This is a genomic window from Cytobacillus oceanisediminis (assembly GCF_007830235.1).
Taxonomy (GTDB): Bacteria; Bacillota; Bacilli; order Bacillales; family Cytobacillaceae; genus Cytobacillus; species Cytobacillus oceanisediminis.
The window spans coordinates 1-57,671 of the sequence record NZ_VLKI01000020.1; the positions used below are offsets into that span (position 1 = coordinate 1).

General features: G+C 42.1%; 54 protein-coding genes, 1 other RNA gene and 1 other annotated feature (1 of these 56 running past the window's edge). Of the genes, 49 read left to right on the forward strand and 6 right to left on the reverse strand.

Going from position 1 to position 57,671, the window contains the following annotated elements; genetic code table 11:
* From IQ19_RS22435 to yajC, 11 genes are all read left to right on the forward strand, one after another.
* Positions 1–279 (forward strand): integrase core domain-containing protein (locus tag IQ19_RS22435; RefSeq protein ID WP_144542830.1); only part of this gene is annotated, 279 nt, incomplete at its 5' end.
* Positions 280–487: 208 nt separating this feature from the next.
* Positions 488–2,656 (forward strand): SafA/ExsA family spore coat assembly protein, encoded by a 2,169-nt coding sequence (safA, locus tag IQ19_RS29050; RefSeq protein WP_144545283.1) that lies wholly within the window; start codon positions 488–490, stop codon positions 2,654–2,656.
* Positions 2,568–3,623: a phosphotransferase gene (locus tag IQ19_RS22445; RefSeq protein ID WP_242021099.1), complete on the forward strand. Its 1,056-nt coding sequence runs from the start codon at positions 2,568–2,570 to the stop codon at positions 3,621–3,623. Before safA ends, IQ19_RS22445 begins: the two co-directional genes overlap by 89 nt.
* Before the next feature lie 120 nt (positions 3,624–3,743).
* On the forward strand, positions 3,744–4,508 hold the full coding sequence (locus IQ19_RS22450; protein WP_144545285.1) for a YhcN/YlaJ family sporulation lipoprotein: 765 nt from the start codon (positions 3,744–3,746) through the stop codon (positions 4,506–4,508).
* Between the two features lie 191 nt (positions 4,509–4,699).
* Positions 4,700–5,257 (forward strand): intercompartmental signaling factor BofC, encoded by a 558-nt coding sequence (locus tag IQ19_RS22455; RefSeq protein ID WP_144545423.1) that lies wholly within the window; start codon positions 4,700–4,702, stop codon positions 5,255–5,257.
* A 238-nt stretch (positions 5,258–5,495) separates the two neighbouring features.
* Positions 5,496–6,107 (forward strand): Holliday junction branch migration protein RuvA, encoded by a 612-nt coding sequence (gene ruvA / locus IQ19_RS22460; protein WP_144545287.1) that lies wholly within the window; start codon positions 5,496–5,498, stop codon positions 6,105–6,107.
* Positions 6,108–6,200: 93 nt separating this feature from the next.
* Positions 6,201–7,202: a Holliday junction branch migration DNA helicase RuvB gene (gene ruvB / locus IQ19_RS22465; RefSeq protein WP_144545289.1), complete on the forward strand. Its 1,002-nt coding sequence runs from the start codon at positions 6,201–6,203 to the stop codon at positions 7,200–7,202.
* 52 nt (positions 7,203–7,254) lie between these two features.
* Entirely contained in the window at positions 7,255–7,455 is a 201-nt protein-coding gene (locus tag IQ19_RS22470; protein ID WP_144545291.1) for a DUF2905 domain-containing protein, read from the forward strand.
* 32 nt (positions 7,456–7,487) lie between these two features.
* Positions 7,488–8,516 carry a tRNA preQ1(34) S-adenosylmethionine ribosyltransferase-isomerase QueA gene (queA, locus tag IQ19_RS22475; protein ID WP_144545293.1) on the forward strand — a complete coding sequence of 343 codons (1,029 nt, stop codon included), beginning with the start codon at positions 7,488–7,490 and terminating at the stop codon, positions 8,514–8,516.
* 108 nt (positions 8,517–8,624) lie between these two features.
* Positions 8,625–9,764 (forward strand): tRNA guanosine(34) transglycosylase Tgt, encoded by a 1,140-nt coding sequence (gene tgt, locus IQ19_RS22480; RefSeq protein WP_144545295.1) that lies wholly within the window; start codon positions 8,625–8,627, stop codon positions 9,762–9,764.
* A gap of 86 nt (positions 9,765–9,850) precedes the next feature.
* Complete coding sequence (yajC, locus tag IQ19_RS22485; protein ID WP_144545297.1) at positions 9,851–10,135, forward strand: preprotein translocase subunit YajC; 285 nt, start codon at positions 9,851–9,853, stop codon at positions 10,133–10,135.
* A 203-nt stretch (positions 10,136–10,338) separates the two neighbouring features.
* Here yajC and IQ19_RS22490 read toward each other — a convergent pair whose 3' ends face one another.
* Positions 10,339–10,725 carry a TIGR04086 family membrane protein gene (locus IQ19_RS22490; protein WP_144545299.1) on the reverse strand — a complete coding sequence of 129 codons (387 nt, stop codon included), beginning with the start codon at positions 10,723–10,725 and terminating at the stop codon, positions 10,339–10,341.
* A gap of 213 nt (positions 10,726–10,938) precedes the next feature.
* On the opposite strand from IQ19_RS22490, the gene IQ19_RS22495 reads away from it, so the two are divergent.
* A complete protein-coding gene (locus IQ19_RS22495; RefSeq protein WP_144545301.1) occupies positions 10,939–11,589 on the forward strand; it encodes a DUF421 domain-containing protein in 651 nt (216 codons plus the stop codon).
* Positions 11,590–11,670: 81 nt separating this feature from the next.
* Here the strand turns inward: IQ19_RS22495 and spoVB are convergent, their stop codons facing one another.
* Complete coding sequence (gene spoVB / locus IQ19_RS22500; protein ID WP_144545304.1) at positions 11,671–13,236, reverse strand: stage V sporulation protein B; 1,566 nt, start codon at positions 13,234–13,236, stop codon at positions 11,671–11,673.
* 133 nt (positions 13,237–13,369) lie between these two features.
* On the opposite strand from spoVB, the gene IQ19_RS22505 reads away from it, so the two are divergent.
* The 8 genes from IQ19_RS22505 (at position 13,370) to dtd (ending at position 24,024) form a co-directional block, all read left to right on the forward strand.
* The gene (locus IQ19_RS22505) at positions 13,370–13,666 is read left to right on the forward strand and encodes a post-transcriptional regulator (protein ID WP_144545306.1); all 297 of its coding nucleotides are present in this window, start codon (positions 13,370–13,372) and stop codon (positions 13,664–13,666) included.
* A gap of 378 nt (positions 13,667–14,044) precedes the next feature.
* Positions 14,045–16,312 (forward strand): protein translocase subunit SecDF, encoded by a 2,268-nt coding sequence (secDF, locus tag IQ19_RS22510; RefSeq protein ID WP_144545308.1) that lies wholly within the window; start codon positions 14,045–14,047, stop codon positions 16,310–16,312.
* Positions 16,313–16,496: 184 nt separating this feature from the next.
* Positions 16,497–17,393 (forward strand): cation diffusion facilitator family transporter, encoded by an 897-nt coding sequence (locus IQ19_RS22515; protein WP_144545311.1) that lies wholly within the window; start codon positions 16,497–16,499, stop codon positions 17,391–17,393.
* Between the two features lie 31 nt (positions 17,394–17,424).
* A complete protein-coding gene (locus IQ19_RS22520; RefSeq protein ID WP_199749529.1) occupies positions 17,425–17,724 on the forward strand; it encodes a LapA family protein in 300 nt (99 codons plus the stop codon).
* Between the two features lie 455 nt (positions 17,725–18,179).
* On the forward strand, positions 18,180–20,549 hold the full coding sequence (gene recJ, locus IQ19_RS22525; RefSeq protein WP_144545313.1) for a single-stranded-DNA-specific exonuclease RecJ: 2,370 nt from the start codon (positions 18,180–18,182) through the stop codon (positions 20,547–20,549).
* Positions 20,540–21,052 carry an adenine phosphoribosyltransferase gene (locus IQ19_RS22530; RefSeq protein WP_144545315.1) on the forward strand — a complete coding sequence of 171 codons (513 nt, stop codon included), beginning with the start codon at positions 20,540–20,542 and terminating at the stop codon, positions 21,050–21,052. Before recJ ends, IQ19_RS22530 begins: the two co-directional genes overlap by 10 nt.
* Positions 21,053–21,373: 321 nt before the next feature.
* Positions 21,374–23,569 (forward strand): RelA/SpoT family protein, encoded by a 2,196-nt coding sequence (locus IQ19_RS22535; protein WP_144545317.1) that lies wholly within the window; start codon positions 21,374–21,376, stop codon positions 23,567–23,569.
* Between the two features lie 14 nt (positions 23,570–23,583).
* Complete coding sequence (dtd, locus tag IQ19_RS22540) at positions 23,584–24,024, forward strand: D-aminoacyl-tRNA deacylase (RefSeq protein ID WP_144545319.1); 441 nt, start codon at positions 23,584–23,586, stop codon at positions 24,022–24,024.
* A 205-nt stretch (positions 24,025–24,229) separates the two neighbouring features.
* Here dtd and IQ19_RS22545 read toward each other — a convergent pair whose 3' ends face one another.
* Complete coding sequence (locus IQ19_RS22545) at positions 24,230–25,981, reverse strand: N-acetylmuramoyl-L-alanine amidase family protein (protein ID WP_144545321.1); 1,752 nt, start codon at positions 25,979–25,981, stop codon at positions 24,230–24,232.
* Positions 25,982–26,264: 283 nt separating this feature from the next.
* Here IQ19_RS22545 and IQ19_RS28185 point away from each other — a divergent pair, with 283 nt between their 5' ends.
* The 4 genes from IQ19_RS28185 (at position 26,265) to ssrS (ending at position 30,485) form a co-directional block, all read left to right on the forward strand.
* Positions 26,265–26,441, forward strand: a complete 177-nt coding sequence (locus tag IQ19_RS28185; protein ID WP_199749530.1) for a hypothetical protein — start codon at positions 26,265–26,267, stop codon at positions 26,439–26,441.
* Between the two features lie 185 nt (positions 26,442–26,626).
* Positions 26,627–26,867: a binding site (T-box leader), on the forward strand.
* 151 nt (positions 26,868–27,018) lie between these two features.
* Positions 27,019–28,293 carry a histidine--tRNA ligase gene (gene hisS, locus IQ19_RS22550; protein WP_144545323.1) on the forward strand — a complete coding sequence of 425 codons (1,275 nt, stop codon included), beginning with the start codon at positions 27,019–27,021 and terminating at the stop codon, positions 28,291–28,293.
* A 37-nt stretch (positions 28,294–28,330) separates the two neighbouring features.
* The gene (aspS, locus tag IQ19_RS22555) at positions 28,331–30,106 is read left to right on the forward strand and encodes an aspartate--tRNA ligase (protein ID WP_144545325.1); all 1,776 of its coding nucleotides are present in this window, start codon (positions 28,331–28,333) and stop codon (positions 30,104–30,106) included.
* Positions 30,107–30,297: 191 nt separating this feature from the next.
* Positions 30,298–30,485, forward strand: a non-coding RNA gene (gene ssrS / locus IQ19_RS22560) — 6S RNA.
* Between the two features lie 88 nt (positions 30,486–30,573).
* On the opposite strand, the gene IQ19_RS22565 is transcribed toward ssrS, so the two are convergent.
* The gene (locus tag IQ19_RS22565; protein ID WP_144545327.1) at positions 30,574–31,533 is read right to left on the reverse strand and encodes an NAD(P)H-dependent flavin oxidoreductase; all 960 of its coding nucleotides are present in this window, start codon (positions 31,531–31,533) and stop codon (positions 30,574–30,576) included.
* 238 nt (positions 31,534–31,771) lie between these two features.
* On the opposite strand from IQ19_RS22565, the gene IQ19_RS22570 reads away from it, so the two are divergent.
* The gene (locus IQ19_RS22570) at positions 31,772–32,533 is read left to right on the forward strand and encodes a tRNA threonylcarbamoyladenosine dehydratase (RefSeq protein WP_144545329.1); all 762 of its coding nucleotides are present in this window, start codon (positions 31,772–31,774) and stop codon (positions 32,531–32,533) included.
* A 455-nt stretch (positions 32,534–32,988) separates the two neighbouring features.
* Here IQ19_RS22570 and IQ19_RS22575 read toward each other — a convergent pair whose 3' ends face one another.
* Entirely contained in the window at positions 32,989–33,510 is a 522-nt protein-coding gene (locus IQ19_RS22575) for a hypothetical protein (RefSeq protein ID WP_144545331.1), read from the reverse strand.
* A gap of 180 nt (positions 33,511–33,690) precedes the next feature.
* On the opposite strand from IQ19_RS22575, the gene IQ19_RS22580 reads away from it, so the two are divergent.
* Together IQ19_RS22580 and IQ19_RS22585 are read left to right on the forward strand one after the other, a co-directional pair.
* On the forward strand, positions 33,691–34,617 hold the full coding sequence (locus tag IQ19_RS22580) for an ABC transporter ATP-binding protein (protein ID WP_144545332.1): 927 nt from the start codon (positions 33,691–33,693) through the stop codon (positions 34,615–34,617).
* Positions 34,610–35,569: an ABC transporter permease gene (locus tag IQ19_RS22585; RefSeq protein WP_144545334.1), complete on the forward strand. Its 960-nt coding sequence runs from the start codon at positions 34,610–34,612 to the stop codon at positions 35,567–35,569. Before IQ19_RS22580 ends, IQ19_RS22585 begins: the two co-directional genes overlap by 8 nt.
* Positions 35,570–36,157: 588 nt before the next feature.
* Here IQ19_RS22585 and IQ19_RS22590 read toward each other — a convergent pair.
* The gene (locus tag IQ19_RS22590; RefSeq protein WP_144545336.1) at positions 36,158–37,426 is read right to left on the reverse strand and encodes a replication-associated recombination protein A; all 1,269 of its coding nucleotides are present in this window, start codon (positions 37,424–37,426) and stop codon (positions 36,158–36,160) included.
* Positions 37,427–37,693: 267 nt separating this feature from the next.
* Between IQ19_RS22590 and IQ19_RS22595 the strand changes: the two genes are divergently transcribed.
* From IQ19_RS22595 to greA, 22 genes are all read left to right on the forward strand, one after another.
* Positions 37,694–38,383, forward strand: coding sequence for a YczE/YyaS/YitT family protein (locus IQ19_RS22595; RefSeq protein WP_144545338.1), 690 nt, complete (start codon positions 37,694–37,696; stop codon positions 38,381–38,383).
* The gene (gene cymR / locus IQ19_RS22600; RefSeq protein ID WP_144545340.1) at positions 38,383–38,802 is read left to right on the forward strand and encodes a cysteine metabolism transcriptional regulator CymR; all 420 of its coding nucleotides are present in this window, start codon (positions 38,383–38,385) and stop codon (positions 38,800–38,802) included. The genes IQ19_RS22595 and cymR overlap by 1 nt, the downstream gene beginning before the upstream one ends.
* A gap of 208 nt (positions 38,803–39,010) precedes the next feature.
* On the forward strand, positions 39,011–40,153 hold the full coding sequence (locus IQ19_RS22605) for a cysteine desulfurase family protein (RefSeq protein ID WP_144545342.1): 1,143 nt from the start codon (positions 39,011–39,013) through the stop codon (positions 40,151–40,153).
* Positions 40,154–40,239: 86 nt separating this feature from the next.
* Positions 40,240–41,355: a tRNA 2-thiouridine(34) synthase MnmA gene (gene mnmA / locus IQ19_RS22610; RefSeq protein WP_144545344.1), complete on the forward strand. Its 1,116-nt coding sequence runs from the start codon at positions 40,240–40,242 to the stop codon at positions 41,353–41,355.
* A gap of 140 nt (positions 41,356–41,495) precedes the next feature.
* Complete coding sequence (locus tag IQ19_RS22615; protein ID WP_144545346.1) at positions 41,496–42,161, forward strand: tetratricopeptide repeat protein; 666 nt, start codon at positions 41,496–41,498, stop codon at positions 42,159–42,161.
* Positions 42,162–42,192: 31 nt separating this feature from the next.
* Positions 42,193–44,619, forward strand: coding sequence for an SF1B family DNA helicase RecD2 (gene recD2, locus IQ19_RS22620; RefSeq protein ID WP_144545348.1), 2,427 nt, complete (start codon positions 42,193–42,195; stop codon positions 44,617–44,619).
* A gap of 61 nt (positions 44,620–44,680) precedes the next feature.
* On the forward strand, positions 44,681–44,845 hold the full coding sequence (locus IQ19_RS28190) for a hypothetical protein (RefSeq protein WP_199749531.1): 165 nt from the start codon (positions 44,681–44,683) through the stop codon (positions 44,843–44,845).
* Positions 44,846–44,890: 45 nt separating this feature from the next.
* Positions 44,891–45,043 carry a hypothetical protein gene (locus IQ19_RS28195; RefSeq protein ID WP_199749532.1) on the forward strand — a complete coding sequence of 51 codons (153 nt, stop codon included), beginning with the start codon at positions 44,891–44,893 and terminating at the stop codon, positions 45,041–45,043.
* 121 nt (positions 45,044–45,164) lie between these two features.
* Complete coding sequence (locus tag IQ19_RS22625; RefSeq protein ID WP_144545350.1) at positions 45,165–45,635, forward strand: PRC-barrel domain-containing protein; 471 nt, start codon at positions 45,165–45,167, stop codon at positions 45,633–45,635.
* A gap of 15 nt (positions 45,636–45,650) precedes the next feature.
* Positions 45,651–45,842 carry a hypothetical protein gene (locus IQ19_RS22630; protein ID WP_110066068.1) on the forward strand — a complete coding sequence of 64 codons (192 nt, stop codon included), beginning with the start codon at positions 45,651–45,653 and terminating at the stop codon, positions 45,840–45,842.
* A 33-nt stretch (positions 45,843–45,875) separates the two neighbouring features.
* Positions 45,876–46,001: a YrzQ family protein gene (locus IQ19_RS22635; RefSeq protein WP_258309595.1), complete on the forward strand. Its 126-nt coding sequence runs from the start codon at positions 45,876–45,878 to the stop codon at positions 45,999–46,001.
* Positions 46,002–46,127: 126 nt separating this feature from the next.
* A complete protein-coding gene (locus tag IQ19_RS22640; protein WP_144545351.1) occupies positions 46,128–47,210 on the forward strand; it encodes an AI-2E family transporter in 1,083 nt (360 codons plus the stop codon).
* A 406-nt stretch (positions 47,211–47,616) separates the two neighbouring features.
* Entirely contained in the window at positions 47,617–50,250 is a 2,634-nt protein-coding gene (gene alaS / locus IQ19_RS22645; RefSeq protein ID WP_144545353.1) for an alanine--tRNA ligase, read from the forward strand.
* 273 nt (positions 50,251–50,523) lie between these two features.
* Positions 50,524–50,790 (forward strand): IreB family regulatory phosphoprotein, encoded by a 267-nt coding sequence (locus tag IQ19_RS22650; RefSeq protein WP_009333061.1) that lies wholly within the window; start codon positions 50,524–50,526, stop codon positions 50,788–50,790.
* A 2-nt stretch (positions 50,791–50,792) separates the two neighbouring features.
* A complete protein-coding gene (ruvX, locus tag IQ19_RS22655; protein WP_199749533.1) occupies positions 50,793–51,209 on the forward strand; it encodes a Holliday junction resolvase RuvX in 417 nt (138 codons plus the stop codon).
* 13 nt (positions 51,210–51,222) lie between these two features.
* Positions 51,223–51,507, forward strand: a complete 285-nt coding sequence (locus IQ19_RS22660; protein WP_026583774.1) for a DUF1292 domain-containing protein — start codon at positions 51,223–51,225, stop codon at positions 51,505–51,507.
* Positions 51,508–52,038: 531 nt separating this feature from the next.
* Positions 52,039–53,172 carry an endolytic transglycosylase MltG gene (mltG, locus tag IQ19_RS22665; protein WP_144545355.1) on the forward strand — a complete coding sequence of 378 codons (1,134 nt, stop codon included), beginning with the start codon at positions 52,039–52,041 and terminating at the stop codon, positions 53,170–53,172.
* A gap of 286 nt (positions 53,173–53,458) precedes the next feature.
* Complete coding sequence (locus IQ19_RS22670) at positions 53,459–54,094, forward strand: O-methyltransferase (protein ID WP_144545427.1); 636 nt, start codon at positions 53,459–53,461, stop codon at positions 54,092–54,094.
* A 5-nt stretch (positions 54,095–54,099) separates the two neighbouring features.
* Positions 54,100–55,029 (forward strand): peptidase U32 family protein, encoded by a 930-nt coding sequence (locus IQ19_RS22675; RefSeq protein ID WP_144545357.1) that lies wholly within the window; start codon positions 54,100–54,102, stop codon positions 55,027–55,029.
* Between the two features lie 60 nt (positions 55,030–55,089).
* Complete coding sequence (locus IQ19_RS22680; RefSeq protein WP_144545359.1) at positions 55,090–56,358, forward strand: peptidase U32 family protein; 1,269 nt, start codon at positions 55,090–55,092, stop codon at positions 56,356–56,358.
* Between the two features lie 4 nt (positions 56,359–56,362).
* On the forward strand, positions 56,363–56,998 hold the full coding sequence (udk, locus tag IQ19_RS22685) for a uridine kinase (RefSeq protein ID WP_144545361.1): 636 nt from the start codon (positions 56,363–56,365) through the stop codon (positions 56,996–56,998).
* A gap of 368 nt (positions 56,999–57,366) precedes the next feature.
* A protein-coding gene (gene greA / locus IQ19_RS22690) for a transcription elongation factor GreA (protein WP_110066078.1) crosses the window boundary here: on the forward strand, positions 57,367–57,671 show its 5' portion. Its footprint extends 172 nt past the window's final position; 305 of the gene's 477 nt are visible here — the first part of the coding sequence; its start codon is at positions 57,367–57,369; its stop codon lies beyond the right edge, outside the window.

The window sequence follows — 57,671 nt, forward strand, 5'->3', positions numbered from 1 at the left end:
GGAAGCGTCTATTCTTCCTATGCCTATCAAAATCGAATAAAAGAGAAGGATTTAGTCAGTAGTATGTCGCGCAGAGGAAACTGTTGGGACAACGCAGTAATTGAGTCTTTTCATTCGAACCTAAAATCAGAGGAATTTCAGTATGTTAAATTTAATTCTTTATCTTTAGAAGAAGTAAGAGAACGTGTAGATCAATTTATGAGGTATTATAACGAAGAGCGTATCCAAGAAAAATTAGGCTACCACACACCAATAGAGTTTGGTGATATGGCAGCCTAAGAAGGTGTTTTATTACTGTCTCAAATGACTAGGTCAGTCTACAAACGGGAGGGTTTTTATTTAACCATCATCCCCTCTCTTAATAGGCTTAGAAGAAAAGAATAAATCATAATTTCAGGAAAAAAAGCATATCTTTTTGTGTAGATTGTTAGCAATTTGCCCATTTCTTCATACACTATATGGACTTACGCATAGGAGGGAATTCAGAGTGAAAATCCATATCGTACAGAAAGGGGACACTCTTTGGAAGATTGCCAAGAAGTACGGCGTGAATTTTGAAGAGCTGAAAAAGATGAATACACAGCTCAGCAACCCTGATATGATTATGCCCGGAATGAAAATAAAAGTTCCCGCAACTGGAGGCTCTATAAAAAAAGAAGCTCCAATCGGGGGCAAACCGGAAGCTAAAATAAATATGGGTGCCAAAAAGGAAATGCCAAAAGCGGAACACCCTTTTGCCAAAGAGAAGCCTATTACCATGCCTGTTGTTGAAGCACCTAAGGAGCAGCCTGTAAAAGAAGTGCCCAAACCGGCACCGCCAAAGAAAGAAATGCCCAAAGTTACGGCTCCCAAGGTTGAAATTCCAAAGGAAGTTCCAAAAGTTACTGCGCCAAAAGCGGAAGTACCAAAGGAATTACCCAAAAAACCTTATACTCCAAAGATGCCAAAGCCAGTTATGCCGGAAATTGATATAAATAATTATTACATGATGAATATGTCTGTCCAACAGCCGGCACCACAGCAAAAGCCACTGCCTGTATCTGAAGTTAAACCACAGCAAAAGCCACTGCCTGTATCTGAAGTTAAACCACAGCAAAAGCCACTGCCTGTATCCGAAGTTAAACCACAGCAAAAGCCATTGCCTGTTTCAGAGACTAAACCACAGCCGCAGCTCCCGCCTAAACCAGTCAATATTCTCCCGCAGGTAAAGCCGATTGCAGAAGAAAGTCCGGAATCGCCTGAAAGTGAATCATCTGTTTACACACAACAAGGAGGTCTATATCAGCCAATGTATCCATATAATCCTAATTGTTTCCAACAAATGCCGTTCCCGCAAGTCCAAGGTGCAATGATGCCACAGATGCCGCACCAAATGCCATCAGGAGTAATGGGAGCAGAATATATGGGCCAGCAGATGCCGCATCAAATGCCAATGGCCCAAATGCCACATCAGATGCCGCAAGTCCAAGGTGCAATGATGCCGATGGCTCAAATGCCACATCAAATGCCGATGGCTCAAATGCCGCATCAGATGCCGCAAGTACAGGGTGCAATGATGCCAGAGCATCAGATGCCGCATATGGGTATGATGGCCGGAGTTGAGAGCCCTGATTACGATGAATCGTCTCCGTTTATGCCAACGGCACAAATGCCGCAAATGCCGTCCGGAGTGATGGGAGCGGAGTATATGGGGCAACAGAATCCGCACCAAATGCCGCCAGGAGTGATGGGAGCGGAGTATATGGGGCAACAGAATCCGCACCAAATGCCGACGGGAGTGATGGGAGCGGAGTATATGGGGCAACAGAATCCGCACCAAATGCCGACGGGAGTGATGGGTGCCGAGTATGGCCAGCAGATGCCGCACCAAATGCCGTCCGGAGTAATGGGTGCCGAGTACATGGGCCAGCAGATGCCGCACCAAATGCCGTCCGGAGTAATGGGTGCCGAGTATATGGGCCAGCAGATGCCGCACCAAATGCCGTCCGGAGTAATGGGTGCCGAGTACATGGGCCAGCAGATGCCGCACCAAATGCCGTCCGGAGTAATGGGTGCCGAGTATATGGGCCAGCAGATGCCGCACCAAATGCCGTCCGGAGTGATGGGTGCCGAGTATGGCCAGCAGATGCCGCATCAAATGCCGCCAGGAGTGATGGGAGCGGAGTATGGCCAGCAGATGCCGCATCAAATGCCGCCAGGAGTGATGGGAGCGGAGTATGGCCAGCAGATGCCGCATCAAATGCCTAAGGTTCAAGGGGTAATGGATGAGTCTCCGGGCATGGCGCAAATGCCCCTTATGCCGTCTCAAAGCCAAATGCCGATAATGCCTGAATCGGTAATGGGTGCTTCAGATGACTGTGGCTGTGGTGGACCGCAAATGGGACCTGGAGGGTACGGTCCAGGATATGGAGCAGGCCCTGGATATGGAGCAGGCCCAGGATATGGAGCAGGCCCAGGATATGGAGCAGGTCCGGGGTTCGGAGCAGGCCCTGGATATGGAGCAGGCCCTGGGTTCGGAGCAGGCCCAGGATATGGAGCAGGTCCGGGGTTCGGAGCAGGTCCAGGATATGGAGCAGGTCCGGGTTATGGCCCAATGGGCGGGCAGGCATTTGGAATGCCAAGAAATTTCGATGAAAGCAGTGAATACGACGGTTAAAAACGGGGGAGACGATTTATTTAAAAATCGTCTCCTCTCCTATTTGAAAGAACAGTTTCCCTTTAAGATTGATGATATTAAACCCATTAGAAAACAAGTTTACCTAGTTAGTGCGCAGGAACGAGTATTTATTTTAAAAGGATTTTCCTCCTATCACCGATTAAAACTCCAGGAAGCCTTTACAGCATCCCTAATAAATGAAGGGTTTGCAAAGACTTATGCTTTTTATGAATTTGCAAAAGAACCGCCTCTCTTTTACGATCGAACCTATTACGGGTGCCTTGAATATATACATCCATCAGAAGATTCTTTTTCTTATCATTTGAAAAGAGATCGATTAGAGGGGCTTGAATTGCTTCAAGCTTTTCATGACACTTCGGAAAAAGTGGTTAGCCGCTATCAAACAGTTGTGCCAGCATTCAAGCAGGCGGAAAAATGGAGGGAAAGGGCCTCGCTTTTTCTTAATAATCTTCCTGTTATAAGATACTTTGTCCAGAAGGAAATTATTAATGAATTATTATCGTGGGCTGATTGGTCCCTAAAAGGGATTGAGGAAGAAGCTTGGCTGTTTCAATCAGGAAGGCAGGTTATTCTCCATGGTGATGTAGCACACCACAATTTTCTCAGGGCTAAGAATAAAACCCTGTACCTGCTTGATTTTGATTTAATTGCAAAAGCCACTCCGCACTCTGATTACCTTCAATATGCCAACCGGATCCTGCCTTATATGAAGTGGTCTTTTGACGATTTATTAAGATTTCCAATCATAAAGCAATATATGGAAGAAAAAGGATTTATCTATGCTCTTGCCTTTCCCACTGATATTTTTAGGGAATGGAATAGAGTCATCAGAGAAAGGTCCTACCTGGACCCGGTCAAAATACGTCCTGTCCTGGATTTGACTGTAGGACAATTTGCAGAAAGACAACGGTTTATTCGAGCCTTAAAAAAGGCTGCAGAGGATTAAGAAGCATTTTTTTCATCGTAAAATTGGACGTAAATGACAGGATGAAAGCCTCTTTTCGTTCACAAGCTAAGAAGGAGCATATATGCTCAAGCTTGTAATATTAGCGAGGGGGTTTTTCGCTTGCACAAGAAACTAATTGCAGTGCCGCTGGCTGCCTTAATGTCAATGGGATTAACAGGCTGCGGAACAAATGATGAAACTGCTGTTCAGGATCGAAACAACGAACAGGTTCAGCCGATGGGCTATTATTCAAATGAAAACCATGGAAACCGCGGAGGAAATGCCCGGGTTGAAGATGGAACAGATAATGATGGCCCGTTGACTGAAATGATGGATCATACCTTTGGCGGGGAAGGAAGAAACAACGGAAACAACAGAAACAACAGAAACAACAATAGAAATGCACTTCAAGTAAGGGATGAAGGTAACAATACCGGAAATCCAACAGTACCTCTAGCAGATAGGGACCGGAACTTCTTCCAAAAAGACAACCGTTTCAGCCATAGTGATGCGAATTACCACGGGCATCTGGATGACAATACACGCAAAGCCAAGAGTTCTTACTATCAAGCCTATGAAGGTGAACTTGCTGAAAAAATTGGTGATGTAACAGCATCTGTTCCAAATGTTGAGGATGTTCGCTCAGTTACCTATGGCAGCAATGTTTTGATTGCTGTTGACCTCACGGATTATAGCAAGGAAGAGGAAACAAAAGCAGACATTCATGAAGCAGTACAGCCTTTTCTTCGCGGAAGATCAGCTAAGGTTGTAACGGATGAAGGAACTTTCAGCCGTCTTCGAAACATCGATAACAACCTGCGGGACGGTGGCCCTAGAGAACAAATTGACTGGGATTTAAAAAATCTGTTCCGCAGAGAAAGATAAAATAGATATAGCAAAAGGAGCAAAGCCGCTGCGCTTTGTTCCTTTTTTGTTCTTAAAACCGTTAAACCTCATTCATTAAGTGCAGGATAAACAAGAAAATATTGGACACACTATTAATAAAGAACAGGGATAGATAATTGCGTAATGGATGCAAATGGCGGAAGTTACATTTTTAATCGAGGTGATCGATGGTGAGAACCAAATGGGGATTACTCATTGTAGTATTAACCGCTGCTTTCATCATAATTTTTACTGCAGGGGGAAGCAGCATTGGACACGAAAAGGGTGAACCTGTATATGCCCAGGAAAAAGAGAGCAAGGATAATCCCATAGAAGGGCCGCTGCAAATGAAGGTCATTTTGGAACGAGTGTACTTGGACGGAGAAGTGAGCCACGAATCAATCGAGGAAACCATTTGGGCGATGGAGGATTTTTGGACTAAATATGATCAATGGCAGCTTGTTGATATGGACACAGACTATATGATGTTCCGCCGGCAAATGGATGATATCTCACCTTTATTAAAAGCAAATGGTTATTTTGGGCTTACCGAAGATGGTACTTTAACCATATTTAATGGCAGGCCGCATAAAACGAATATAATCCAGTCTTTTTTTCAAATTGATTTAGGAAAACTGGAAAGTACAAAGTGTGAGGAACTGAAAAAGGGTATTCCCATTATGACAAAGGATCGTTATGTTGAGGTGCTTGAAACATTTAAGGATTATTCTACAGGAGAGGCAAATTAATAAAAGATTACAGACTGGCTAACGCCGGTCTTTATTTTGTTTACAGCCTGCGGCGGCAATTAGTAGTGAGAAGATGGTAAAAAGTGCGAATAGTCTTTTCATTATATGACCTCTAGTCAATTTGTTCGAAACTTCTATAATTATATTCAAATTTTAATAAATATCGCAACTTTTTTCTTCGTGCCCAAATTATTGTATGATACAATGAGGTACAGCTAAATCAGGGGAGCGAAAGGTATTGTTTGAATTTGTAAAAGGCAAAGTGGAATACATTGGACCGGAATATGTAGTAATCGAAAATAATGGGATCGGCTATCAAGTTTTAACGCCCAATCCATTCAGCTATACTCAAGAGTTTGGACAGGAAGTCAGAGTTTATACTTATCATTATGTAAGAGAAGATGTTATGGCTCTGTATGGTTTCCAATCAAGGGAAGAAAAAACGCTATTTACAAAGCTATTGAATGTTACGGGAATTGGGCCGAAGGGTGCCCTTGCAATCCTCGCATCCGGGGAGCCGGAACAGGTGGTCCAGGCGATTGAAAATGAAGATGAAGCATTTCTTATTAAGTTTCCTGGAGTTGGAAAGAAAACGGCAAGGCAAATGATCCTCGATCTAAAAGGAAAACTTCCCGATATTGTACCTGACTTTTTCCCGAATTTATTTTCGGCAGATAAAATCCAGCCAGAACAAAGCGGAGCTGCAGCCGATCTTGAAGAAGCCCTGCTGGCACTGAAAGCGCTGGGGTACTCAGATAAGGAACTGAAAAAAATAACACCAGATCTGAAAAAGGAAAAGCTTACAACAGACCAGTACATAAAGAATGCGCTTCAGAAACTTTTAAAATAAAGCGTTTATTTTTTTGATTTAAATCTATTCATATTAAAAGTTGATAACCGGCCCGTTTGCCTTATGCTGATACATAAAGAAGGTGAGATAAGAATGGAAGAGCGGATCATATCCGGCGAGGCAGATTTTCAAGATATTTCGTTTGAACAGAGTCTGCGCCCGCAATCACTTAAACAATATATCGGACAGGATAAAGTAAAGGAAAACCTCGAGATTTTTATTAAGGCCGCCAGGATTCGCGAGGAAACCTTAGATCATGTCCTTCTATATGGCCCTCCAGGATTGGGAAAAACCACACTTGCAGCCATTATCGCAAATGAAATGGGCGTGAACATCAGGACTACTGCAGGGCCTGCCATAGAAAGGCCGGGAGATTTGGCGGCAATCCTGACTGCATTGGAACCAGGTGATGTGCTGTTTATTGATGAAATTCATCGTCTGCCCCGTTCTATTGAGGAAGTTCTTTATCCGGCCATGGAGGATTTTTGCCTGGATATTGTTATAGGAAAAGGGCCGAGCGCAAGGTCCGTAAGGCTTGACCTGCCACCATTCACGCTCGTTGGCGCAACCACAAGGGCGGGCTCATTATCTGCTCCATTAAGGGACCGTTTTGGAGTTCTTAGCAGGCTTGAATACTATACAGAGGAACAGCTTACGGATATTGTTGTACGTACGGCTGAAGTTTTGGATACAAGCATAGATGGGAAAGCTGCCATAGAGGTAGCGAGACGTTCAAGAGGCACACCGAGAATTGCAAACAGGCTTCTTCGGAGAGTCAGGGATTTCGCTCAGGTTAAGGCAGATGGCACTGTTGATGAACAGCTTGCCAAAGAAGCATTGGAGCTTTTGCAGGTTGACCGTTTAGGTCTTGACCATATTGACCATAAATTATTAAGAGGGATTATTGAAAAATTCCGCGGAGGCCCTGTAGGCCTTGAAACGATTGCAGCCACGATTGGGGAAGAAGCACATACAATTGAGGATGTATACGAACCATATTTATTGCAGATTGGTTTTCTTCAGCGGACACCAAGAGGCAGAGTCGTAACGGATCTGGTGTACCGCCATTTTCAAATGGAGGTGCCTGCCGATTGAGCGGGAAAAGAAAAGCTCCAGCCACTTCGTTCAAAAGGGGCTGGAGCTGGACATGACTGGTAAATGGCTGATGGTAATTGGTGCAATTATTTTTGCAATCGGATTTTTAAGCCAGTTTTTTAATATTGGCAAGCTGCCGGGGGATATTGTAATAAAGAAAGGCAATACGACTTTTTATTTTCCTATAGTGACGTCGATATTGCTCAGTTTTGTTTTATCTGCCATCTTTTATTTTCTTGGCAGGTTCCGGTAGCTCTAAGTATGAATAACAGATAGGGTGACATCATGAAGGTAGATTTATTTGATTTTCATTTGCCGGAGGAATTAATCGCACAGACGCCTTTGGCTGATCGGACAAGCAGCAGGTTGATGGTCCTTGATAAAAAGACCGGAGATATACAGCACGGCATTTTTAAAGATTTAAAAAATCATCTAAAGGCAGGGGATTGCCTCGTATTGAATGACACAAGAGTGCTTCCTGCCAGGCTGTTTGGCGAAAAAACAGGAACAGGTGCAAAGATAGAGGTACTGCTCCTTAAGCAGCTTGAAGGCGATGCCTGGGAAACGCTGGTAAAGCCAGCCAAGAGGGTAAAAGAAGGAACAGAGATCACGTTCGGCAATGGCAGTTTGACTGCTGTTTGCACGGGAACTTCTGACCATGGCGGCAGGATTTTGGAGTTTAAATATGAAGGGATTTTCTATGAAGTGCTTGAGCAATTAGGGGAAATGCCTTTGCCTCCATATATCAAGGAACAGCTTGATGACCGGGAGCGTTATCAGACAGTTTTTGCCCGCGAACGCGGATCTGCGGCAGCGCCGACGGCAGGTCTTCATTTTACTGAACAGCTGCTTAATGAAATCAAAGAAATGGGTGTGCATGTTGCTTTCATTACTTTGCACGTTGGACTTGGAACATTCAGGCCTGTCAGTGTGGAGGACTTAAATGAGCATGAGATGCATGCAGAATTTTATCAAGTAACAGAAGGTACAGCCAGGCTGTTAAATGAGGTGCGCGAGCAGGGCGGAAGGATTATCAGTGTGGGCACTACCTCCACAAGGACATTGGAGACTATAGCCTCTGCCCATAATGGCCGATTTGAAGAAGCAAGCGGCTGGACCGATATTTTCATCTACCCTGGCTATGAATTTAAAGCGATTGACGGTATGATTACGAACTTCCATTTGCCAAAATCGACGCTGATCATGCTGGTAAGCGCGCTTGCTGGCAGGGGAAGTGTATTGAATGCCTATAATAAGGCTGTAGAGGAGCGCTACCGTTTTTTCAGTTTTGGAGATGCAATGCTGATTTTGTAACTAGGGGAAGAAATTATACTATTTGAACTTCGATAACTGTCAAGCTCCGAGCGCCATCGGCGTCTAGCCGGCGCTCTGCGCTTTTCACATGGAAGGAGAACATACAACTTGACTGCAATTCGTTATGAATTAATTAAGACATGCAAGCAAACTGGTGCCCGTCTGGGCCGTGTTCATACACCGCATGGATCTTTTGAAACACCGGTTTTCATGCCGGTTGGAACACTTGCTACAGTAAAAACCATGTCCCCTGAAGAATTGGTGGAAATGGGGGCAGGCATAATTTTGAGCAATACCTATCATCTTTGGCTGCGCCCGGGGCAGGAAATCGTTGAAGAGGCTGGCGGCCTCCATAAGTTTATGAATTGGGACCGTGCGATCCTGACGGATTCCGGAGGGTTTCAGGTATTCAGCTTGAGTGAATTCCGCAAGATCGAAGAAGAGGGGGTTCATTTCCGCAATCACTTGAATGGAGACAAGCTGTTTCTTTCTCCGGAAAAAGCGATGGATATTCAAAATTCTCTAGGCTCTGATATTATGATGGCGTTTGACGAATGCCCACCTTATCCAGCTTCATATGAATATATGCAGAAGTCTGTTGAGAGAACTTCACGCTGGGCTGAACGCTGCTTAAAAGCTCACAAGCGTCCCAATGATCAGGGTCTGTTTGGAATTGTGCAGGGAGGAGAATATGAGGAACTTCGTAAGCAAAGCGCAAAAGACTTAACCTCTCTTGATTTCCCTGGATATGCTGTAGGAGGATTATCAGTGGGGGAGCCTAAGGATGTCATGAACCGTGTACTGGAGTTCACAACACCCCTTTTGCCTGCCGATAAGCCAAGATATCTGATGGGAGTTGGCTCTCCGGATTCTTTAATTGATGGTTCGATCAGAGGCATTGATATGTTTGATTGTGTTCTTCCTACCCGTATAGCACGGAATGGAACATTGATGACAAGCAATGGCCGATTAGTCGTAAAAAATGCGAAGTATGCCAGAGATTTTGGACCAATTGATGAGAACTGCGATTGTTATACATGCCGAAATTACAGCCGGGCATATATAAGGCACTTAATCCGCTGTGATGAAACATTCGGAATAAGACTTACAACTTACCATAATCTTTATTTTCTGCTAAAATTAATGGAGCAAGTCAGACAAGCGATCAGAGAAGATCGTCTCGGTGACTTTAGAGAAGAATTTTTCGAGCGGTATGGGTTCAACAAGCCAAATGCGAAGAACTTCTAATAACTAAAAAATGAGTGTTCTAATAAAGGGAAAAGTGTTATCTAATTTCCTTCTAAGTCGAACATTCATTGAAAGGGGGGAAAACAATGGAGCTATTAGGAACATTAGGACCATTATTGCTGATGTTTGTTTTATTCTACTTCCTGTTAATTCGTCCTCAGCAAAAACGCCAAAAGGCAGTTCAGCAAATGCAGAGCGATTTGAAAAAGGGAGATAAGGTTGTAACAATCGGAGGCCTGCATGGATTCGTTGACGCTATAGACGAAGACAAAGTAGTCATTAAATGCGGTGACGGCAGCCGTCTTACATACGATCGCGCAGCCATTCGCGAAGTAACGCAATCAACTGGAGATGCATTAGCTAAATCTTAATTAGAAATGCGTAAGCGCCCTGCTCACTCCCGACAAGTATAAGACGATCCTCCTGGGAAGGTGTTCTTTCCTTCTGAAAAGGATTGGCTTATGTCTCGAGTCCCTAGGAGCCGAAACAAGACACTTGTGAACTTGAGGGGGTAGGCGCTGAAGCTAGACAACACTAGAAGTCAAAAAAGAAGGTCCACTGCGGACCTTCTTTTTTATGCTGTTCTTTTGGAATTCAGATTTACACCAAGAATTCCGCCCATCATGGCCGTAAGCATGAAACACGTATGGTAAATCATTTGTTCCATCGAAAATAGATTATCATGCCCCAAATATTGAAAAAGGAAAATAATCACCGAGTAAATAAGACCGGTCAGGCCTCCTAGCAGCCAGCCTTTTTGCTTTCCTTTTCCGCCGGAAATGAACCCGCCCGCAAAAAGGGAAACAAATGAAACAGCTGTAATAATATACTGTAAGGATGACTCCTGAAGTGATGTAAAACGAAGCAGCAGCGAAAAAATAAGGCTGCCGGCAATGGCGATTGCAAAAATCACAATGATCCCATAGAGCACGGCACTTCCAAAGTTCTTTGACTCCTCTATATTGACCCTCTCCCTTCTGAAAAAAATCGGAATAGCCTCTAAGCCCCACGGCTGTCCAGCTTTTTCCCTAGTACAAGCATATTCACGGAAAGAAAATTTAGAATCTAAAAATTGCGGCGTTTAAGCAGTGGAAGGGATTTAGAAAATAGTCTCATAAATAATCGGCCTGTGCGCAAGAATAATACAGATTGCATCAAAAGGGGTGCTGTGGAAGTGGAAGAATATTTAATGATTGTTATAAGGACATTGTTTCTATATGCGATAATTCTCCTTATATTTAGATTAATGGGCAAAAGGGAAATTGGAGAACTTAGCATTTTGGATTTGGTGGTTTATATCATGATAGCAGAGCTCGCGGTAGTGGCAATTGAAAATCCTGATTCACAAATTCTAAAAAATATTTTGCCTATGCTCCTTTTAATGATTGTACAAATTATACTGGCCGTTTTTTCTCTTAAAAGCAAAACATTCCGCGATGTGGTTGATGGTAAGCCAACCATCATTATTAACAAGGGAAAAATAGACGAAAATGCAATGAGAAAGCAAAGATATAATTTTGATGACCTGCTGCTCCAGCTAAGGGAAAAAGATATTGCCAAAATCTCTGATGTCGAATTTGCCATACTTGAATCGTCTGGAAATTTGTCAGTGTTTGAAAAAAAAGACAGTCAAGACGGCGGCATTACCATACCACTGATTATTGATGGCACTGTTCAAAAAACAAATCTCGAAAAAATTAACAAGAGCGACTTTTGGCTGCGGCAAGAGCTTAGAAAGCAAGGGTATAAAGAGATATCCAAGATCTCGTTCTGCAGCTTTGAAAATGATCAGTTTTATGTGGACTTACTTGACGACCGGAAATAATAAATTTTACACATTAAAATGGCCAGCTTAAAAGGTGTGAACCAATCCTTTGAGCTGGCCGTTGATGTTCAGAATTTATCATTATCTAAAAGCGAATTTCGAAAGAATTTTTCCAATAAATGGAATTCGAATAAGCTCATTCTTTTTAATTAAGCCAAATAGTAACAATAGCAAGAAGTAAATGGCAACAATAGCAGTTGAAATAAGAATAACCCTTATAGCTATATTCATGGTTTGGGGAAGCATATCATTTAGGAGCCAGAAACCTAAGCCCCCTGATAAACCCATTGCAACAAACGTTTTTAAATAGTCTCTAACATAAAATGTAAAGGATATCGCTTTTAGGACGGTTGCAAAATGAAGCATCGTAACCAGAACTGTGCCTACCAGGATTCCCATTGCTACTCCGTTTATGCCGAATGCAGGCTGGCTTGCCAGCAGAAATATGACAGCTGTTTTTACGATTGCGCCGATCAAACTGTTGATCATAGCTGCTCTCGCCAGGTTTAATGCCTGCAAGGTAGCCTGAAGAGGACCTTGGTAATAATAAAAAAGAAAGAATGGAGCCATTAGTTTAATAAAATGTGAACCTCTTGAAGAACCATACATAACCTCCATCAATTGATCCGAAAGGACATACAGAACCACCACTGCCAATCCCCCTGTAATAAATGCAAACCGAAGTGCCTGCTGAAGCCTATATTCAATAAGGCGCATATTATTTTTAGAATTCGCCTCACTTATTGCCGGAACAAGAGAGGTTGACAGAGAGTAAGTAATAAAAGAAGGAAGCATGAGAAGCGGCATAGCGAACCCAGTTAGCGCACCATATTGCTTCGTAGCAGTTATTGCAGCTACACCTGCTATGGCAAGGCTCTGGGCAACAACGATCGGCTCAAAAAACCAAGCGACAGAACCGATCATTCTGCTTCCGGTTGTCGGAAGGGCAACCGTCATTAATTCGTTAAATGTACTTTTGCCGGATTGAACATATTTAAAAAATTGTTTTCTCACTCTAAATTTCTTTTTTAGTTTAAAAGTGGTCAATAAATAAATTAAAGATGCAAGCTCCCCTATCACAGCCGCTAACATAGCTCCCGCGGCTGCATACTCAATCCCATATGGCAGAAATGCCTTTGTCATAAGGGCAATCAGGCTGATTCTTACAATTTGTTCGATGACCTGGGAATATGCAGCCGGCTTCATATTCTGCCTGCCCTGGAAATATCCCCTTATTACAGAGGAAATGGCAATGATCGGTACAATTGGCGCTATGGCCATCAAGGGCAAATGAGTGCGTTTATCGGTAAATAGCGTTTCTGATAAAAGTGGAGCGAGCAGAATTAAAGCGGGAGTGAAAATAATAGAAAGTGAGATAGTAGTTGCTAAAGATACAACTAATATTTTCTTAATTTTTGCTGTGTCTCCACGAGCTTCGGCCTCGGCAACATTTTTGGAAATCGCTACCGGCAGCCCGAGCTGAGTAATGGTGACAACAAGGATCATTGTTGGAAAAGCCATCATATAAAGGCCGACGCCTTCTTCGCCTATAGAGCGGGCAATAACAATCCGGTTTATAAATCCCAAGACCCTGGTCACCAGGCCTGCAGTCAGCAGGATCATGGTACCTTTCAGAAATTTGGACATTCAACTCCCTGCCTTCTCAAAATGGGTGATATCATATACAATTAACTATATGCAAGAGAGTGGACAAAGCATGACAAGCTAGGATAATTTCCGTGAGTTCAAGAGAAAGAAATTGGCGGGGAGGCGGCTGAAAATGAAGATCGGCCATGAATTTGATTATTTTCGCACTGAAGTAAAGCCAGCGTTGGAGAGTAAATTAGATGAATTTAGACTGCTTGGCTATGAAAAAGTGACAGAGCAGGAGCTATGGGGATACCTTACCAAGAAAAAGTGGAAAAAACCAAGTGAAAATATCAGGCTATTCAAAATCGTTGAGGAAATAATGGCTGTAAAAGTCAGTGAATACATCCATTATGCTACAATTGAAGCTTTTAAAGGAACAGGCTTTGCTTTTGATAGCGAAGAAGACAGAAGACAACTTTTGAAGTGAGTTGAAGCATTCCATATTTTTCAATTTTTAACATGATCTAAGACAAATTGACAGGTTTTGCAATCTGTTTCATAATTAAACGTGGAGTTTAATGGCCTGTACAGTCAATGTACCTATAAACCTACATATGCAAGTGTAAACAATTATGGCGAAAGAAGGCCCTGGCTGGAAACGAGCGAGTCTTTTAAATGCCTGTGGTTGCATTAAGTTTGTAATGCGATTGTCTGTGTAAGCCCGTTCGTACAAAAACATCATGGCAAAAAACGCTATGATAACAGTTTCACTTTATCCCGCATTAACGGGCAGTAACCCCCCCAATGATTGAGTTTCACTTTATATGCCTGTAGCGGGCGAGTAGCTAAGGAGGATTTATATATAATGGTAAAGCGCAGCCGTATCGTTGCTTTCTTCCTGATTGTTTTATTGATAGGGAGTTTGGCTGGGGCAACGACAAACAACATTTTAAAAAATATTAAGCTTGGCCTCGATTTGCAGGGCGGCTTTGAGGTGCTCTATGAAGTTTCTCCAGCTGAAGATGGCCAAAAGATTGATAAAGAAGTTTTAGCAAGTACTGCTGAAGCTCTGGATAGACGGATAAATGTCCTTGGGGTCAGTGAACCCAATATCCAAATTGAGGGTGATAATAGAATACGGGTACAGCTTGCAGGAGTAACGGATCAAAACAAGGCCCGGGAGATCCTTTCCACGGAAGCGAATCTTTCGTTCAGGGACGTTAATGACCAGAAGATGATGGATGGATCCGACCTTGCAGAAGGCGGAGCAAAGCAAACCTTTGACGAAAATGGCAAACCTAGTGTTTCCTTGAAACTGAAAAGCGCAAGCAAATTTAAAGATGTAACAGAAAAAATTGTCAATATGGGACCTCCTAATAACTTGCTTGTTATTTGGCTTGATTTTGAGGAAGGCAAAGATTCCTTCCAAGCTGAAGCCGGGAAGCAAGATCCAAAATATTTATCTGCACCCCAAGTAAGCCAAATTTTTAACCAGGATACGGTTTCCATTGTCGGAAACTTTACAATTGATGAAGCTCAAACGCTGTCAGACTTATTGAATGCTGGTTCTCTGCCTGTACAGCTTGATGAAGTATATTCCACATCGGTTGGCGCAAAATTCGGGGAACAGGCAATGGATAAGACCATTCTTGCCGGCATAATTGGAATAGCCATTATATTCCTTTACATGATTGCTGTATATCGTTTTCCAGGACTTATCGCAACAATCACACTATCATTTTATATTTATCTCATCTTACTTATATTTGACTGGATGAATGGGGTATTGACATTGCCAGGTATCGCCGCACTTATTTTAGGGGTGGGTATGGCTGTCGATGCGAATATCATCACATACGAGAGAATCAAAGAAGAAATGAAAGTGGGAAGGACGATCAAATCAGCTTTCCAGGCTGGAGGAAAAAATTCCCTTTCTACAATCTTTGATGCCAATATCACAACCATACTTGCCGCTACCGTATTATTCCTTTATGGGACAAGCTCTGTAAAGGGATTTGCAACCATGCTCATTATTAGTATTCTGGCAAGCTTTATCACAGCTGTATATGGATCAAGGCTATTGCTTGGATTATGGGTAAATAGCAAATTCTTAAATAATAAGCCAGGATGGTTTGGCGTCAAGAAAAATGAAATGAAGGATATTGCAGAAAACTTTGACACACTTGATTTGCCTACGAAGTATGATAAGTTCGACTTTGTTGCACACCGAAAAAAATTCTTTGTCCTTTCTGGAGCTTTGATTGCTGCCGGAATAATCATTCTTGCTGTTCTTCGTCTGAATCTGGGAATTGACTTTTCAAGCGGAACACGTATTGAATTGCTTGCAAATGATTCTTTGACTAAAGAAGAAGTGCAAACACAAATGTCTCAAGTTGGTCTTGAAACAGATGATATTGTCATTTCCGGGAACGACAAAGAAATTGGGGTAGCCAGAATAAAGGATGTTCTTACAAAAGACGAGATTGCTGACATGAAGTCACACTTCAAGAAAGAGTTCGGTGCCGAACCAAATGTCAGCACGGTTTCTCCGACTGTCGGAAAAGAACTTGCCAAAAATGCGCTAATTGCGTTAGTAATAGCCTCAGTTGGCATTATAATCTATGTTACAATCCGTTTTGAAATTTACATGGCCATCGCGGCGGTTATTGCTTTACTCCATGATGCATTCTTTATCATCGCTATATTTAGTTTTACACGGCTTGAAGTGGATCTGACTTTCATTGCAGCGGTATTGACAGTTGTTGGTTATTCGATTAATGATACAATCGTTACCTTTGACCGGATGCGGGAAAATATGCAGAAAAAGAAAAAGCTCAAGACATTTGAGGATATTGCGGATGTTGTAAACCGAAGCCTGCGCCAAACGCTTGGCCGTTCCATTAATACAGTATTGACGGTAGTAATTGCCGTTGTGGCATTGCTTATTTTTGGAAGTGAGTCGATCAGAAACTTCTCCTTTGCGCTCCTTATCGGTTTGATTGCCGGAACGTATTCATCCATTTTCCTTGCAGCACAATTATGGGCTGTTTGGAAAGGTAAAGAGCTGAAGAAAAAAGGCGTTATTAAAACAGTTAAAGAAAAACGGAAAAGCAGTGACGAACCGCAAGTTTAATGTCTTACATTAGAAAAACCTCAGGCTAAATGCCTGGGGTTTTTGCTTGTTCGAATTAGTGAAATATACAATTTAAAGCTGGCAAAATAGAAGCATTTTAACGCTTCTATTTAGCAAAAAAGGTTAATGATTCCGTGAAATAGGATAAACTAACAACAAGTCCAGGGAGGAAGGAAGTTTAACGTTGGAAAAAAATGATCGTTTTAAAAAAGCTGAATTTGCTGCGATGATTGGCATCGTCGGCAATATAGCACTTGCTGCTCTCAAATGGGGAATTGGCGTTTATTCCGGGAGTAAGGCATTGGTAGCGGATGCCGTACATTCTGCCTCGGATGTCGCAGGTTCCTTTGCTGTTTATTTGGGATTGAGGGCCGCAAAGCAGCCGCCTGATGAGGACCATCCATATGGGCATGGAAAGGCTGAAATGATCGCAGCCATAATAGTTGCCGTTTTATTATTCCTGGTTGGGATAGAAATAGGCAGATCATCATTTGAAGCATTTTTTTCACCGATTGAACCTCCTAAGAGCATTGCCATTGTTGCGGTTATAATTTCTATAATTATAAAGGAAGCGATGTTTCGGTATAAGTTCAATTTGGGAAAGAAACTTAATAGTGATGCATTAATTGTTAATGCTTATGAACATCGGTCAGATGTGTACTCTTCTATCGCCGCTTTAATAGGGATTGGGAGTGCTGTGCTCGGCGGAAAAACGGGAATCGAGTGGCTTGAATATGCCGACCCTGTTGCAGGGCTGCTTGTATCGCTTATGGTCATTAAAATGGCATGGCATCTTGGGAAAGAATCGATTCATAGTACTCTTGATCACGTCCTCCATGAGGAAGATACAATGGAGATGCGCAAAACTGCAGAAACTGTAAACCATGTAAAAAGAATTGACGAATTGCATGCAAGAGAACACGGCCACTATGTGATTGTTGATATCAAAGTGTCTGTTGACCCTAATATGACCGTGGAGGATGGGCACCGGGTTGGCAAAGAGGTTAAACGCAAATTGCTTGAGCTGGAAAGTGTGCAAAATGTCTTTGTCCATATTAACCCGTATAGTGAAGAAAGGTAACCCAGAGACATACGTAAGGGGAGAGAGGATTATGAAATTTCAATGGGCTTTACTATTTGGTTTTTTATTTGCCTTAATAGTAGCAGTATTTGCAGTCATCAATGTCGATGATGTAACGGTAAATTATTTATTTGGGGAAAGCAAATGGCCATTAATTCTGGTGATCCTAAGTTCAGTATTGATGGGCGGACTCATTGTTGGCTCAGTCGGCATTGTTCGCATGTACTCCTTGCAAAGGCAAGTGAAATTGCTTAAAAAAGAAAATGACAAACTAAAAGCGGAACAGGACAAGCCGGAAGATAGCGGCAAAGAAGTATTGGAAAAAGATTGAACAGGGATATTCATTAGTTGAGGGTAGGGCTTGGGCTATTGGTTCAAGCCCTTTTTAGAATTTTGTCGGCCAATAAATTAGGGAAGCTCACGATGATATATAACCAAAGATGATGAAATATTATGGAAGTTGTTAATATATATCCCAAAGTTGATGATATTCAATAATAAAACGTGTTAATTTTAGTGAGTTAATGCTTTTTTTGCAATTCTATTAAAGCATTTCATGTTAAGGGATGATTTTTACGTTTTTTAAGTAAAATATACTTTTTTTATAGTATTACAGAGGACTAGCCTGCAGTTCCTGAAGAAATAGTGCAGATGAGCCGCAATAGGCCCAATCCACACATTCCCCTCACGCTTTTCTTTTTCCAAAAATGTATGGAATATCCCGATTTTCTATTATTGAAACGCCAGTCCCCCTCTTGTATAATTAATAAGCTGAGGGGTGAACGTATGTTACATTCAAGAACGCGATGGATTGTTCGGCAAACACAGGAAGACAAAGTACAGCAGCTTGCAAAAGAATTGAATATTGCTCCTCTTGTTGCGTCGTTATTAATAAATCGCGGAATGGATACCGTTGAATCAGCACGGTATTTTTTATTGGATAAAGACCAGGAATTTCATGATCCTTTTTTAATGACAGATATGAATATAGCTGTCTCCCGAATAAAAGAAGCTATTGAAAAACAGGAGCCAATTTTAATATTTGGTGATTATGATGCGGACGGCGTCACAAGTACCTCTGTCATGATGATGGCACTAAGGGACCTGGGGGCCAATGTCCAATTCTACATACCGAATCGTTTTACCGAAGGCTATGGGCCTAATATACCTGCCTTTACACATGCCGCTGAGACAGGCATTGGTTTAATTATAACGGTAGATACAGGCATATCAGCAGTTAATGAAGCGAGAGCTGCAAAAGAGCTGGGAATGGACCTGATCATAACGGACCATCATGAGCCCGGGCCAGTGCTTCCTGAAGCATTGGCGATTATCCATCCGAAGCATCCTGAGAGCAAGTACCCTTTTCGGGAATTGGCAGGTGTTGGGGTAGCATTTAAGCTTGCTCATGCGTTATATGGTGAAATGCCAGCCCACCTTTTAGAAATTGCTTCCATAGGCACAATTGCTGATCTCGTTTCACTTAAAGGAGAAAACAGGCTGATTGCAAAGCGTGGGATCCGAAAGCTTAAGTCGACTAAAAATATTGGCTTAACTGCCTTATTTAAAGTAGCAGGGGTTGAGCTTCCTGCCATTACGGAAGAAACCATCGGCTTCTCGATTGCGCCGCGCCTGAACGCAGTCGGCAGGCTGGAAAGCGCAGATCCTGCAGTCGACTTGTTATTGACTGATGATCCTTATGAAGCTCAAACAATTGCCGAGGAAATTGAACAGTTAAATAAAGAAAGACAAGCTATTGTCAATGATATCGCAGAACAAGCTATTAATGAAGTTGAAACCAAATTTCCAATCAGCGAAAATTCTGTGATTGTTGTGGGCAAGGAAGGATGGAATGCTGGAGTTATCGGGATTGTAGCCTCCAAGCTTGTAGAAAAGTTCTATCGGCCTGCAATCGTCCTTAGCTTTGATTCTGAAAAAGGGCAGGCAAAGGGATCTGCCAGAAGCATAGAAGGTTTTGATTTATTTAAAAATCTATCTGAATGCCGGGATATTCTTCCCCATTTTGGAGGGCATCCAATGGCTGCCGGGATGACGCTGGAACTTAACTCAGTTAATGAGCTTCGCAGCAGGCTGAATATACTTGCAAATGACCAGCTTACAGAAGAAGACTTTATCCCGGTAACAACGCTGGATGGGGTCATTGATCTCAAAGATATCAGTCTGTCCTCAATTGAAGAAATGCAATTGCTTTCTCCATATGGGATGGGAAACCCCAAACCGAAAATTATGATTAAAGATGCAAATATTGCTGGCATGAGAAAAATCGGTTCCGAACAGAATCATATTAAAGTAACAATTGAAAACGAAGGCTCTTCCCTTGATGGGATTGGATTTGGACTCGGGCATTTATATGAACACATTTCACCTTATTCCAAGCTATCTGTTATTGGTGAGTTATCGATTAATGAATGGAATAATAACAAAAAGCCGCAAATCTTTTTGCAGGATATGGCAGTACACTCTTGGCAGCTGTTCGACATACGCAGTGTAAAGCGGCTTGAAAGGCTACAAAGCGTCATTCCTGAGCAAAACACAATATGGATATTCTTTAACGATGAGAACATTCCCAAATTTAGGACATATGCCGGCCGAAAAATGGTCAAAATAAATTCTATAGAAGAAGCTGCATCTATAGAGCTGGATCATGCAAATATTGTTTTGGCAGACTTGCCTCCTTCAAAAGAAATGTTGTCCAATTTATTCTCGGGTAAAAATCCTGCTAGAATTTATGCGCATTTTTATAAAGAAGATAGTGATTATTTCAGTACGATGCCGACCAGGGACCATTTTAAATGGTATTTTGCGCTGCTTGCTAAAAAAGGTCCCATTGATGTAAAGCGGTATGGCAATGATATTGCCAAGCATAAGGGATGGAGCAGAGAAACGGTAGATTTTATGTCACAAGTGTTTTTTGAATTGGATTTTGTTAAAATTAACAATGGTGTTATTTCCTTAACTGATACATCAAATAAACGTGATTTGGCTGATTCACGAACTTATCAGCAAAAACAGGCACAATATACTCTTGAGAGCGATTTGCTCTATTCATCCTTTCAGCAGCTCAAAGACTGGTTTGATGAAATTATGCAAGAGGCTGTTAAATTTGAGGAGGCAAAGGAAGAAAAATGGACTTAAAACAGTATGTAACAATTGTTGAGGACTGGCCAAAGCCGGGAATAAAGTTTAAAGATATTACAACATTAATGGATAATGGCGATGCTTATAAATATGCGACTGATCAGATTGTTGAATATGCACGTGAAAAACAAATCGACCTGGTTGTCGGACCAGAAGCGCGCGGTTTCATAATTGGCTGTCCGGTAGCCTATTCTTTAGGAGTAGGATTTGCGCCTGTGCGCAAGGAAGGGAAGCTTCCGCGCGAAACAATCAAGGTAAACTATGGCCTTGAATACGGCAAAGATGTGTTAACTATTCATAAAGATGCAATCAAACCTGGACAAAGAGTTTTGATCACTGATGACCTGCTGGCAACTGGCGGAACGATTGATGCAACAATTAAGCTTGTCGAAGACCTTGGCGGAGTGGTAGCAGGGATTGCATTCCTAATCGAATTAACTTACTTAGATGGCCGTAAAAAACTGGATAAATACGATATCCTGACATTAATGCAATATTAAAACCTGCAATTATACTTTAGGAGAGCGCCGGACGAAACGGGCGCTCTTTTTTATTTAATTTTTGGGTGTCCGGTAAATTCCCAATATAAAGGGCTTCCATTGCCAATAATGGAAAAATAAAAAGAATTTCCAGCAAAATGCGACAAAATTTTTGTTATTCCCATAAAAATAACAGTCTATCCCTTTACATCTTCACTTTTTTTTTCGATAATAGTAGCAATCATTAATTTTTTATTAATTATAAAATTTGTTTACTAGAATTTTTTAAAGAGAACAAGCATTATGCATTTGCATAAAATTTAGTGAGATAAAGGTGATTCCATGGCGAACGATCAAGTTCTGACCGCCGAGCAAGTCATCGACAGGGCAAAAGAATACTTAAACGATGAGCATGCAGAGCTTGTAAAAAAAGCATACGAGTTTGCCAAGCATGCCCACCGTGAACAATATAGGAAATCCGGTGAGCCTTATATTATCCATCCCATTCAAGTGGCCGGGATTCTGGCAGATTTGGAGATGGATCCATCTACGGTCGCAGCCGGTTTTCTTCACGATGTGGTTGAAGATACCGAAGTCTCATTAGAGGATATTAAGGAAGCCTTCAATGCCGAAGTGGCAATGCTTGTCGATGGAGTAACAAAGCTAGGAAAAATTAAATATAAATCCCAGGAAGAGCAGCAGGCTGAAAACCATCGGAAAATGTTTGTAGCGATGGCGCAGGATATTCGTGTTATTTTGATTAAGCTCGCAGACCGCCTTCATAATATGAGGACTCTTAAACATTTGCCGGCTGAAAAGCAGCGCCGCATTTCCAATGAGACGCTTGAGATATTCGCTCCCCTGGCCCACAGGCTGGGAATTTCAAAAATTAAATGGGAGCTGGAAGATACAGCTCTTAGATATTTAAATCCGCAGCAATACTATCGGATCGTTAATCTGATGAAGAAGAAAAGAGCGGAACGTGAAGAATATTTGGATGATGTTATTAATGTCATGCGGGGCAGGATGGCTGAAGTTTCTATTAAAGCCGAAATATCAGGCCGCCCTAAACATATTTATAGCATCTACCGTAAAATGGCCCTTCAAAACAAGCAATTCAATGAGATTTATGATTTGCTGGCAGTCCGTATTGTTGTGAACAGTATAAAAGACTGTTATGCTGTGCTTGGCATTATCCATACATGCTGGAAGCCTATGCCTGGCCGTTTTAAAGATTATATTGCCATGCCTAAGCAGAACATGTATCAATCTCTTCATACTACGGTTATTGGCCCGAAAGGCGATCCCCTTGAAGTTCAAATCCGTACTTTTGATATGCACAGAATTGCAGAATTTGGTATTGCTGCTCATTGGGCTTATAAAGAAGGCAAAAGAGTGAATGAAGGATCTTCCTTTGAAGAAAAGCTGACCTGGTTCCGCGAAATACTGGAATTCCAGGATGACGCAGTAAATGCTGAAGAGTTTATGGAATCACTGAAGATTGATTTATTTTCGGATATGGTCTTTGTATTTACTCCAAAAGGGGATGTCATTGAGCTTCCATCTGGCTCAGTGCCGATCGATTTTGCTTATCGAATCCACTCTGAGATAGGAAATAAGACGATTGGCGCTAAAGTGAATGGCAAGATGGTCACTCTTGATTATAAGCTGAAAACGGGCGATATCATTGAAATATTGACATCGAAGCATTCTTACGGACCTAGTCAGGATTGGCTTAAGCTTGCACAGACAACCCAGGCTAAAAACAGAATCAGGACCTTCTTTAAAAAGCAAAGAAAAGAAGAAAATGTAGAAAAAGGGAAAGAGCTTGTTGAAAAAGAAATCCGAAATATGGATTTTGATTTGAAGGAGATTTTAACTCCTGATAATGTTAAAAAGATTGCTGAAAAGTTCAATTTTGCCAGTGAGGAAGATATGTACGCTGCTGTTGGCTATAACGGGGTAACAGCTCTGCAGGTTGCAAATAGGCTTACCGAGAAATGGCGCAAAAAACGCGATCTTGAACAAACCGCTGATATTACAAATGCTGTTTCCGAGCTGAAGACGTTCCCATCTGCAAAAAAACGCGAATCCGGTGTCAGGGTTTCAGGCATTGATAACCTGCTGATTCGTCTTTCCCGATGCTGCAATCCGGTTCCGGGAGATGAAATTGTCGGATTTATTACAAAAGGCAGAGGGGTGTCTGTCCACCGTGCTGATTGCCCAAATATCGATACAGATGATGCGAAACAAAGGCTAATACCGGTAGAGTGGGAAACTGCATTAAATGACCGGAAAGAATATAATGTTGAAATTGAAATTACCGGATATGACCGCCGGGGATTATTAAATGAAGTATTGCAGGCAGTAAATGAGACGAAAACCAATATATCTGCCGTATCTGGACGTTCTGACCGCAATAAAGCGGCGACAATCAATATGTCTATCGCGATCCACAATGTTAGCCACCTGCAAAAGGTTGTTGATCGGATTAAACAAATCCCTGACATATATGCCGTTAGAAGAATAATGAACTAGAGGGAGCAGATAGCATGCGTGTTGTAGTGCAGCGAAGCAAAAAAGCCAGCGTAACAGTTGGCGGCAAAACCGTTGGGAGCATCGAAAAAGGGTTTGTTTTGCTCGTTGGAGTCACCCATGAAGATAGCGAAGAAGATGCTGCTTTTTTAGCTGATAAAATTGCCAATCTCCGTGTCTTTGAAGATGAAAATGGGAAAATGAACTTATCCCTTCTGGATCAGGAGGGTGAAATCCTTTCAGTCTCCCAATTCACACTATATGGTGATTGCCGGAAAGGCCGCCGCCCGAATTTTATGGAAGCGGCAAAGCCCGACCATGCTATAAAAATTTATGAAGCACTTAACAGGTTCTTAGAAGAAAAAGGACTGAGGGTAGAAACCGGAGAATTCGGCGCCATGATGGATGTTAAGCTGACCAACGACGGCCCTGTTACTTTGATTCTTGAAAGCAAATAAGCTGAAACTTTAAAATCATTGCGCCTTTTGAACTGATTGCCAGTTGAACCGATCGTGCCATATGGGCAGTGCTCCCTACTTGAATTTGGATTGCTCTAAGTTTTGTATGGAGGCATACTGCCTGTTAGTTTAATCCAGCAGCTCTTTCATAGAATTGTTTTTTCTCTAACAAAAGCCCCGGCCAATTTGGCTGGGGCTTTTTGTTCTAGTTTTTAAAATAACGTGCAAGTCCCTGATAAATTCCTGCAGCAACAGATTGCTGATAGTGGGCTGACGTGATAAGGATTTCTTCAGCAGGGTTACTCAAGTAACCAAGCTCCAGAAGCACAGCATTACGTTTATTTTCTCTTATCACGTGATAGTCTCCCAACCGGTAACCACGATCCCTTAAGTTTGTCAAGGAGGTTACATTGGAGTGGATATTCGCTGCCAGATTCTTTTGAAAGGAATGATAATAATAGGTTGTCATTCCCCTTACAGTACGATCCGCAATACTATCATAATGGATGCTAATGAAAGCATCGGCATTATGGTAGTGGGAGACACCTACTCTAGAGGGAAGAGGAAGATAAGAATCACTGTTTCTGGTAAGAATGACATTCGCTCCTGCAGCCCTTAATTTATCGTAGAGCAATTGTGCCGTTCTTAGCGTAAGGGTCTTTTCCAGTGTTCCTCTAGCCCCTGTAGTCCCGTTATCTCTGCCGCCATGGCCAGGATCCAGGACGATGGTTTTATTTTTTAAATGTATTTCTGCACCCGGCTTTTCCACTTTAGGGGCTGAACCGTTCACAGATACAATCCATCCGGCCACATAACCGGTTTCACCGTTTGGCAAACGTAGTTCGTACCAATCATTTTGCAGGCTGATAATATCGAAGCTGTCTCCTTTATTTGCCCTGTGGATGACAGAAGATTGGGTGCTGGCGCTTTTTCTGATGTTTGATCCATTATGTAAAATAACTGCAGTACTTCCATTTACAGGATGCTGGGAAGAACCAGATTTTTTCGCTGCTGTCTTCTCAAGAAACCAACTTGCCACCCAGCCGTAAGATCCGGATTGATACTCTATTTTTGACCAATTGTTCATTTCCTCAAGAATGGTAAAGGATTGCCCTTTTGAAACAGAACCTATAGGTTTCCCATTTAATGAACCTTTATTTCTGACTGTCAAAGCTGTAGCGGTAACGGTGCCTGTTTGTCCACTATTAGGCTGTTTCGTATTGCTTCCCCCTGATTGAGGGCTTTGCAACTTAATATATTGGCTGCTGATCCAGCCGGTATCTCCTGAAAATGAAATCTCTGTCCAGCTGCCATTTTGTGAAGTAACTGCTACGATGTCTCCAGTATTAAGCTTACCGATTACAGCGCCCTGAAGCGAAGGTTTGCTTCTGATATTCAGCGAGTTTGCTGTAATCCTCCCGGTTTTGCTGGTGCTGACATTTGAAGTATTTTTCTTTTTGCTGCTGACCTGGACGTATTCACTGGAAACCCAACCATCACCATAGGGTGTTTGGAGCTTAACCCAGCTACCTTCACTATCTTGTATATTATAGGAAGATCCCTTATGGACTGTTCCCAGAACAGCATAGCCGGTACCAGGGCCTTTTCGCACCCTTAGGCCATCTGTTGCGACTATTGCTTGTGAACTATTTGCGGTCTCTGCTAAAGTTCCCTGGCCGGAAGTATTTAAGGAAACGAGCCAGCTGGCTACCCAGCCTTTTTTTCCTTTAAAATCGATTTCAATCCACTCTCCTTTTTGGGAAAGTATGTTAAATCGGTCGTCTTTTTGGGCCTGTCCTAAAATAGGGTAACTTAAGCCAGGGCCTTGACGAACATTTAGATTATGAGTGCTGATCGTTACGGCTGTTCCCTCAGCCTTTGCCGGTTCCTCCAGCTGTATTAATCCGGCCATAAGGATAAAGCAAAACGCCAGAATGATTGATCTCCTTTTCTGCAATACATTTCCTCCTTTCGCGGTAAATTCAGTTACTATCAAAAACTTTTTTACTTTTCCTTATATAAAAGAAAAACAAACAAGCCCCTGATAGTCAAGATAACTTTGGTACTAATCATGTTTTTTCCTGCTCCTAAAATTACTTCTGCTTCGAGTACAAATTCCCCTTTTTTATCGGTTTTTAAGTCGGCAATTTTAGCAGAAGATTAAATTTTTGCCGGATTATGAAACATTTCTTTTATAAATGGAAAGAATAAAGCAGACTACATAACAAAGGGTGAATGCTATGAGATTTGGAGATAAAGGAATGTCGGCTCAATCAGGGGAAAATCAGCTTTTTGGACTTGATTTCCATGATTTTATCCAGAAAGAGCAAAGCTCGAATATGATTGAGCTTGCCTCTGAGTTTGGGTTAACGCTAAAGGATGTCCGCAAGCTGAAAAAGAAGCTGGAGCGCTCTTAATATAATTCGGTCTTGACATTGATGAAGATGCTCCGTATTATAATATAAATAAAATGACATATAACAATTAAATGTCTAGCTGCAGCGCCTAGGAGCTCGAGGTCATAAGTCAACCCAGCAAGAAGGTAAAGTACAACCTTCCCGCCGGCTTGTTGCCGCCCCTGATCAAGGCGCTTCCGCTTTTCGATAAACCATTGATGGAGAAGAGTAGTTAAACCCCACATGAAAAGAGAGAAGATGCCGCTGGCTGAAAGCATTTTCACATGATGATTTAACGAAAGAACACTTCGTAGGTTTCTCTCTGAAACAGGCATTGCCTCTAGTAGGAGCTGAACGTTAACAGGCGTTAACTGTAAAAGAGGAAGTCCTTTTAATAGGGCTTCAACTAGGGTGGCACCACGGGAATTCCAAACTCTCGTCCCTTGTATTTATATACAAGGAGGCGGGAGTTTTTTTATTTTTAAGGATGTTCAAAAAGTCTTGGGAAAATAGCAGTCAGGTTCTATTTTGTTCCTTTTTTGAACGCATTCTTTAAATACATAAATTTTTATCATTTTTGCATTAGGAGGAAATTTTCATGTCAATCCGAATACCGAGAGGAACTCAGGATATTCTTCCAGGAGAAGTAGAAAAATGGCAGCTGATTGAAGATAAAGCCAGAGAGCTTTGTGAAAGGTTTCAATACCGTGAAATCAGGACGCCAATTTTTGAACATACAGAATTATTTTTGCGCAGTGTGGGTGATACAACCGATATCGTCCAGAAAGAAATGTATACCTTTGAAGATCGCGGAGGGCGCAGCCTCACACTTCGGCCTGAGGGAACAGCCTCAACTGTCAGATCGTTTGTGGAACATAAGATGTATGGTGATGCGAACCAGCCTGTAAAGCTTTATTATATGGGACCGATGTTCCGCTATGAACGGCCGCAGGCAGGGCGTTTCCGCCAGTTTGTACAATTCGGTGTAGAAGCTATTGGGAGCGCGGATCCTGCAATTGATGCAGAGGTCATTGCACTTGCCATGTCACTATATCAGAGCATGGGCTTAAAGAAGCTGAAATTGATCGTAAATAGCCTTGGCGATAAAGAAAGCAGGACTGCACACAGGGAAGCATTAATAAATCATTTTCAGCCTCGAATCGGAGAGTTTTGCTCCGATTGCCAGAATCGCCTTGAGAAAAACCCAATGCGTATCCTGGACTGCAAACAGGACCGTGATCATGAACTGATGACATCAGCGCCATCAATCATTGATTATTTAAACGATGATTCCAAGGTTTATTTTGAAAGGGTCCAAAAATATTTGCAAAACCTCGGCATTGACTTCACTGTCGACCCTAATCTCGTTCGAGGACTTGATTATTATAATCATACTGCATTTGAAATCATGAGCGATTCAGAAGGCTTTGGGGCAATCACGACTCTTTGCGGCGGCGGACGTTACAATGGCCTTACAGAGGAAATCGGGGGTCCGGAAGCGCCAGGAATTGGGTTTGCCTTGAGTATTGAGCGGTTTATTGCAGCACTTGAAGCCGAGAAGGTAGAGCTTCCGCTAAATAAGGGGGTTGATTGCTACCTTGTATCTTTGGGCGAAGAAGCAAAGGATTATACAGTTGGCCTTCTGCAAAAGCTCCGGATAGCGGGATTCTCTGCTGAAAGAGATTATCTGGACCGGAAAATAAAGGCTCAGTTTAAAGCGGCAGATCGTGCCAATGCGAAGTTTGTTGCGGTTTTGGGCGAGGATGAGCTAAAAGCTAATAAAATCAATGTAAAATCAATGGAATCAGGTGAACAAACAGAGGTTGAACTTGATTTATTTATAGAGAAATTTACAGAGCTTTATAAATCATAAAATTCAGCGTCTTAAGAACAGTATGGGAGGAATAAGAATGTTTGGGCGAACGTATTATTGCGGGGAAGTAACAGAAGAGGCAATTGGAGAAAAAGTTAGCTTAAAAGGATGGGTACAAAAACGCCGCGATTTGGGCGGACTAATTTTTATCGATCTTCGCGACCGTACAGGGATCGTTCAGGTTGTGTTTAATCCAGAGGTTTCCCCTGAGGCACTTGCAGCAGCAGAAAAAGTAAGAAATGAATTTGTACTTGATATTGAGGGAAAAGTTATTGCACGTGAAGAAGGCACTGTCAATGAGAACCTTAAAACAGGCCGCATTGAAATCCAAGCTGAGAAAATCTCGATTATTAATGAAGCAAAAACACCTCCTTTCATGATTGATAATAAAGCAGATGTTTCGGAAGACGTCCGGCTTAAATACCGTTACTTGGATTTAAGAAGGCCAGTAATGTTTGATACCTTTAAGATGCGTCATCAGGTAACAAAAGCAATAAGGGATTTCCTGGATAGCCAAGACTTCCTTGATGTCGAAACACCTATCTTAACAAAAAGCACACCGGAAGGCGCACGTGATTATTTAGTTCCAAGCCGGGTGCATCCGGGTGAATTTTATGCATTGCCACAATCTCCGCAAATCTTTAAGCAGCTTTTAATGGTTGGAGGTTTTGAACGTTACTATCAAATTGCACGATGTTTTCGGGATGAAGATTTGCGCGCAGACCGCCAGCCTGAATTTACTCAGGTCGACATCGAAATGAGCTTTATGACCCAGGATGAAATCATAGGCTTAATGGAAAACATGATGAAAAAGATCATGAAAGAAGTAAAAGGCATGGATGTTCAATTACCATTCCCTCGTATGTCCTATCAAGATGCGATGGACCGCTTTGGTTCCGACAAGCCGGATACCCGCTTTGGAATGGAATTGACCGACCTATCAGAAATCGTAAAAGAGTCCAGCTTTAAAGTATTTGCAGGAGCAGTATCTTCAGGTGGACAAGTAAAAGCGATTAATGTAAAAAATGCTGCAGGCAAGTATTCACGTAAAGATATCGATGCTTTGACAGAATTTGTTGCCGTTTATGGAGCAAAAGGGCTTGCCTGGCTAAAAGCAGAAGAAGACGGATTAAAAGGACCGATTGCAAAATTCGTGACTGAGGAAGAACAAAAGGCGTTTTACGCTGCTTTATCTGTAGAACCTGGTGACCTTTTGTTATTTGTGGCAGATAAGATAAATGTGGTGGCAGACGCACTTGGCGCTTTAAGGTTAAAGCTTGGAAAAGAGCTTGATCTTATTGACCAAAGCAAGTTTAACTTCCTTTGGGTTACCGACTGGCCGCTCCTTGAGTACGATGAGGACGAAGGGCGCTATTATGCAGCCCACCATCCGTTTACTATGCCTGCTAGAGAGGATTTGGAGCTGCTTGATAAAGATCCTTCCCAGGTCCGTGCTCAGGCATATGACCTTGTATTAAATGGATACGAGCTAGGCGGAGGTTCTTTGCGTATTTTTGAAAGAGAAGTACAAGAGAAAATGTTCAGCATTCTCGGGTTCTCTAAGGAAGAAGCAGTTGAACAATTTGGATTCCTGCTGGAAGCTTTTGAATACGGAACCCCTCCACATGGTGGAATTGCCCTTGGTTTGGACAGACTTGTTATGCTGCTGGCAGGCAGAACAAATCTTCGCGATACCATAGCCTTCCCGAAAACAGCTAGTGCAAGCTGTATCCTTACAGACGCGCCAGGTGAAGTAAGTGAAGCTCAGCTTAATGATCTGCATTTAGCACTTAATTTGAAAAAAAGTGAGTAATGTCCTACACAAAGCGGACAAGTAAATAAATAATAAACTTTCCAGAAAAATAAACTGGGAAAATGCTCCTGATTTTCGATTTGTTTTCCTCAGGTTAAGGAGAAAAATGGAGAAGGAGCGAATGCTTGCTCAGCTTTTCCAGCTTGAAAAAGCAGAGGCCATATGCTATGATCAATACAAATAATAAATAAAGAGTCCTGATGTGTTCGTTGTAAAACCTGAAATTTTGACCAACATTATTCCTTCGGGAGTCCGGAGTTTTCCAGCAGCGTAAATGCCTCATGGATGAGGACTTACAAACGCAGGAAACAGGACACCCACCTGCTGAGTGCGGGTTCAAAACGAGGGCATCAATAGCGACGGCACGATTGGGACTCTTTAGTACATACGACTTTAAAATCCATGCATCTACTGCATGGATTTTTTGTGTATTCTAAAAGCCTGCCGAATTGGCAGGCTTTTGATCTCTACGATTTTTCATTGCGAAACTCAGAGGCAATATTATTTATAATATCCTGTACTGGGAGAATTTCTTTAATTTCCGCAACGCGGGAGCCGGCAAAAACCAGGCCGTTTTCTACATCGCCGCCAACGGATTTTAGCAGTGAATCCAGTGTACAAAAACGGTATGAGCAGTTTTTTAAACAATCATGGCATTTGTGTATTTTCAGTTTATCTGTACCGGCGATAAGATTTGTAAACTTGTTTTTAATTGCTCTTCCCTGTAATCCCACCGTGGTCTTTACCAGTACAGTATCGCCTTCCTGAGCACTTACATATTTTTCTTTAAATGACAAGGGCGCATCGCATTCCTCACTTGCAACAAACCGCGTTCCCATTTGTACACCGGAGGCTCCCATATCCAGGGCTTTTGCAAGATCCTTTCCTGTTAAAATACCACCGGCTGCAATGACGGGTATATTTACTGCTTTAACAACCTCCGGCAGAATATCAAATAAAGGCTTGTCTGTTCCCAAATGTCCGCCTGCCTCGTGCCCTTCCACTACCACAGCTGAAGCACCAAGCCTTTCCGAAAGCCGTGCAAGCTTTGCAGAAGACACAATAGAAATGACCGGCACTCCATATTCCTTTCCCCATGTATACATGTCACGTGAGATACCTGCGCCCGAAATAATGAAATCAACTTTTTCTTCCAATGCGGCTTTCATTTTTTCTGCAAAATCATTCATGGCGAATAGCACATTTACACCGATATAGCCAGCCTCCGTTTTTAATTGGTTCCTGGCCTTTTTTATATGCATTCTTAATTCTTCTGTAGAAATGCCAGTACCGGAGATAATTCCAATTCCTCCTGCATTTGCAACTGCTGATGCAAGTCCGCTAAGAGAGATGCCTACCCCCATGCCTCCTTGAAGAATGGGAACCCTGGGCTTCATATGGCCGATTTGTAATTGTGGCAGATTCATTGTTCAACCTCTTTTCTAAATTTTATTAGTATGTCTGAGGGCATCTTAGCATTAAATTTTAAAAAAAGATGTGACTTTTATTACCTAGTCATATAACTTGATAACTAAATTTGGGGTATTTTAACATTATTAATCCTATAGAACTACTTGTTTTAATGTTGAAGTATGATATATTCATTATCGGGTAATAGATAATGAATGCTTTACTTTTTAATAACTTGTTATGGAGTTGATATAAATGCTTCACCAATTTTCAAGAAATGAATTGGCTATTGGCAAGGAAGGCCTTGAAATTATGAAAGACAGTACGGTTGCTGTCCTTGGAATCGGAGGGGTAGGTTCCTTTGCAGCTGAAGCACTGGCCCGTTCCGGGGTTGGCCGGCTTGTGCTTGTAGACAAAGATGATGTGGATATTACGAATGTAAACCGGCAGGTCATCGCCTTGTTATCAACCGTAGGAAAACCAAAAGTTGAATTGATGAAGGAAAGGATTATGGATATTAATCCTGACTGTGAAGTGATTGCTTTGAAAATGTTTTACACTGAGGAAACCTATGAACAATTCTTTAATTATGGCTTGGATTTTGTGGTAGACGCATCTGATACGATTTCTTATAAAATTCATTTAATTAAAGAATGTCTAAATAGGAGTATTCCAATGATTTCCAGCATGGGTGCTGCAAACAAAATGGATCCAACGAGGTTCCAGGTTGCAGATATATTTAAAACGCATACTGACCCAATTGCCAAGGTCATCCGCACACGCTTGCGAAAAGAAGGGATCCGCAAAGGAATCCCGGTTGTATTCTCAGATGAAAGCCCGATCGTCATCCGAGAAGATGTCCGTAAAACAGTCGGAAAAGATGATGCCGAAATCAGAAAAGCAAAAATGCCTCCATCTTCAAACGCATTTGTCCCATCTGTTGCTGGACTAATCATGGCGAGCTATGTAGTAAGACAGCTATTAAGCGATATTAAAATTTCACGTGTGAATGACTGAAAAAGACCGGCTGGGTAAGCCGGTCTTTTTGTTAAGGGCTAGACCTTTAGTATAGGATATAGACTGATAAACCAATAGGGCAAATGATAGAGCTGGACATAACCGAAGCAGCGTGGGCACGTAAACACTGTAAACTTGTGCATAAAAAGGAAAGACCCGCGCGTAAGCAGGAAGAGTCCGCGCCTAAATTGTTGTTCACCGCGTACAAATGAAGCCACCGCGCGTATAGGGCAGAAACAATCGCGCAAAAAGAGATTACCCGCGCGCAAAGAGGAAAAGTCCGCGCCAAAAAGGTTAATCACCGCGCACAAATGAAGCCACCGCGTAAAACGGAAAGTATCCGCGCCTAAAACTGTTGAACTCAGCCCGCAAATGAAGCAACCGGAATGAATCCAAAATCCCCACGCAAAAAGAAAACGGCGCTCGTAACATTACCCTAAAAATATCCAGCTCTTTTAATGAACAGCTCTTTTATCCTCAATACCCTCTTGTTTAAGCAGATGGTCGGCTTCTTTCAGGATACCGGTCATCTCTTCGTATTGCAGAAACTCTTTCTCAAATGCTTTTCTCTTATCCTCAAGGTTGATTTTTAACTGTTCATTCAACAACTTTAATTGGGTATGTTCTTCATTTAGAAGTTTATTTTGTTTAAGCAGCTCAGAATCGGGCTGTGTTTTTGCAAAATTCTTTAAGAAGCGAATGACTTGGTCCAAGCTTGAAAAGGGAGCAGTTTTGAAATCATTGCTTGACTGCTTGGCTGTATTGCCGCCTGACTCAGCTTCAGCTGCTGGTGAAGAACCTTCTCTCTTTAATACAGCGTTCCAGCGATATTGGCATGCCGAAACTGACCGTCCCAGTTCACTGCTTGCTTTTTTGAAAGCTGATGCTTTAGAATCGCCATTGGATGTATACTCAAGGACCGTTTCTTTTAAAAACTGATCCTCCTCCGGTTTCCATAAGTCTTTCCGTTCCTTCATTCCATTCACCACCTCGAAAATACGATTATAACTATAGGCTTATCGTCACCCTTATAAATGAAAATATTCCATTCTCAGAAGGTGAAAGGTAAAATAGCAAATAGAGTAAAATGGAGTGATTTTCCCTATATTAAAGTGATCTGGAAAGCCGAACTTTAAAAGAGTGAGAGGAGAATATAAATGGATACCCTCGTGGAAATACAGGATGTTACAAAGGTTATAAAAGGGAGGACGATAATTAATTCTGTCAGTTTTGAAGTGAAAAAAGGTGAGGTATTTGGGTTCCTGGGTCCCAACGGCGCCGGCAAAACTACAACCATTCGCATGATGGTTGGCTTGATTGGCATTACATCAGGTGATATTAAAATACTTGGAAGCAGCATCAAAACGGATTTTGAAAAAGCAATTTCCCATATAGGAGCGATTGTAGAGAATCCTGAAATGTATAAGTTTTTGTCGGGTTACCAGAATCTCGTCCATTATGCACGGATGTCAAGAGGGGTTACAAAAGAGAAGATAGAAGAGACCGTTGAGCTGGTTGGCCTGACTGATCGAATACATGATAAAGTTAGGACCTACTCTCTTGGTATGAGACAGAGGCTTGGATTGGCACAATGTTTATTGCATGATCCCAAAATTCTTATACTGGATGAACCTACAAATGGGCTGGATCCAGCCGGAATCCGAGAGATTCGGGATCACCTTAGGATGCTGGCAAGGGAACGCGATATGGCAGTCATCGTCTCAAGCCATTTATTATCCGAGATGGAAATGATGTGTGACCGGATCGGCATTATTCAAAATGGAAAGCTGATTGATGTTCAGCACATCTCTGATTTTGTACAGGGAGAAGAAAAGATTTATGAAATAGAAGTGGACCATCCTGAGAAAGCGAGCAGTTTATTAAAAGGCGCACAGCCTGACATCCCTATCCAGCTAACAGGAAATAGTGTGCTTCTACCGCTTGTCCGTGATGATATACCGAACCTGATTAAGAATTTTGTTCAAGCAGATATAAAAATATTTGCTGTCCGTGAAGTAACTAAAACACTTGAGGAACGCTTCCTGGAAGTAACGGAATACAAGGAGGATGCCGGCAATGCTTAGGTTAATACAAAATGAATGGATGAAAATCTTTAGGCGTCCAGGCACATATGTTATGTTAGGCTTGCTCTTAATCATGACGACTGTTGCCGGTGCATTTATCAAATATCAGGAAAGCGGTGGGACAGTCCCGGATAATTCCGAGTGGAAAAGAGGGCTGCAAACACAAAATGAAAGCTATCAAAAGCAGCTTGATGAAATGGGGGAAATGGCTCCCAGAGAAATGAAGGAACAATATCAAAGAGAAATAGCCATTAATGAATACAGAATAGAGAATGATATTTCCCCTAACCAGGATTACTCCATTTGGGGATTTGTGACAGATACCTCTCAGCTGATTGAATTTGCAGGTTTGTTTACAATCATTATCGCTGGCGGAATCGTGGCAAGTGAGTTTAACTGGGGTACCATCAAGCTTTTATTGATAAGGCCGATAAAAAGGGGAAAAATCCTGGCGTCAAAGTATATAACTGTTGTACTTTTCGGTTTGATGCTGCTGTTCATCCTCTTTGCGTATTCAGCTCTTCTTGGGGCTCTTCTTTTTGGAATGCCGGAAGAAGCAGCTCCTTATCTGAACTATTACAATGGTGCAGTTACAGAACAAAGCATGGCTATTCATTTGATTATTTACTACGGTCTGAAATCAATTACAATGCTTATGCTTGCAACCATGGCCTTTATGATTTCAGCAGTCTTCAGGAACAGCTCTCTTGCAATTGGGCTATCCTTATTTCTCATGTTTATGGGAGGCCAGGTCACAAGGCTGATTTCAATGAAATATGACTGGGCAAAGTATAGCCTATTTGCTAATACTGATCTCCTGCAATATTTTGAAGGAGTCCCTATGGTACAAGGCATGACACTTGGCTTCTCGATCATGATGATTTTCATTTATTTTCTGTTTTTCCAGGCGCTTGCTTTTTATGTGTTTAAAAAAAGGGATGTTGCTGCGTAAAAGAATGGGAATGCTGTATTAACGATTTGGACCTATGGAGAGGCAGGTATGTGATGCTAGCAAAAGTCCATGACTGGATAAAACGTTTTTTTGGTTAAGTTGATGATATATGTAGAGATTTGATGAAATATTGGCGGAAGTTGATGATAAGTTTCATTAACTACAAGAAATGAGTTTTCAATCAAAGCTTTTTTATACCCTTTCCCATTTACTTGCTTGAAAGATTACTTAATGTGACCTATCTGCATTTCAATCAATTCTTTTTAAGTAAAAACCAATTTTATCAGGAAAATGATATATACATACAAAAAAGAGTCTGGCGTCTGCCAGACTCTTTTTAAGATTTGGCTGTGTTAAAGCTAAATCTTAATTTTAGCACCCTGTTGATTGGAGCGGAAGGTGCGAGATCCTTGAAAATGCATCCGCATTTCCTTCGTGCGGTGTTTATTCAAGGATGCTTATTCAAAGTCCAGCGGGTGTGCGGATCAAAGGGAGACCCCGCAGGCGCATGTCGCCGAGGAGGCTCCCGGATCGCCCGCGATTCGCTAAGTACCTGGAGCGGAAATCAACAGGCAAGTTTAACAGAACCTAAGATTTTAAAAGCTTGTCATATACTGCAGCTAAAGCCTGTTCAAATTTTCCTGTTTTCTTAGGCTGGTAGTATACTTTGTTTTTAATTTTGTCAGGCAGGTACTGCTGCTTGACCCAGCCAGTTTCGTAATCATGCGGGTATAGATAATCAATGCCTCTTCCAAGTTCTTTTGCGCCTTTATAGTGTGCATCCTTAAGGTGGTCAGGGACTTCACCGCTTTTGCCTGCCCGAATGTCGGCAATGGCTGCATCCAATGCTTTATAGGCAGAATTGGATTTAGGGGAAAGGCAAAGTTCTATCACAGCATTGGCGAGCGGAATTCTAGCTTCCGGAAATCCGATCCTTTCCGCTGTTTCAATGGCGGCTAGGGTCCTGGCTCCAGCTTGCGGTGAGGCGAGTCCAATATCTTCATAGGCAATGACAAGCAGGCGTCTGCCGATGCTCTGGAGGTCGCCTGCTTCAATTAATCTTCCTAGATAATGCAAGGCTGCATTAACATCGCTTCCCCTGATGGATTTTTGGAAACCGGATAATACATCATAATGGGCATCTCCATCTTTATCATGGGTGAAGCTTTTACGCTGAATGCACTCTTCAGCAATAGACAGATCAATTCTTATAATGCCGTCCTCATCAGCTTTTGTAGACATAACAGCAAGTTCCAAAGCATTTAGCGAGCTTCTGACATCGCCATTGGATGAAGTTGCAAGATGGGTTAAAGCTTCGTCGGTTACCTCGGTATCTTTATCGCCAAGACCTCGCTCTTTATCCTTTAATGCTCTCGTCAGCGCTTCTTTTATATTTTCAACTGATAACGGCTTCAGTTCAAAAATTTGGCATCTGCTTCTTATCGCCGGATTTATGGCATGATATGGATTGCTTGTAGTGGCTCCAATTAACGTAATGCTTCCGTTTTCGAGATAGGGAAGCAGGAAATCCTGTTTTCCTTTATCCAGCCTATGGACTTCATCCAGCAAAAGAATAACCTTGCCCGACATTTTTGCCTCAGCTGCAACAACCTCCATATCCTTTTTATTGTTGGTAACAGCATTTAATGTACGGAAAGCATATTTTGTACTTCCGGCTATGGCGCTCGCAATGGAAGTTTTTCCAATTCCAGGCGGTCCATATAGGATCATGGAGGACAGCTGTTTGGCCTGTACCATTCGATATATGATTTTCCCTTCAGAAACAAGATGCTCCTGACCAATGATTTCCTCAATCGTTCTCGGCCGCATGCGAAATGCGAGAGGCTTAATGCTCAATGTAATCACTCCAACCTTTAACAGGCTTTTAACCTATTCATTCTTTAATACTCCGCAAAAATAGCTCGTGAGCTCTTTCGCTTTATAATTTAAGATACCATAATACATCTCACTGCAAAATGAATATAGACTTAGGGGAGGAACTGCCCGGTCAGTGCGCTCCCGCCCCTTTTCCTCCTAAAATATGCTATAATGTCAAAAGTCTATAATATTACTAAGGATTCTTAAAAATTTTTATATGCATGTCTGGCGGGGAGCGTAAGGTACATGATTCTGAAAAATAAAGGGCAGATTGGCCCAAGGTTTTTGGTGTATTTAATCGGGCTGCTCGTCATGAGCCTTGGGATTGTTTTATTAATTATGGCTGATATAGGGGCAACTCCCTGGGATGTACTCCATGTCGGATTGTACTACCAGCTTGGACTGACAATAGGAAGCTGGTCAATCGTTGTAGGGATCTTGATTTTAACGATTGCCGCACTCATTTCAAAAGAATTTCCACAGGTCGGAGCTTTTTTGAATATGGTGCTCATAGGGCTATTCATTGACTTATATTTACTTTTGCCATTTATGCAGACACCGAATGCACTGGGCGGTAAGATAGCCATGTTTTCATTCGGAATTGTCACATACTGTTATGGAATGGGTCTGTATATCTCAGCACAGCTGGGTGCAGGCCCACGGGATAGCCTGATGATTGCCCTAACCGCAAAGACCGGCTGGAAGGTCAGGAATGTGAGAGCCTTAATGGAGGTTATCGTTTTGGCCATTGGATGGCAGCTTGGCGGGCCTGTTTTTTGGGGCACTGTTGTGCTCAGTTTGTTGGTTGGCCCGACTGTTGGGGTTGCTTTGCCGCAGTGCCAAGCTTTAACCGACCGATTTTTGGCAAAGCTTAAAGATGATAAGGAAATATATTTAAATCGAATGTTGAAAGAAAAGAATAGAGGTGCCAGCTGATGAAAATATCCACTAAAGGCCGTTATGGCTTAACCATTATGATTGAATTAGCAAAAAAACATGGAGAGGGTCCTACCTCCTTGAAATCTATTGCCCAAACAAATGACTTGTCGGAGCATTACCTTGAGCAGCTCATTGCTCCGCTTCGAAACGCCGGGCTTGTGAAAAGTATCCGTGGTGCATATGGAGGCTATATTTTGGGGAATGACCCAACAAAAATAACAGCGGGTGACATTATCAGGGTTCTGGAAGGGCCGATCAGTCCGGTAGAAGGCATTGAAGATGAAGAGCCTGCAAAGAGAGAGCTTTGGATGCGCATTCGCGATGCAGTTAAAGATGTGCTCGATAACACGACTCTTGAAGATCTTGCGAGCCATACAGACACAGGCGAATCGGATGCTTATATGTTTTATATTTAGGCTAGGTTAATGCTTATTGCTGATTTTGGCACCATGCTGATTGGAGCGGAAATCCACAGGCAGGTGTAACAGAGCTTATTTTAATAAAATCAAAGCAAAACAGCCAGGTTGGCCAGCATCTTAAAGAATTCGGCTGATGAGGAGAATAATTCCTATTTTTATAGGAAAAATGCAAGTAGCAGGACGAAAAAAAAGTAGGTGAAATAGATTGGAACGAATTTACCTTGACCATGCAGCAACATCTCCCATGCACCCGGGAGTGATAGACCGGATGACAGTGGTGATGAAATCCGAGTTCGGAAATCCGTCAAGCATCCACTTTTTTGGACGGAGTGCACGCCATATCATTGATGAGGCACGTGCAGACTTAGCCAAAAGCATAGGTGCAAAGTCTAATGAAATTATTTTTACGAGCGGGGGAACGGAAGCCGATAATCATGCTATTTTCGGAGTAGCGGAATCGTACCGGCAAAAAGGGAAGCATATCATCACAACCCAAATTGAACACCATGCAGTTTTGCATGCATGCGAGCAGCTTGAGAAGCAAGGCTATGAAGTAACGTATTTGCCTGTTGATCAAGATGGGCGTGTTGCTGCAGAGGATGTTTCCAAAGCTTTAAGGAATGATACTATACTTGTGACGATCATGTTTGGGAATAATGAGGTTGGCACGATCCAGCCAATTAAGGAAATTGGAGAATTGCTGGTGGGCCATCCTGCAAAATTCCATACGGATGCAGTGCAGGCTTATGGTCTTGAAAGAATTGATGTCAATGAATTGAAAATTGATTTGCTTTCTGTCTCCGCACATAAAATTAATGGGCCAAAAGGAATCGGCTTTTTGTATGCCCATCCGGATGTGAAACTTTCTTCCCGGCTGTTTGGAGGAGAACAGGAGAGAAAGCGCCGGGCAGGGACAGAAAATGTTCCTTCGATTGCAGGCTTCCAGGAAGCGGTACAAATTTCCCAGCAGGAAATGGATTCCAAACGGGAAGAATACAAAGCTTTTAAAATGTTATTTTTGAATAAGCTTAAACAGGAAGAAGTGGAATTTGAGCAAAACGGATCGCTTGATTATTCTCTGTCCCATGTTCTAAACTTAAGCTTTCCCGGAACAAACGTGGAAGCTATGCTTGTAAATCTCGATTTGTCGGGAATAGCAGCATCAAGCGGATCTGCTTGTACAGCAGGATCCATAGATCCATCTCATGTGCTTGTAAGCATGTTTGGAAAAGGATCAGAGAAGCTGCAAAATTCTATCCGTTTTAGCTTTGGCCTTTTTAACACAAGGGAGCAAGTCGGCAGAGCAGCTGAAGATACAGCCAAAATCGTAAAGCGGCTGGCTAAATAGATGAAAGAGTTGAGAAAAACAAATGCATGGCATTTATTGATCTGGTCCATGCATGTTCTTTCTTAAGGAATTGAGGTGAAATATAGATGCAAAAAGAACCGAAGGATACACGAGTCGTTGTTGGAATGTCCGGGGGCGTTGATTCTTCTGTTGCAGCCCTTCTGTTAAAGGAGCAAGGGTATGATGTAATAGGCATTTTTATGAAAAACTGGGATGATACCGACGAAAACGGCGTTTGTACAGCCACAGAAGATTATAACGATGTAATCCGGGTTTGTAACCAAATTGGCATTCCTTATTATGCAGTTAATTTTGAAAAGCAATATTGGGATAAGGTGTTTACATATTTCCTTGAGGAATATAAAGCAGGAAGGACGCCGAACCCTGATGTTATGTGCAATAAGGAAATTAAGTTTAAGGCATTCCTTGAGCATGCCATGAACCTTGGAGCTGATTATTTGGCTACAGGGCATTATGCCCGTGTAGAATTCAGGGACGGTGAGTATAAGATGCTGAGAGGCCTTGACGAAAACAAAGACCAAACCTATTTCCTGAATCAGTTAACACAGGAACAGCTTGAGAAAGTTATGTTTCCAATTGGCGATATTGAAAAATCAAAAGTACGCGAATTGGCAAAGGAAGCCGGTTTGGCAACGGCAACCAAAAAAGATAGTACAGGTATCTGTTTTATCGGCGAGCGCAATTTCAAGGAGTTTCTAGGAAATTACTTGCCTGCGCAGCCCGGAAATATGGAGACGATGGACGGAGAAGTTGTCGGCAAGCATGATGGCCTGATGTATTATACAATCGGGCAGCGCCACGGCCTTGGCATCGGCGGGGCAGGTGAGCCATGGTTCGCAATCGGGAAAGATTTGAAGCGCAATGTTCTTTATGTGGGACAAGGCTTCCATAACGAAAAGCTTTATTCTGATTCCATTATTGCTGTTAATAATAGCTGGGTATCAAATGATGAAAACCCGCAAGCCTTTGAATGCACAGCGAAGTTTAGATACCGCCAGGATGATAGCAAGGTAAAAGTTGAAGTCCTGGAAGGCGGCAAGGTTAGAGTGATTTTTGAAGAGCCAATCAGAGCCGTAACTCCTGGACAGGCTGTTGTCTTCTATAACGGCGACGAGTGCCTTGGAGGCGGTACAATTGACGAAATATATAAGGATGGAAAACGGCTGAATTATGATGGGTAAGCAATGCTTGCTGAGAAAGCTGTAAACGGTTAAATGCCCCGATTCTTTTTCACAGAGTCGGGGTTTAATTTTGGTATACTCCGCTTGTAAAAGAGCAGTCAAAAATATGCTATACTTTCATTTGAATGGAGTGATTAATCATGGATAAAAACCAAATCGGTATTCAATATATGCAAGAAGGAAAATGGGAGGAAGCAGCGAAGACTTTTATGGAAGCGATCGAGGAAAATCCTTCGGATCCGGTCTCGTATATTAATTTTGGAAACGTGCTATCCGCTGTAGGAGAGAATGAAAAGGCCCTGAAGTTTTATGAAAAAGCAATAGGCCTTGATGAAAATGCCGGGGCTGCTTATTATAGTGCAGGTAACCTATATTATGAAATGCAGCAATTTGACGAGGCAAAGAAAATGTTTGAAACAGCTATGAAAAAAGGGCTGGAAACTGGGGATAACTTTTTCATGCTCGGTATGGCGCTTGCAGCACTTGACCAGGGAAAACTGGCTTTGCCCTATTTGCAGCGAAGTGCAGAATTGAATGAAAACGATGCGGAAGCCCATTTTCAATATGGCTTATGCCTCGCGCAATTAAATTATATTGATGAAGCCATTAAGCAAATGAAAAAGTGCATTGAAATAGAGCCAGAACATGCAGACGCCTTTTATAACCTGGGTGTAGCATATGGTTTTAAGGAACAGGAAGAAGAAGCGCTTGCCTACTTCAATAAGGCACTTGAGATTCAGCCTGACCATGTTTTGGCTGGTTATGGGAAAAAGCTTATTGAAAAGGGCGATACCAAATCGAAATAAGATAGATTTGCTTAAGGGGAGGGGACAAAAGATGGAAAAACAGGACTCCATGGATCTTTTTGCCGAACAGGGAAAATTTATAAAAGGCAGACATCTTGTCACCATATTTCATAATGAGCAAAATTTATATACGGTTTTGCGAATTCGGGTTGATGAAACAAATGATTCGTATGAGGAAAAAGAGGCGGTTATTACCGGCTATCTTCCAAAGATGCATGAGCATGAAACCTATATTTTCTACGGTGAATTCAAAGATCATCCAAAATTCGGCGTCCAATTTCACGCAAGCCATTACCGGAAAGACCTTCCCCAAACAAAACAGGGTGTGGCCAATTATTTATCAAGCGAACTATTTAAAGGAATCGGAAAGAAAACAGCAGAGCAAATCGTTGAGACACTTGGAGAAGATGCCATTTCCCGGATCCTAAACCAGCCTTCCCTTCTTGATCAGGTTCCCAAGCTAGCACCTGATAAAGCTAAATTGCTTTACGAGACGCTTATGGAGCATCAAGGCCTTGAACAGGCCATGATTGCACTAAATCAATATGGATTCGGCCCTCAGCTATCTATGCGGATTTATCAAGTTTATAAAGAATCAACGATTGAAGTTGTACAAAACAATCCATATAGACTTGTAGAGGATATTGAAGGTGTCGGGTTTGGGCGGGCGGATGAACTCGGCTATCAGCTGGGCATTTCGGGCAGCCACCCTGACCGGATTAAAGCAGCTTGTCTGTACATACTTGAAATGGAAAGCATGCAAGCAGGCCATGTTTTTGTGGAAGCAAAGGTTCTGCTGCAAAGCGTGAAAAAACTGCTGGAAGATAATAAGCGGGACTCGATTGAATATAGAGAAATTTCCAATGAATTGATTAAGCTTGAAGAAGAAGGAAAAATAATGGCTGAAGGGCAAAAATTATATCTTCCTTCCCTTTATTTTTCGGAGAAAGGCCTCGTAACAAATATTAAACGAATCCTTAAGCAAACACAGTATGATGAACAGTTTCCGGAGTCGGAGTTTCTGCTGGCCTTAGGCAATCTGGAAGAGCGTCTAGGCGTCCAATATGCACCGACCCAAAAAGAAGCGATCCAAACAGCCTTAATGTCCCCAATGCTGATTCTTACTGGCGGGCCAGGTACTGGAAAAACAACGGTCATCAAAGGGATTGTTGAACTTTATGCTGAATTGCATGGCTGTTCCCTCGAGCCGAAGGATTATAAAAAGGAAGAGCCATTCCCTTTCCTGCTGGCTGCCCCCACTGGCCGGGCCGCAAAACGAATGTCAGAGTCTACGGGTCTGCCTGCTGTAACAATTCACCGGCTGCTGGGCTGGAATGGGACAGAAGGTTTCGACCGCCATGAAGAAAGCCCTTTGGAAGGCAAGATATTAATTATTGATGAAACTTCAATGGTCGATGTATGGCTCGCCAATCAGCTTTTCAAAGCTTTGCCTGAAAATATGCAGGTGATCCTGGTAGGCGATGAAGATCAGCTTCCTTCAGTTGGACCTGGCCAGGTGTTGAAAGACCTCCTCCGCTCAGAACGTATTCCAACCGTCTGTTTAACCGATATTTACCGCCAGGCGGAAGGCTCTTCAATCATCGAGCTTGCCCATGAAATGAAAAAAGGCAAGCTGCCTGTGAATATTTCCGCACAGCAGGCTGACCGTTCATTTATTAGATGCCACCCGGGCCAAATTGCGGATGTTGTTGAAAAGGTCGTTATAAATGCCAAGAAAAAAGGCTATTCATCAAGGGATATACAAGTGCTTGCCCCTATGTATAGAGGGCCTGCAGGCATTGATAAACTCAATGAAATATTGCAGGAGATCCTTAATCCCAATCCGGATGGAACGAGGAAGGAGCTTGCTTTTGGCGATGTCAAATACCGCATTGGCGATAAAGTTCTTCAGCTCGTTAACCAGCCGGAGAATAACGTCTTCAATGGAGATATGGGGGAAATTGTTTCAATCTTTTATGCAAAAGAAAATACGGAAAAACAGGATATGGTTGTTGTTTCCTTTGATGGTGCAGAAGCTACATACTCCAGGCAGGATTTGAACCAAATCACACATGCATACTGCTGCTCTGTTCATAAATCCCAGGGTAGTGAATTCCCGATTGTTATTCTGCCGGTTGTTAAAAGTTATTATCGGATGCTGAGAAGAAACCTGCTCTATACCGCAATCACCCGCAGCAAGCAATTTTTAATTCTATGCGGTGAAGAGGAAGCATTAAAAATTGGTGTTGAGCGGGCAGAAGAACAAGCACGCCTAACAACTCTTTCTGAGAAGCTTAGAGAAGCAATCCCAGCAGAGGGTGAGTTTCAAAAGGATGAAGTCGGGGATACTTCATTAGAGGAAACACTCACACTCGAAAAAAGACTGCTTCAAACCGACCCGATGATCGGAATGGGAAATATAACACCGTATGATTTTATGGAAACAGAATATAGCTAAAAAGGAACAGTCTAAATATAGGCTGTTCTTTTTTATATACCATCAGTTGGAGGGATCAGTTATGGGCAAATGGAATGAAGAAGCAGCACCAAATAATAATATGGCATCGGAAGAACTGGAAGCATCCCATCTTGTTTCGAATTCTAGGCAGGCAAAAATAAACGAGAAAAACCATCCTTCGGGCGGGGAAGCAAAAGTGAGCCCAGGCAATAGAAGAACAGTTTAGTTCTGTACTTTAACAATAGAAACCAAAAAAGGAGAAATGATTTTTGTGGAAAAGAAAAAAAGAAGCTCGCTTCTTAATCTCCATGGAGTAAAGCGGTATAATCAGCCGAAACAGCAGGAATATGAGTTTTCCGAAGAACTTTCGGACGGAGGAGAACGGAACGATCGATTTAACAAACCCAGATATAATGGCCGCTAAAAACCTATGAAGCCTGAGTCACATGGCCCAAAAAACTTATTGGCTCTTATGGCAATGGTTTTCCGTTATGTTTTTTAAAGGACAGTGAAAACTATAAATGTTCGGGAAGGTGGGACATTCCTTGCGGACATTTTCTTTATTAAAAGGGCTGCCTGTTTTTGACGTGAAAACAGGAAATAAGATAGGCGAAGTTTGTGATTTATCCATTTCATGCAGTGGGCAAGTAAAGGGTATACTGCTGCGAAAGGGCGCTCTGTTGAAAAAAAACTATCTGATTGGGATCAAGGACGTAACCTCATTTGGCTGGGATGGCGTGATGATTGAAGACTCCTCTGTTCTCAGGGCAATTCCCAAAATTGAAGAATATACCTTTGAAAGCCATAACCGTTTAACAGGAAAAATGATGATGAGCAGAGAAGGAGAACGGCTTGGATTACTGGAGGATGTATATTTTATGGAAGAATTGGGGACGATTGTAGGGTATGAACTGTCGGATGGCTTCTTTTCAGATGTGCTGGAAGGAAAACGTGTTATAAAAACCGATGAACCCCCTGCAATTGGAAAGGATGCCATCATTGTAAATGTAAAATAGTGAGGTGTCTTTTCCATGCTAAAATGTCCAAATTGCCAAAGCAAGGATATCGGGAAAATCGGTATTAACCAATTCTATTGCTGGAATTGCTTTATTGAACTTTCTTTGTCTAAAGGAGTCATCAATACCCATCAGGTTGAGGAAGACGGAACACTTAGCTCCCTTGATGATTTGTTTGAAGAAAATGAGCGCCGGTATCTTTCGTGAATCTGGACGAAAGAGGTGAGACGATTGAACAGAATGTTAACCTCTGCAATGTTAATAGGTGCAGGCATGGCTGCTTATAATTATGCTCAAAAAAATAACCTGATGTCAGGGCGGCAGATGAAACGAATGCAAAAAAGAATAACGAGAGCCCTATTCTAAACTGAATTTGAATTTAGGCTGGTCCGCCGGAAACGAGGGCCAGCTTTTTTGGTTTTTAGCTTTGGGCAGTCCTCATGCATAATTCCCCAAGAAGCTCTCACAATAAAAACAAGGAGGCGGACCCTATTGGATATTCGATTGAAATGGTTTTACCGGCTTGGATTTCTGCTTCTCTTGCTTATTGTCATATTTGTTTTTTTAAAGCTTCAGGCTTTATGGATGCCTGTTCTGAACATCCTTTTGTCGGTTATTATCCCTTTTATCATTGCAGCTTTTATTACATATCTTTTGCATCCTGTAGTGGAGAAACTTCATGAAACAGGTCTCCATAGAGGTATAGCCGTTTTTATTATTTACTTTTTGTTTTTTGGGGGTGCGGGCTTTTCTTTATATAAAGGAATACCAGCATTTATCCATCAATTAAGGGATCTTGCAGAAAATGCTCCCCAGTTTGCGAATCAATACCGGGGATGGATCGATGTCATACAGGAAAAGACTTCAACCTGGCCGGATGGTATTCAATCCCGGATTGATGATGGGATTTTTGCAGTGGAGGGGGCATTGGATAAACTGCTTTCAAGGGTTATCAATTCTTTGCTTAATATATTAAATTATGCTGTGATTATTGCTGTAATTCCCTTTATCTCTTTTTACCTGCTGAAGGATTTTACGATTATGAAGAAGGCGGCCTGGTATTTGACGCCAAGGAGATGGAGAAAGGAAGGGGTATTATTCTTGAGGGATATTGATAAGTCCCTTGGAAGTTATATCAGGGGGCAGCTCTTGGTATGTGCAGCAATAGGAACGATTTCTTCCCTGCTTTTTTGGGTTTTTGGCATGCGTTATCCGCTCCTGCTCGGCTTAATTATTGGGGTAACCAATATTATCCCATATTTCGGACCTATTATTGGAGCAATACCGGCTGTCATCATCGCTTCGACACTTTCTGTTAAAATGATTGTGATTACTGTGGGAATTATTATTGTCCTGCAATTTCTTGAAGGAAATATACTATCGCCATTAATCGTGGGCAAGAGCCTTCATATGCATCCGCTTTTGATCATGCTGGCTTTGCTGGCGGGGGGAGAGGCAGGAGGGATATTGGGGCTGATCATTGCCGTTCCGATTTTGGCTGTCTTGAAAGTGAGCCTCATACATGCCAGAAAACATTTTTCCAAGAGGTCAGAACCAAATATGACAGGATCTTAATGGCTGTATTGACAAGGTTCCTGTAAAGTCGCTATAATGCGTCTATAAAGTTATTTTATTATTGAAAACGTGTAGACGGAATAAGTATGTTATAGACCATCTGCGTGGATGCGAATAAGTTTTAGCATTCACAAAAGAGAGGGAGTTCCCAGGCTGAAAGAATTCCCAGATGAAGGATAACAGAAAGCTAATCCCGAGTGCAGTTAATACCTGCCGTTTATCCGCGTTAAGGATCTGAGAGATGGAACAGAAGCACAAAGCGTGCAGGGCACAAGCGCTCTTTTCCATAATCAGGGTGGTACCGCGAGCAAGCTCTCGTCCCTGTCCAGGGATTAGGGCTTTTTTTGTTGCCTTTTTTTAAGGCATGTGCAAAAACCAGTACATAATATTTAGGAGGATGGATGATATGAAACAATTATCAGGTGCAGAAATACGCCGAATGTTTTTAGACTTTTTCAAGGAGAAAGGCCATGCTGTTGAACCCAGCGCATCACTTGTTCCGCATGATGACCCTTCCCTGCTTTGGATTAACAGTGGGGTAGCTACCCTTAAAAAGTATTTTGACGGGCGTGTTATTCCTGAAAATCCAAGGATTACAAATGCGCAAAAGTCAATCCGTACAAACGATATTGAGAATGTCGGCAAGACAGCTAGACACCATACTTTCTTTGAAATGCTCGGGAATTTCTCGATTGGCGACTATTTTAAAGAGGAAGCAATCATTTGGGCATGGGAGTTCCTGACGGATAAAAATTGGATTGGATTTGATGAAGAAAAACTATCTGTCACGATTCACCCGGAAGATGATGAAGCCTTTAAAATATGGCAGGAAAAGGTTGGAGTGCCAGAAGAGAGAATTATCCGCCTGGAAGGCAACTTTTGGGATATCGGTGAAGGCCCAAGCGGTCCAAATACAGAAATTTTCTATGATCGCGGACCTGAATACGGAGATAACCCTGAGGACCCCGAATTATATCCTGGCGGGGAAAATGAACGCTATTTAGAGGTCTGGAACCTTGTATTTTCGGAATTTAACCATAATCCTGATGGTACCTATACACCTCTTCCAAAGAAAAATATTGATACAGGCATGGGGCTTGAACGTATGGCATCAGTTGTTCAAAATGTGCCAACTAACTTTGATACAGACTTATTTATGCCGATTATCCGCGGAACAGAGGAAATCTCCGGCAAGAAATATGGTGCAGGGAAAGAAACAGATGTTGCATTTAAAGTAATTGCCGACCATATCCGTACGGTAGCATTTGCAGTCGGAGACGGTGCACTGCCTTCAAACGAAGGGCGCGGGTATGTATTGCGGAGACTGCTGCGCCGGGCAGTACGTTATGCAAAGCAAATAAATATTAATGAACCATTCATGTTTGAGCTCGTTCCTGTAGTAGGTGAAATCATGCAGGACTACTATCCGGAAGTAAAAGAAAAAACAGAGTTCATCCAGAAGGTAATCAAGAACGAAGAAGAGCGTTTCCATGAAACACTTCACGAAGGATTAGCCATTCTTTCATCTGTTATAAAGAAAGAGAAGGAGAAAGGAAACGACACGATCCAAGGTGAAGATGTTTTCCGCCTCTATGATACTTACGGATTCCCGGTTGAACTGACAGAGGAATATGCAGAGGAAGAAGGCATGCAGGTCGACCATGAAGGTTTTGAAAAGGAAATGGAAAGACAGCGTGAACGCGCGCGTTCTGCACGGCAGGATGTAGATTCCATGCAAGTTCAAGGCGGCGTATTAGGAGAACTGAAAACGGACAGTAAGTTTGTAGGATATGACAAGCTTCAAACAGAAGCCAAAGTGGCAGCCATTGTTGTTGATGGCCAATTAATTGAAGAAGCACAGACAGGAGAGGAAGTTCAGCTGATTCTTGACGTAACGCCATTTTACGCAGAGAGCGGCGGACAGATTGCCGACCAGGGAACGCTTGAAGCAGAGGGTCTAAGAGTTGCCATAAAGGATGTTCAAAAAGCTCCAAACGGCCAAAATCTGCATAGGGCAGTAGTTCAAGAAGGTACCTTAAAAACTTTTGCATCCGTGTATGCTTCCGTTAATGAGCAAATACGCTCTAAGGTAATTAAGAATCATACAGCTACACATTTGCTACATCAGGCTTTAAAGGATGTATTGGGCAGCCATGTAAACCAGGCAGGTTCACTAGTTGGTCCGGACCGCCTGCGCTTTGACTTCTCTCATTTCGGACAAATTACGGCACAAGAACTTGAAAAGATTGAAGCAATCGTTAATGAGCAAATTTGGCAAAGCCTTAATGTTGATATAGCTTACAAAGGGATCGAAGAAGCAAAGGCAATGGGAGCTATGGCTCTATTCGGTGAGAAGTACGGAAAAATTGTCCGTGTTGTACAGGTAGGAGATTACAGCCTTGAGCTTTGCGGAGGATGCCATGTTCCTACTACAGCGGCTATCGGATTGTTTAAGATTCAATCAGAAAGCGGAATTGGGGCAGGGACACGAAGAATTGAGGCAGTAACAGGTGAAAATGCATACAAGCTGATGAACGACCAGATCAATATTTTGAAAGATGCATCTGGCAAACTTAAATTAAATCCAAAAGATTTGTCTTCTAGAATTGACTTATTGCTGGGAGAAATTAAACAGCTTCAGCGCGAGAACGAATCATTAGCAGCAAAATTGGGTAATATTGAAGCAGGAAGCCTTGTATCTAAAGCAAGGGAAATCAATGGCGTAACTGTTCTTGCTGAAAAAGTGCAGGCCGTGGATATGAACAGTCTTCGAAATATGGCTGATGATTTAAAACAAAAACTGGGATCAGCGGTAGTTGTATTGGGCACCGTAAATGAGGGCAAAGTTAATATTATTGCAGGAGTAACAGAGGACCTGATTAAGAAAGGTTTCCATGCCGGCAAAGCGGTTAAAGAAGTGGCTTCCCGATGTGGCGGAGGTGGCGGAGGCCGTCCTGATATGGCTCAAGCTGGCGGCAAAGATCCTGAAAAACTCGAAAGTGCACTGCAATTTGTAGAAGAATGGGTTAAATCCATTTGATATCCCGGAAAAGTAGTGTAAAATGTAGGTAACCAAGAGAGATTGTTCAAAATCAGGAAATGACAGCTTGTTCTTCACTATGTTTTCCTGTCCGGAACAAAATCATTAATGATCGCTCTGTATTTTCAAGCGGCTTCAACAGGCCAAACCGTTATGAAGAGGCATGGATATTTAATAGCTGACAAGCTGGGCGCCGGACAATGAAATCGTGGAAACAAATCCGGTGGAATTAGGCTAACCTAACCCTTCATACAGAAAAGCGAGGTGTAAGAAATGAGCTCATTTGATAAAACAATGAGGTTCAATTTTCCTGAAGAACCAATCGAACAAGATGTGAATGAAGTCCTTTTTCAGGTTTATGGCGCGCTTCAGGAAAAAGGGTATAACCCGATTAACCAAATTGTCGGTTACCTGTTGTCCGGGGATCCAGCCTACATTCCCCGCCATAAGGATGCACGCAATATTATCCGCAAGCTCGAACGGGACGAGATCATCGAAGAATTGGTTAAATCATACTTAAAACAGCAGCGTGAGGGATAAACATGCGGACTATGGGATTGGATGTCGGCTCTAAAACAGTCGGTGTCGCTCTAAGTGATGCGCTGGGATGGACAGCGCAGGGCTTGGAAACCATCAAAATCAACGAAGAAGAAAAAAAGTTTGGTTTTGAAAGAATTGGTGAAATAATAAAAGAGCATGAAGTCAGTAAAATTGTCGTCGGCTTGCCTAAAAACATGAATGGAACCATTGGTCCGCGCGGAGAGGCAAGCGAGTTCTATGCTTCAGAGCTGGAAAAATTATTTGGCCTGCCAGTTGTGCTATGGGACGAGCGTTTATCAACAATGGCAGCTGAAAGAGTTTTGCTTGAAGCTGATGTGAGCCGCAAAAAACGGAAAAAGGTCATTGATAAAATGGCAGCCGTCATGATTTTACAAGGCTTTTTAAATAGCCAAATATAATGAGGTGAAAAGAATGAACCACGGAGACAACAACATTACAGTAATTGATGAAGAAGGCAACGAACAGCTGTGTGAAGTATTGTTCACATTTGATTCTGATGAATTCGGAAAATCATATGTCCTTTACTATCCAGTTGGGGCAGATGAAAATGATGACGAAGAAATAGAAATCCACGCATCTGCTTTCAGTCCAAGCGAAGACAGCAAGGACGGAGAATTGCAGCCAATCGAAACAGAAGAGGAATGGGACTTGATTGAAGAAATGCTTAACACATTCCTTGAAGAGCAAGAAGACTAAAAAACTGGCCTGCGGGCCGGTTTTTTTATTTGGCTATGGTAAAGCTATTGTTGATTTTGGCACTTTGTGATTGGAGTGGAAAGCGCGAGACTGCTCGAAAACGCATATATTTCCTTCGTGTGGTGTTTATTCGAGGATGCTGGTTCAATGGTCCTGCGTGAAAAGCTGGCCAAAGGGAGACCCCGTATGCGCTTCATACGCGGAGGAGGCTGCCGACCGCCAGCGGTAAGCGAGCGCTGAAGCGGAAATCAAAAGGCAAGTTTTCAGAGCTTTTCATTTATGGCGGATTTATAATATGTTTATGGGGAAAATTGGCGAATTATATGGTTTTTTGTTATATCCTGCGACTTCAAAATGAAAATATAGTATAATAATCCGAGATGTATAGAAAACAAAGAGAACTATACGCAGTTTTTCTTAGGCCTGTTGGCAAACATACCGGCTGATTTTTACTGGGAAATATAAGAGATCAGGATATAGCCTGTCTTTTGCATTATATAGCCAACGTCTATGGAACGGAGGGGATTTGTAATGTCGACAGAAGAGAAAAAAGGAAAGAAGGAAGTCATCCGCGAGAAAATGATAGAGCGGCAAAGTGAAGCGAAAGTTGTCCGGAAAATTGTCCTGATTGTTGCCATTATTTTATTAATTTCAGCTGTTGCGGTTATCGGCGGAGGTTATTTTTATATTAATTCTGCTTTAAAGCCTGTTGATCCGGAAAGCGATCGGCAAAAGAAAGTGGAGATTCCCATTGGTTCCTCTGTTACAGGAATCGCAAATATTCTTGAGGAAAATGGAATCATAAAAGATGCCCGGGTTTTTAAATATTATGTGAAATTTAAAAATGAAGCAGGATTTATGGCTGGAGAATATAAATTGAAGCCTTCCATGACTATGCCGGAAATTCTGGACAGTTTAAAAACAGGGAAAGTCATGGAGGAGCTGGCCTTTAAGATCACCATTCCAGAAGGGAAACAGCTTGAGCAGATCGCCGGCATAATTGGCGAAAAAGTTGACCAGAAGCCTGAAGATGTCTTCAAGAAGCTTAATGATAAGGCTTTTGTGGAATCTTTAATGGCTGAATATCCCAATTTGCTTACAGAAGAAATTCTTGCAGAAAATGTTAAATATCCTTTGGAGGGATATTTATTTCCTGCAACATACCCTTTCTATAAAGAAGACCCGACATTAGAAGAGGTTGTAAAAGTAATGCTTGATAAAACACAATCAGTCATCAATGAGTATCGTGGAGATATGGAACAGCAGGAATTCACTCCACATAAATTATTGACAATGGCTTCGCTGATCGAGGAAGAAGCAACAGAAAAAGTTGACCGCGACCAGATTGCCAGTGTGTTTTATAATCGGATAGAAACGGGCATGCCGCTGCAGACAGACCCAACTGTCCTTTATGCCCAGGGAGAACACAAATCAAGGGTTCTATATAAAGACTTGGAGATTGACTCTCCATACAACACATATAAGTATCCAGGCCTGACACCAGGACCTATTGCAAATGCCGGGGTTTCATCTATTGAAGCAGCATTGCTGCCGGCCAAAACGGATTACTTATACTTCCTTGCCACATCTACAGGAGATGTCTTATTCTCTAAGACACTTGATGAACATAATCAAAAGAAATCACAGCATATTACTAACAATTAAGATGCAATAAAAGGGGAACGCTGGAATATAGCATTCCCCTTTTATTTATGGTAAAATAGATCAGGTGTTTTAATAGAGCATTGCAATAGCGTGAATCACGGACAAGCATGGATTAAGGCTCAGGCAGCCGGAATGCAGGACTGCGCATTTTGACATCCTATCTGTGAACGCTATTTTTTCATGTCTAAATCGAAAAGCGTAGAGCGCCCGCTTAAAAAGGAAGAGCGGGTTTCTCTTCGCTGATAATATATTAAAATCCATAACGGATTGAGGTGATGCCAGCTTGATGAATGATAAGCTGCATGCATATATAGAGGAAATAATACCGGAAAGGCCGGAATTGTTAAGCAAAATGGAGCACTTTGCCAAAGAACATAATGTGCCAATTATGGAGCTGGCAGGAATAGAGGCGATGCTTCAGCTTTTGCGCATACAAAAGCCGAAAATGATATTAGAAGTAGGAACAGCAATTGGCTATTCAGCACTCAGAATGGCATATGCACTGCCTGAAAGTAAAATTGTCACGATTGAACGGGATGCTGAACGCTATCAGCTTGCCGAGCAGTATATAAATGAGTCGTGTAAAAATGGGCAAATCCTGATTATAAAAGGAGATGCTCTGGAAGTCGAGGAAGACGTTAAGAAACATGGCTTATATGATGCCATTTTTATTGATGCGGCAAAAGGTCAATATCAGCGCTTTTTTGAAATGTATTCCCGCTATCTTGCCAAGGATGGAATGATTATTACAGATAATGTCCTTTTTAAGGGCCTTGTGTGTGAGCCGGAAATCGAGAATAAGCGAATCCGAAATCTGGTAAAAAAGATTGATGGTTTTAATAAATGGTTAATGAGTCATCCTGAATACTACACAGTCATACTGCCTGTAGGGGACGGAGTGGCAATTAGTAAAAAGAGGTGAAAGAAATGAAAAAACCTGAACTGTTAGTGACACCAATGAGTATTGAAGATATTCTTCCATTAGCTTCTGCTGGTGCCGACGCCTTTGTGGTTGGAGAACAGCGATACGGCTTGCGGCTTGCAGGTGAGTTTTCAAAAGAAGATATTAAAAAAGCTGTGGAAATCGCACATGGGCATGGAAAAAAAGTATATGTAGCCATGAATGCATTATTCCACAATGATAAAGTGCCAGAGCTTGAGGGATATATCAGCTTTTTAAAAGATATAAAAGCTGATGCGATTATCTTTGGTGATCCAGCTGTATTAATGGCTGCCCGTTCTGCTGCACCTGACATGAAGCTACATTGGAATACTGAAACGACAGCCACAAACTGGTATACATGTAACTACTGGGGCCGAAAAGGTGCAACCCGTGCTATTCTTGCACGGGAAATTAACATGGATGCCATCATTGAAATAAAAGAAAATGCAGAAGTTGAAATTGAAGTGCAGGTTCACGGTATGACAGCGATGTTCCAATCCAAGCGTTCCCTTCTTGGAAATTATTATGAATATCAGGGGAAGGCAATGGAAGTAGAGAATCGCAAACAGGAAAAGAATATGTTCCTTCATGATAAAGAACGTGAAAATAAATATCCGATTTTCGAGGACGAAAATGGCACTCATATTATGAGCCCAAATGATATCTGCATTATTGATGAACTGCAGGATATGATGGAAGCAGGTATTGATTCCTTTAAAATTGATGGGGTATTAAAGAGCCCCGGATATATTATTGAAGTTACAAAACTATATAGAAAAGCAATCGATACTTGTGCAGAAGACCCGGATCAATATGATGAAATAAAAGATGATCTTTTAGCAGAAATTGAAAAGATTCAGCCGTCTAACCGCCCGCTTGATACAGGGTTCTTCTTCAAAGAAACAGTATATTAATCTGCTAGCTGGACAGCGATAGTGATTTAAATAAAACAATAAGAAAGAGGAGGCAGCTTTATGACAGCGGTAAAAGATAATATTTCCGAAATTGTCAATGGCAAAAGGGTTATTGTAAAGAAGCCTGAATTGCTTGCTCCGGCAGGAAACCTTGAGAAGCTGAAAATTGCCGTGCACTATGGTGCTGACGCTGTGTTTATTGGCGGTCAGGAATACGGGCTGCGTTCAAACGCCGGCAATTTCACTTTCGAGGAAATGAAAGAAGGCGTTGAGTTCGCCAAAAAATATGGAGCAAAGATTTATGTTACAACAAATATTTTTGCGCATAACGAAAATATTGATGGCCTGGAGGATTACCTTCTTGGACTTAAAGAAGCGGGCGTTGCAGGAATTATTGTAGCCGATCCGCTAATTATTGAAACATGCCGCCGTGTTGCTCCTGAAATCGAAGTGCATTTAAGCACACAGCAATCCTTGTCCAACTGGAAAGCTGTCCAGTTCTGGAAGGAAGAAGGCTTGGAGCGTGTCGTTCTTGCTCGTGAAACAAGTGCAGAAGAAATCAAAGAAATGAAGGAAAAGGTTGATATTGAAATCGAAACTTTCATTCATGGTGCAATGTGTATTGCCTATTCAGGACGCTGTACGCTCAGCAACCATATGACAGCCCGTGACTCTAACCGTGGCGGCTGCTGCCAGTCATGCCGCTGGGATTATGATTTGTATCAGCTGGAGGGAGAAAATGAGGTTCCTTTATATAGGGAAGGGGATGCTCCTTTCGCCATGAGCCCTAAAGATTTAAAGTTAATCGAATCCATTCCGCGCATGATCGAATTGGGAATCGATAGCCTGAAAATTGAAGGGCGAATGAAATCCATCCATTATATTGCAACGGTTGTAAGTGTTTACCGGAAAGTTATTGATGCCTATTGTGCAGATCCTGAAAACTTTAAAATTAAGCAGGAATGGCTTGAAGAATTGGACAAGTGCGCTAATCGTGAAACTGCTCCTGCCTTCTTTGAAGGGGTTCCGGGGTATAAAGAGCAAATGTTTGGAAATCATAGCAAAAAGACGAATTTTGATTTCGTTGGTTTAGTCCTGGATTACAACCCAGAGACACAGATGGTTACCCTTCAGCAGCGAAATAATTTTAAACCTGGGCAGGAAGTGGAGTTTTTCGGTCCGGAAATTACGAGCTTTACACAAGTCATCGATAAAATCTGGGATGAAAAAGGCAATGAATTGGATGCAGCACGCCACCCGCTCCAAATTGTTGAATTCAAGGTTGAAAAGCCGGTATACCCTAACAACATGATGCGGAAGGAGCTCTAACCAAATGAAACGCAAACCCGTTGTGATTGGGGTAGCCGGCGGTTCCGGCTCCGGAAAAACGAGTGTAACAAAATCGATTTACGATCGATTTAAAGGGCATTCTATCTTGATGATCGAACAGGATTATTATTATAAAGACCAGACGCATCTGCCATTTGAAGAAAGGCTGAAGACTAATTATGATCATCCGCTTGCATTTGATAATGATTTGCTGATAGAACATGTAGAAAGCCTGCTGCGGTATGAACCGATAAACAAGCCAGTATATGATTATGCGATGCATACAAGATCCGAAGAAGTGATTAATGTCGAGCCAAAGGATGTCATTATCCTTGAAGGGATCCTTGTCCTGGAGGATGAAAGGCTCCGTAACTTGATGGATATTAAATTATATGTCGATACGGACGCTGATCTTCGGATTATCCGCCGCCTTTTTAGAGATATTAAGGAGCGCGGCCGTACGATGGACTCAGTCATTGAACAATATGTAAATGTCGTCCGTCCGATGCATAATCAATTTATTGAACCAACGAAAAGGTATGCGGATATCATTATTCCTGAAGGCGGACATAATTATGTCGCGATCGATTTAATGGTCACAAAAATTCAAACAATTCTTGAACAAAAGTCATTTTTATGAAACAATAGCATAGAAAATGTTCAATAGGATTTAATATTTTGTAAAACCTAGGCTATGTTAAAGTTTTTTGCTGATTTTGGCACTCTGTTGTTTGAAGCGGAAGGGGCGAGATTCCAGCGGGAAAAGCGAGTCAAAGGGAGACCCCGCAGGCGCGAATGCGCCGAGGAGGCACCCGGACCGCCCGCAGTTCCTGAGTCCCTGGAGCGGAAATCAACAGACAAGCTTAACAAACCAAAAATAGATTACATGCGCGCCCTTTAACCGAGGACGCGCTCCTATTCATTTTCCTAAAAATTTGATATAAAGAAGTACATACATTATAGAAACACAAACCGTAAAGGAATGTGTAATTCGAAGGAGTGAAGGTTTTGGCTACAGAAAAAGTTTTCCCTATGACACAAGCAGGTAAAGAAAAGCTTGAGCAGGAACTTGAGTATTTAAAATCGGTTAAACGTAAAGAAGTGGTTGAACGTATAAAAATCGCTAGAAGCTTTGGCGATCTATCCGAAAACTCTGAGTATGATTCTGCTAAAGAAGAGCAGGCTTTTGTAGAAGGCCGTATTACAACACTTGAAAATATGATTCGCAATGCGAAAATCATCCAAGAGGAAGAAATGGCTGGAGATACTGTTGCACTTGGCCGTTCTGTTACTTTTGTTGAACTTCCAGATGG

Coding starts and splice junctions, on each gene's coding strand:
- IQ19_RS22445 (WP_242021099.1), top strand. CDS start 2,568: ATGGAGCAGGTCCGGGTTATGGCCCAATGGGCGGGCAGGCATTTGGAA.
- ruvB (WP_144545289.1), top strand. CDS start 6,201: ATGGAAGAGCGGATCATATCCGGCGAGGCAGATTTTCAAGATATTTCG.
- IQ19_RS22470 (WP_144545291.1), top strand. CDS start 7,255: ATGACTGGTAAATGGCTGATGGTAATTGGTGCAATTATTTTTGCAATC.
- queA (WP_144545293.1), top strand. CDS start 7,488: ATGAAGGTAGATTTATTTGATTTTCATTTGCCGGAGGAATTAATCGCA.
- yajC (WP_144545297.1), top strand. CDS start 9,851: ATGGAGCTATTAGGAACATTAGGACCATTATTGCTGATGTTTGTTTTA.
- spoVB (WP_144545304.1), bottom strand. CDS start 13,236: ATGTCCAAATTTCTGAAAGGTACCATGATCCTGCTGACTGCAGGCCTG.
- IQ19_RS22505 (WP_144545306.1), top strand. CDS start 13,370: ATGAAGATCGGCCATGAATTTGATTATTTTCGCACTGAAGTAAAGCCA.
- secDF (WP_144545308.1), top strand. CDS start 14,045: ATGGTAAAGCGCAGCCGTATCGTTGCTTTCTTCCTGATTGTTTTATTG.
- IQ19_RS22520 (WP_199749529.1), top strand. CDS start 17,425: ATGAAATTTCAATGGGCTTTACTATTTGGTTTTTTATTTGCCTTAATA.
- recJ (WP_144545313.1), top strand. CDS start 18,180: ATGTTACATTCAAGAACGCGATGGATTGTTCGGCAAACACAGGAAGAC.
- IQ19_RS22530 (WP_144545315.1), top strand. CDS start 20,540: ATGGACTTAAAACAGTATGTAACAATTGTTGAGGACTGGCCAAAGCCG.
- IQ19_RS22535 (WP_144545317.1), top strand. CDS start 21,374: ATGGCGAACGATCAAGTTCTGACCGCCGAGCAAGTCATCGACAGGGCA.
- dtd (WP_144545319.1), top strand. CDS start 23,584: ATGCGTGTTGTAGTGCAGCGAAGCAAAAAAGCCAGCGTAACAGTTGGC.
- IQ19_RS28185 (WP_199749530.1), top strand. CDS start 26,265: ATGAGATTTGGAGATAAAGGAATGTCGGCTCAATCAGGGGAAAATCAG.
- hisS (WP_144545323.1), top strand. CDS start 27,019: ATGTCAATCCGAATACCGAGAGGAACTCAGGATATTCTTCCAGGAGAA.
- aspS (WP_144545325.1), top strand. CDS start 28,331: ATGTTTGGGCGAACGTATTATTGCGGGGAAGTAACAGAAGAGGCAATT.
- IQ19_RS22565 (WP_144545327.1), bottom strand. CDS start 31,533: ATGAATCTGCCACAATTACAAATCGGCCATATGAAGCCCAGGGTTCCC.
- IQ19_RS22570 (WP_144545329.1), top strand. CDS start 31,772: ATGCTTCACCAATTTTCAAGAAATGAATTGGCTATTGGCAAGGAAGGC.
- IQ19_RS22575 (WP_144545331.1), bottom strand. CDS start 33,510: ATGAAGGAACGGAAAGACTTATGGAAACCGGAGGAGGATCAGTTTTTA.
- IQ19_RS22580 (WP_144545332.1), top strand. CDS start 33,691: ATGGATACCCTCGTGGAAATACAGGATGTTACAAAGGTTATAAAAGGG.
- IQ19_RS22585 (WP_144545334.1), top strand. CDS start 34,610: ATGCTTAGGTTAATACAAAATGAATGGATGAAAATCTTTAGGCGTCCA.
- IQ19_RS22595 (WP_144545338.1), top strand. CDS start 37,694: ATGATTCTGAAAAATAAAGGGCAGATTGGCCCAAGGTTTTTGGTGTAT.
- cymR (WP_144545340.1), top strand. CDS start 38,383: ATGAAAATATCCACTAAAGGCCGTTATGGCTTAACCATTATGATTGAA.
- mnmA (WP_144545344.1), top strand. CDS start 40,240: ATGCAAAAAGAACCGAAGGATACACGAGTCGTTGTTGGAATGTCCGGG.
- IQ19_RS22615 (WP_144545346.1), top strand. CDS start 41,496: ATGGATAAAAACCAAATCGGTATTCAATATATGCAAGAAGGAAAATGG.
- recD2 (WP_144545348.1), top strand. CDS start 42,193: ATGGAAAAACAGGACTCCATGGATCTTTTTGCCGAACAGGGAAAATTT.
- IQ19_RS28190 (WP_199749531.1), top strand. CDS start 44,681: ATGGGCAAATGGAATGAAGAAGCAGCACCAAATAATAATATGGCATCG.
- IQ19_RS22630 (WP_110066068.1), top strand. CDS start 45,651: ATGCTAAAATGTCCAAATTGCCAAAGCAAGGATATCGGGAAAATCGGT.
- IQ19_RS22635 (WP_258309595.1), top strand. CDS start 45,876: ATGTTAACCTCTGCAATGTTAATAGGTGCAGGCATGGCTGCTTATAAT.
- alaS (WP_144545353.1), top strand. CDS start 47,617: ATGAAACAATTATCAGGTGCAGAAATACGCCGAATGTTTTTAGACTTT.
- IQ19_RS22650 (WP_009333061.1), top strand. CDS start 50,524: ATGAGCTCATTTGATAAAACAATGAGGTTCAATTTTCCTGAAGAACCA.
- ruvX (WP_199749533.1), top strand. CDS start 50,793: ATGCGGACTATGGGATTGGATGTCGGCTCTAAAACAGTCGGTGTCGCT.
- IQ19_RS22660 (WP_026583774.1), top strand. CDS start 51,223: ATGAACCACGGAGACAACAACATTACAGTAATTGATGAAGAAGGCAAC.
- mltG (WP_144545355.1), top strand. CDS start 52,039: ATGTCGACAGAAGAGAAAAAAGGAAAGAAGGAAGTCATCCGCGAGAAA.
- IQ19_RS22670 (WP_144545427.1), top strand. CDS start 53,459: ATGAATGATAAGCTGCATGCATATATAGAGGAAATAATACCGGAAAGG.
- IQ19_RS22675 (WP_144545357.1), top strand. CDS start 54,100: ATGAAAAAACCTGAACTGTTAGTGACACCAATGAGTATTGAAGATATT.
- IQ19_RS22680 (WP_144545359.1), top strand. CDS start 55,090: ATGACAGCGGTAAAAGATAATATTTCCGAAATTGTCAATGGCAAAAGG.
- udk (WP_144545361.1), top strand. CDS start 56,363: ATGAAACGCAAACCCGTTGTGATTGGGGTAGCCGGCGGTTCCGGCTCC.